Below are 44,360 nucleotides of genomic sequence, written 5' to 3' on the forward strand. Positions count from 1 at the left end.
CAACTTGCTCCTGGACCGCTTGATTGGTCGCCACCCATAGAATCAGATCAGCATTAGCCACTTCGGCGAACGCGGCCTCGTAGTCTTCTTGACCATCCATCGCCCCGACACCAGGAGTGTCAACCACTTCGATGTCGAGCCCTGCTGCGGAGCGCGCACACGAATCTCGGGAAAATCGCTGTCCGCCCTCCCCCACGCGCGATCCATCCCCCTCAGACAGAAACTCAAAAAGCGTACTTTTGCCTGCCATTGTTTGCCCCATGAGGACAACACGCATTGGTAGCTCGACATCACGCTGTGCGAGAGTTTTGCGCACCGCGTCCAAGTTTTCTTTTCTAGCCTGCAGACAGTCCAAACTATCCCCGAGCCACGCTCGATGCTCCGTTGAACTGTCCTGAGCAGAGATTTCCTGTAGCGCTATATCTAAGGCGCCAGCAACAGCATTAGCCGAAGCCAGCGCCTGAGCCTTGAATGCCGCTGGAGTGGTCTTTGCCGACTCATCTGCTCCAAAGTATTGTTCGCGCACCCACTCCAGACCTGGCGCGCTGGGTTGGCTCGAAACACGCGACGTCACTAGAGCATCTTCGCGAGGTCAGGTCGAGTCACGCACAGAGACGTCTTTTTCGATCTCGAAGTACGCGCATGAAACCGTGAGCGCCGTAGGCCTGAATTCATCACTTCTCCCGAATGTAAGTCACGCCGAACGCACGCACCTGGCGGAACTCCTGGCGGCTCGTGCCGAAGTCGAACCAACCACCGTCAGACTTCTGGAAGATATCGAGGCCACGCCCTAGGTTGATTCGCCAGCCGCCATCTGTTCGGATCCATCGGTCGTGGCCGCCAGGATCCTTCGCCACGTTTACCTTGATGCCCTGCTGTTCGGCACCCAGCACAATGTCTTGCAGCATTCGAAGTTGCTTGGGCTGAAACTCGGGGTCCTCGTCGAGGACTGTGAACAGATTGAAGATCACTTCGTCAGCCGGATCCTTCGCAGCTGCGATGCCCGCGAGCAACTCGACGAGGTTGCGACCCTGGTGTCCCAGGCGGATGTAAGGATCGTGCAATTCAATCTCGGTTGCGCCCTCTAGGTATGGCATGAGCAGAGTCTCGTAGGAGATGCCACGCTGATTCTCTGCGAAGTCGCGCTGCCCTTCAGAAAGCTCTATCGAAGCGGCCTCCGTCTCCACGCTCGCCGGCGCCGTCGCCTGAGCTAGGCTCGGAGCCGAAACCTCAGATGCGTCGGAGGATGATGCGACTCCCGTGGGCGGGGCGACACGATTCCGGTAGTAGTGCGACGGATACTCGTCCTCTTCAAGAGTGGTTACAGCAGACCACTCTCCAGCGGGCGACTCATAGCCGAAATTCACCGCAGCCATGGTGGTGTCCATGCGCAGAATTTGGTCTTTCACGCGCTTACGGCCTTCGACCGCGAGTCGCAAAATCTCTTCGATCTCCGCCGGCGTCGCGTCTTCATGAGGGTAGAGCAGCTTCATCAGTCCGGAGAAGGTCTTGTGGATGCCGTCGCGGTCGCGAGTCGAGATGTCTGACCCCAGTGTGAAGTACTGCTGATAGCGGTCCGAGTAGTCGAGGTTGCGCATCGACTTCAGCACTTCGGCGATGTAGTCGACGACAAATCCGTAGCCGTTCGAGAACATCTCGTTGCGGATCGTGTCCACTTCCCACCCGGGGATGTAGAAATGCAAGCGATCCAGAAATGCCGGGTCGTGGTAGCTCTCCGGAAGCTCATCAAAGAGGTCTGAGTGCTTGAGCATGTAGGGCACCGTGTGTGACGTGTTGCCTATGAAGACCATGGAAGCCTCTGCCCCGAGAGTTTCAACACCGCGAGAGAACGACTTGTTGGCCATGTAGTTCTTCATTATGTCGACGAGCGCTTTGTCAGTGCGCTTTTTCTTACCTGCAAACTCGTCAAACGCGACAACATCCCAGTAACCGACGAGCCCGAGGCGGCCGTTGGAGTTGTTCACGAACAGCTTCGGCACGGTTACTTCTCCGCCCGAGACGAGCATGCCGTGCGGTGAGAACTCTGAGTAAATGTGCGACTTGCCGGTGCCCTTAGGGCCCAGTTCTACGAGGTTGTAGTTGCGTTCGGCGAACGGGATCAAGCGAACAAGTTGAAGCAGCTTCGCTCGGCGACCAAACATCTCAGGGTTGAACCCGATCGACTGGATGAGTAGGTCGATCCATTCATCGGATGTAAATTCAGCCCGCGCGGCAAGGTAGCCCGCGGGGTCGAAGCTCGACATTTGGATTGGCTTCAAGCTCCCCAGAATCCACGGCGATACCCTCGCATCGTCGGAGTGGAAGTACTCGACGTCGCACAAGCACCACACACCGCCGACGAGCAACTTCTGATGCGCGTTCAATGTTGCCGAGTCGACTACGACGCCGCTGATACCCAGATTCGCGAACGAGGCTTGGTAGAGGTCGTCCTTCTCGTTGAGCGTGACGCTGACCTTGTCAATGATCCGGTAGCGCCCGCGCTCCTTAATCTTTGACTTGACCAGTTCGGACTCGTTGCGGTGCACATAGTGGTCGGCGAGGATCTTCCGAACGGTTTCGATCCCGGCCTGAATCGTTGCTTCGTCATCGGATGCCGCATATTGCCCGAGCAAATACTCCAGTACATAGGAGGGCACGATCGCGTTTCCTTTGACTGCTTTGACGAGGTCCTTGCGGACGACTGATCCGGCGAAGTGCTCGTTGATCTTTCGGTCAAGCTCGCTCGGTTGCCGACTGCTGTCAGTAATCCCACCCAGATCGTCCTCTACGGCAGCCACGTCAGTCAGGTCGATATTCTCGGTCATCAGATTCTCCTAGAAGTCAAAGTCTGTGGTGAAGGAACGCTTGAGCGTGTAAGGCACGCTCTTGTACTTTTTCCACTCGCCGGTTTCACCGATTGGCTCTGATAGGCGGAACTCCACGCTGTGATTATTCGCCGCATCAGCTTCCTTACTGAGCAGCAGACGAACGCTCTGGAACCGGTCACGACCTTCGGTACTTTCGGCATCGAACAGCAGCTCGGATTCGTTAGAGATCAGCTGCTCGCCGAAGTACAGGCCCGCGCGAAGCTTCCTCGCCGTGCGCTGATCGGTGACCGCGCTTTGCTGGTAGAGCTTGACTACTATCTGGCCGGTGGTGATCTTGTCGGACTCCGGGTGAATGTCCACATTGACCAATTCGACGGTGTCCGATCGGCCCTTGTTGATCGAGATGACAGGCACCACAATCTCCTGCAAAGACGCACCCCCGTGGACGAACTGGAACCCTGCTCCAGGCTTGACGATCCGACAAATCGAATTCGGGATCTGCACTTCCAGATCGCTCGATAGCCCAACTTGCTCGGGCGTGAACAATCGAAATGCATTGTTTTGTTTCAACCCTCGGCCGAGGACATACCGACGATTCTCGACCACGAGTTTGTCCCCTTGCGGCTTCACTGTCAGGTTAAACTGCGGCGCCAGCCGCGACTCTTGGTACAGGAAGCCGTGGTCTGCGGTAACGAAAATGTTAGTCGCGTTCGCGCTCGCTAGCTTCTTGACGATGTCAATGATTTCGTCGATCGCATCAGATGCTGCCTTAAACGTACGATGCTCCGAAACCGCTTTGTCGCCAGTCGCGTCGATGGTGTCGTGATAGACGTACAACACCTGATTCGCTGCATACAGGTCGCGCCGCTCTGCGGGCTTCATCTTGAGGAAGCCTGTTGCCTGAATCGCTGTACCGCCAACGGCCGCGAGGATCTTGGAACGGTTTGCCGTTCCGTTCGAGAGCAGGCCGTCGGCGAGCACCGGGTCGCCATCCTCGGAATGCGCAAGGGTCCTGTGCGGGAGCAGCGCTGCCATTCCTAGCTGCGTATAGCTAGGAAGCACACCGAGCGTGGCCTCGATCTTCGCGTCATACTTGTTCTCACCGCGGATCTTGGATGTGAGTTCTTCGGCTACCTCGTAACGCAGAGCGTCGGAAATAATGACGACAGCCTTCTTGCGCCCTCCATGCAGGAGAGGCGCGATGTAGTGGTCGTAAAAGGAGCTTTGCGAAGTGATCGCGGGAGTCTTCCACTTCTCGACGTGGTCTACCTGCTGCTGCCAGCTGACGCCAAGTTTGGAGAGGAAGTCGGTTACATAGGCGTTCTCAACCAGTTCGTTCAGTGCTTCCAACGGCTGCGTGAACTCGGCGGTTTGTGACGCAAGAGTGTATTGACGATAGAGCTGGTCAATTCGGAAAAGATCATCGCGATAGTGGATCAGGCCGTCGTCGAAGCCCGACAGATCGAGTCTGGCCGAGCGAATCGCAGGCAGGAGTTCCGCTGCTGCACCAAGCGCTGAATAAAGAATGGAGTAGTCCCCAAACCAGACGCTGTCACGACGACGTGTGCGGATCATCTCAGCGACGTCACGAGAGGCGAGTGTTTGAGACCGGATGCCTTCGATCAGGTGCCGGATGATCTCCTGCTCGCCCGCGTCGAAGATGTCGTTGCGTGCGAGCTCAGAGAGCGAGGCGCCATTAGCCTGCTCGGCGAAGTCAAGGTCGATCTCCGCCTTGCGAGCGAGCTTCTTGAGAGCATCTGCGCTGCGCATCGAGTCGCGAAAGCTGCGGAAGTCAATCTCAACGTTTCGAGCCGCGCTTGAACTCGTGGCTTCGAATCCGTCGCGGGCTTGCTTGAACATCCACAGCACGAACCCAGCCACGCTTGGTGACTCAGACTCATAGCCGTAAATTGCGGCGGCGCCGTCCCAGTAGAAGTCGGCGAGACCTTGCGTGACGAGCGACTGATAGCCAGAGTTATCACTGGCGGCGTGCTGGACTAGAAGTGTGCGCGTCAGCTCGGAGAAGCTGTGTTCCTTCTGCCCAAGCGCGACCGCACACATTTTGGCTTTAACCGTGGGTAGGTCATTTTGCGGGCTTAGCAGAGCTTTGAACTTCGCAACCAGCTTGATTTCGCCAAAGAACCCTGAGTGCTCAGCAATTAGTACATCCGTTCCAGGCGCGGTGAGACCGAGGTCGGTTTGCATGAGCGCACTACGGTCAGCGGTGAATACGCCATGCGCGAGTTCCAAATCAAGTAGCCAGTTCTCCGTTCCTTCAGGCACAGAACCATTCCTATACAGCAGAAACTTCGTGCCGGGCTCGTCGCGCAGCACACGATGCTTGATCCCGAACTCATCGTTCTCAACTCGAAGCACCGTGACACCGGTCGGTGCCTGAGTCTCGACCGCGGTGGCGTAGCTTCCATCGGGGTCGCGCCACACAACGAGTCGATGCTGTTCGAAGCGAGACACGAGGTGGTCGTGAATCGGATCAGTTTTGCTCACTCTGCCACCTCCAGACCGGCGATCTTCTTCACAGCCGGATAAAACTTGGGATAGTTCACCTTCACGCCGTCATCTAGGTCAATCGCGATCTGCTGGGTCGCCAGCGGGTACAGCACGTCGTGCTCATAGTCGCGAAGCTCCGCGAGCACCTTTCGCAATCGGTCGGATTCCTTTTGATCCGTCGCAGACCCTGCGGCCGCAGCCTGCTCGGCGGTAGTGAGCGCGACCTCCAACTTTGCGCGGTACTCCCGCAGGTACTCATTTAGCACCGTCGAGACCGTCGACGGACTGTAGCGGTGCATGTAGATCAGCGCATTGAACGAGCCCTTGGGCGAGGAGAACATCCAGTAAATTGGGCGCTTCTTGTATCGCTGCACATGGTCTTCATAGAACTCCGACTTTCCGGACTTCGTGATGAAGTAGTCGCGCAACGTCTTCACGCCCAACGATTCCTCTACAAAGCGTAGGTTCTCCTCGAAGTGCTGCACACCAAACGCAGCACGCAGGAACTGACGGATGCGCTCGACTATATCGTCCTCGAACCAGCCATCATCCACAAACGGGATCACGTTATCGGCATCGGGAAGATACGTCGGCGACGGTACCGATTCCAAATAGTCCTGAAGCGTCGCACCCTGGTCAGCAACGATCAACCCGGGTTCATCGAGGCTGTAGCGGCCGAACATACAACCGATCGCGTAAGAAACGAAATCAAGAACATGCCGAGTGCGGGTTGCGCCCCTCACAGAAAGTTCGGAATCATCGTTGTCACGCAGCGGCGACGCAACGTGCCCGAAGGTTAGCGTCAAGATTACATCGTTGGCTAATTCGAGTTCTCGCATGTCCTCGTTCCTGGCACTCACGCGATTATCTACTATCGAGATCGCTTCTTCTAGCCGTTCCGCACCCGGAATGAGTAGCGGCAGTCGACCGAACGAAGCGCTGATTTCTAGCTCGTTCCACGCATCACGAGCCGAATCCACAAGCGTCGCAACATTCGAGCCTAAGGAGTGTTCGTCGACGAACTTCTCAGGCAGCGGAAGAGCCATAATGTCGCCGACCAAATAGTTGATCGTCGGCGCGACCGCCTCCAAGTACTCGGCGGCGAATCGCGAGTTCAGGTAACCGAGAACGGGATAGGTCCGCGACTCATCATCTAAGAAGATGAAGAGTGCCGCATTGTTCGCGACCTCGTCAGTTTCCAGAATCCGGAACGAAGCGCGCGTTGTTGAAACAGACGACCACGTAATGCCTGCGAGTTCCCAAAATTCAGCAGCTGGAATACGAGCAATCCTATCCTTCCGATAGTGGGTCCTTGCCGCTGCCGACCATTCAACTACGGTGTCGACATTCCCGAACCAGCGGCGAAACCCTCCACCTTTGGGATGTAGCCGCCAGTGCGCCCGCGCTCCGATATCACGTCGGTTCACTTCCCAGTGCTTACGCAAGAAGCGGGAATTGTCGCCGGTCTTGACCGCCCCTTCCGACCTAGCATGATCTCCGACGGTTCCCAGCGAGAACGCGTTGACGGCTCCTTTCTGAAGCCAGTAGGCGTAGATCCCTCCCGGGATTTGTCCAAGCGCCTTAGGATCAACACTAAATCTGTGCGGATGATGGGTGTCTCTGGAGGCTTCGAGCAAAACCGTTGCCTTGGCTGCCTCATCACGAGCTTCGACAAGCCGAACGTAGGCCCCCTTCGACGTAGCGTTCGACGCGTTTAAGACTACGAACGCCGACGTGGCGACCACCTCACCACTAATACTGTCAAACGCTCCGGCGCCAAGGTGAGCCATAGACAACAGCGTCTTGGTTCGTTGGAGACTGCTACGGAGGGCCACGTAGGACCCAAGGAACATCCAACTTTCCATGGTGATCATGCCGATAATACTGCCGCGCATGCCCAGCTCGAAGCTCCTCTCGATAAACATTGCATAGAGGTTCGCCTTTGAGCTCGGATACTCCTTTTTGGCCACGTCGCTGAGCAACTCGCTCATGTTGCCAGAGCTCATGTATGGCGGGTTCGCCACCACAACCGCGTACCTCGCTGCCAGGAATTGGGCTTGGCGCACGAGACCACTCGCACGTTCGATCACGGTCCTACTGAGCAGATCGAGACGGTCGTCAACTGTCTCCAAATGACTCGCAAACTTAGAAGTATCCCCAGGCTGCGGCCGGATCAGCGAACCGAGCGTGTCTGCGTGTTCGAATTCGTTCCAGAAGGCCTCCTCCTCGTGGCGATCGCCCTTTGGAGTGACGAGGAAGTCAAGTTCGTCGGGCGCAAACACGATCGGCTCGATCACACAGATTTTCGGTGCGGCATCCTTGCTAAAGAATCGGCGGTCCTTCGCGCGCGCCTTCATCGTGAGCGCGAACGCGGCGAGCGATCCGGCGCGAGGGTCGATCTCGGTGCCGTGGAGATTATGGTTGAGGATCAGACTGGGGATCCCCGAAGGCTCATAACCTTGTTCCTCATAGATCGAATATAAGAGGTCAAACGCATACGTGAGCATGTGGCCCGAGCCACAAGCTGGGTCGATCACAGTCAGCTCTTCTGGGCCAGAAATCCTTAGAAAGTCAGTCTCCTCGTCGACCGGTGCGATGTAGTAGTCCATCTGGTCCAGGAGACGAGACGCTGGGTTGTTGAGCATCCACAGCCGACCGACCGAGTTTTCGACGAGGTAGCGGACGATCCAGTGCGGGGTGAAAAGTTGGGTTGCCGCCGGGATCTCCTCGGCACCGGCCTTCTTGTTCTTCTTGAACCCGGCGAAAACCTCATCTTTTCGCTCTGAAATGTAGAACTGGTAGACCCAACCGATCACCTCGACGTCGTCACAGACGTCTTCCGTGAGCACCTCTCGCGCACGCGACAGGATCGCGCCGTCGGCCAGCAGGCCCGTGGGCACGAGAAGTTCGGTGAAGTCCCCCTCGGCTTCGAACATGAACGGCATTGACTTGTGCCAGTACCGGCAGTATTCAGTCAGCAGCAACGCATACGCTTCGCCCTCAGCATCAGTGCTGCGGCGGGTACCATCAAGCAATCCAATGATCTCCGCTGCGGTGTTCTTGTTCGTCACCACGTCAGTGACGAGGTTGCCGCGCTTTGCATCGGCGAGAATCTCTGGCTGGCCATGCGACTGACCTTGTGCGGGCGAGACGACGCCGGCATCGGTGTAGCCGCGAGCATCCATAAACCGCAGCGCGATGATGCGGTTGAACCACGTGTAGGCGACCTTGTCGATCACATACGGTCGGCCGTGCGCGACAATCTCCTCTTCGAGCCTCCTCACCACATGTCCACGCTCGCTGCGAGCAACGGATCCGGGCGCAAGAACGGCGGTTGCCTGCGCGTCGACTGCGGCGATGAGGTCACGGCGCGCTTGCGTCGCGAAACGCTCTAAGGGTTTGGTGTCCATGTCGTAGCCGTCCTAGAGCGTGATTCGCTTGTTGTCGTCGAGTATCTCCGGATAGACGGTGTTCGCGAACTGAGAGGCTAAGTCGTGAATCGAATCCATCTTGCTCACTCTGCCGTCTCCAGGCCCGCGATCTTCTTCAACGCCGGATAGAATTTAGGGTAATTCACCTTCACACCGTCATCGAGATCGATCACGATCTGCTGAGTTGCCAACGGGTACAGCACGTCGTGCTCATAGTCGCGAAGCTCCGCGAGCACCTTGCGCAGTCGGTCGGTTTCTTTCTGATCCTTTGCAGAACCCGCGGACGCAGCCTGCTCGGCATTGGTGAGCGCGACTTCCAGTTTGGCTCGGTATTCACGAAGATACTCATTGAGAACCGTCGATACCGTCGACGCCGAGTACCGGTGCATGTAGATCAACGCGTTAAACGATCCATTGGGGGATGAGAACATCCAGTAAATCGGGCGCTTCTTGTACCGCTGCACGTGGTCATCGTAGAACTTCGACTTGCCCGCATTCGTGACGAAGTAGTCGCGTAGCGTATTCACGCCTAGGGAATCCTCTACAAAACGCAGGTTTTCCTCAAAGTTATCCCGGCCGAATGCGGCCTGCAAGAACTGACGAAAGCGCTCTACGATGTCATCTTGGAACCAGCCGTCATCCACAAAAGGGATCACGTTGTCGGCATCCGGAGCAAACGTCGGCGAAGGCACCTTCGCGAAATAGTCGTGAAGAGTGCTGCCTTGGTCGGCGAGGATCAAACCAACCTCGTCAAGGCTGTATCGTCCGAATAAGCATCCGACAGCGTAGGACACTATTTCCGCGGCAAGATCAGCACGCTCCAATCTCGAATACTCATCTGGTGATTTCTCGGGACCGTATCGGAATTGAACATTGCGCGCGAGCGACACTCGACTCAAAGCTACATCGCAAGCAACAACCTCTGCCACATCGTATTTAGCGGCAATCAGTTCATTGTTTTTCGTTTCCAAGTCTTGCAGGCGCGCTGAAGCCTCGGCCCATCGAGCTGAGAAGTGCGAATATCGATCTGCGATGGAACTGCCCTCAACCGCCATAATTGAAGGGGATTCAAAATCCCATGAAGTTTCGAAATCATTCCAGTCCTGCCGGCTCAGATTCACCGCTTGACTCGCGATTTCTCCAGCTTGAGTGTCCGTCAACGGGATTACCGGGAGCTGCGCAATCTGCCCAACCTCGTAGTTGAGTGTGGGCGCAATCGCTTTCAACATTTCGAGCGCCACCGACGAATTTGCGAACGCCGCCAAGTCGTTTCGGAGGCCAGAATCGGGGGTGAAGATCGACGTACCTGCAACGTCGTACGCGAACCCAGCCGGGTATATCCGAAAAGCTGGGGGACCGGAACTCACCTTGGACCACGACAACGATGTTTGAAAATACGTCTGAGGACTACGAATTACCGATTTGGGGCGCATAGAATACAGCTCCTTACCATCGCATTCCCAGTTCAGGACGTGTTCGTGGTTGCCCCACCACTTTCTGTACTCGCCGCCCTTGTTATAAGGGAACCAGCGTGCTCCGGACGCCTTGGCTTCATTTCGATCAGCACATCCGAACGCGGTCCGTTCTGCGCTGACTTCCCACCACGAACGAAGGAATCGGTCATTGTCAGCGGTTGCAAGCCCTTGACGTGGCTCAGCATCCGCCCTGAGAGGTCGTCCCTTTGTGAAGGCAGCCCGCATCGCGTCAGAGAGCCAATAAGCGATCGGCGATCCGGGTATGCCCATGAGGTTACTCTGCACCACAACGAAACTTTGAAACGATGAGTTGTGGAATAGCGCCTCGATTTTTTCATTGGAGCGCACTTTAACGTGTTCATCAAAGAGTTTGCGATAGATACCACGGCGTCCCGCGTTCGGCACGACATTTTCGACGACGAATCCAACAGACCCGAAATCTGATCCGAAGACTCCGCGGCCGAAATGCAGAAGAGTGTCCAGCGAGCTAGATCTCAGGAGCCAACTTCGAAGCTCTACGAACCCCGAGAGCGACATCCACGAGGGTAAGTTGATCATTCCCCACCAGCCAGAAGAACAGGTAAAAGCGCTCGCTCGCATCATGAACATCGTCATAAGATCGCCTTTGGCGGCTGGATACCTCTCTTTTGCAAACGTAGCCAGCTGAGCATTCATATTCTTACTGCCCATGTACGGCGGGTTCGCGACAACCACCGAATAGGTCTGGCTGAGAACGTCTGCTTGTGTTAGCACCTTCTGAGCATCTTCTAGGGTCCGAACGTGGAGAATATCTCCGCCAGCGGCGAGCTGATCAAAGACCAATCTGGCACGAGCGGTTTCCGACGCGTCTGACTGGATCAAGGCCCCCAACGTATCCGCGTGCTCAAACTGGCTCCAAAATACTTCTTCGGCGCGCCGGTCGTTGCCCATAGCGACAAGAAAGTTCAGTTCATCCTGACCGAACGCGATGGGCTCGATCACTTGAATTTTCGGCGTTAAATTCTTGCTGAAGAACCGGCGGTCTTGCGCGCGTGCTTTCATCGTCAGTGCAAAGGCGGCGAGTGATCCGGCACGAGGGTCGATCTCGGTGCCGTGGAGGTTGTGGTTGAGGATCAGGCTGGGGATTTTTGAGGGTGCGTAACCTTGCTCTTCGTAGATCGCGTAGAGCAGGTCAAAAGCATATGTGAGCATGTGGCCCGAGCCGCAAGCAGGATCGATCACAGTCAGTTCTTCAGGCTCGTTGATCTTAAGGAAGTCGGTCCCTTCGTCCACAGACGGGATATAATAGTCCATCTGGTCTACGAGCTGAGACGCCGGACGGTTCAGCATCCAGAGTCGACCGAGTGAATTTTCGACGAGGTAACGAACGATCCAGTGCGGGGTGAAGAGCTGCGTGGCCGCCGGGATCTCGTCGGCACCGGCCTTCTCATTCCTTTTGAATCCGGCAAAGACCTCGTCTTTCCGTTCCGATATGTAAAACTGGTAGAGCCAGCCGATCACCTCGACGTCTTCACAGACTTCTTCCGTGAGCACCTCGCGCGCGCGCGACAGGATCGCACCGTCGGCCAGCAGGCCCGTCGGTACGAGCAATTCGGTGAAGTCACCCTCGCGTTCGAACATGAACGGCATCGACTTGTGCCAGTACCGACAGTATTCAGTGAGCAATAGCGCATACGCCTCCCCCTCAGCATCAGTGCTGCGGCGGGTTCCATCGAGCAATCCGATGATCGCCTCTGCGGTGTTCTTATTGATCATCACGTCGGTGTCGAGGTTGCCGCGCTTAGCATCGGCGAGAATCTCTGGCTGACCATGCGACTGACCTTGCGCAGGCGAGACCACGCCGGCATCGGTGTAACCGCGAGCATCCATGAACCGCAGCGCGATGATGCGGTTGAACCACGTGTAGGCGACCTTGTCAATCACATGCGCTCTGCCATGCGCGGCGATCTCCTCTTCGAGTCGTTTAACCACATGGGCACGCTCGCTACGAGCGACGGATCCGTGGCTCAGCACCGCAGTGGCCTGAGCGTCAACGGTGGCGATGAGGTCACGGCGCGCTTGCGTAGCGAAGCGCTCCAGAGGTTTGGTGTGCATGTCGTAGCCGTCCTAGAGCGTGATTCGCTTGTTGTCGTTAATGGTCACCAGCAAAGTGGTGCGGAGCTGGTCAAGATAGCGATCAACGTCGGCCTCGGTTCCGAGCACCTGCCCGGCTCCCGGCAAAGAGAGTTTCTTGATCGAGATGGTCTGTTTGGTTGGGGCGGGCGGTGGCGTGGATTCGAGATCCGTGTCAATGTCCGGCGACGTTGGCTCCGTGGTTGCGACCGGTCGTGCTGCGTCCAACTCGTCGAGTATCTCCGGATAGATGGTGTCCGCGAACTGAGAGGCGAGACTCTTTATCGCGGGGATCTGCGTCTCGTGCCGAACTCGGTCGAGCACCGCCTGAGCTTTGCGGGTCACCGACTGTTGCGCTGTTTCGGTCGCGTCGCTGTATGCCTTGCTGGCGGGCACTTGCTCCCACCGCGCATTGATCTCGACCTCCGCTGCCGCGCGCTGCGCATCGATCACTTCGCCGAGTTGTTGCTCGACGTTGTTGATGGCGGCGCCGAGCCCGAAGGTCTTGCTACCTCGGAATATTTGCGGGTCTTCAAGCGCCGCCTCAACATCATCCGCCCCGTTGCCAGGCAGATAAGCCAGGTTGGACCGGTTCGCCTGCATGAATGCCGCGGCGCCGTCGTAGATGGCACGCTGTGCGCCATTGAGGAACGCTTTGATCGGGTCGATCGTGTTGTCCTTAGCGTCAAGCAGATCGTCGGCGCCGGTGAAGTTGGTAACGAACCAATCGTCTTTGTGGTCGCACAATTCGGTGAGCGCCCGAATCGGTTCGTCGAGCTGATCGACGAACGGATACCGTGTGCCAGTCCGCAGCGCCTTCAACTCGGCAAGTTTCGCCCCAAGGTGTTCCTTTCCCACCCGGGCGAGTTCAAGCGGATCCTTGGAGATCGCACCGTCGTCAGTGAGCTCAATGACGAACTTTCGAAACGCGCCCACGATCTTAGAATCGAACACCCGCTGAGGCGCTATGACCATGTTCGCGTGGCTTTGAGTATTGCGCAGCGCCGAAGTGATCTCAGTGCGCGCCAGCACCTTGCCATTGAGTTGAATCTCAATCTTCGATACACCCGCAAGGTAGCCAACGACCGCGGCAACTGACCACAGGTCCCAGCCATACGGCTTCATCGTGTACTTCTCGACGAGATGCTTCATCGTGACCTGCACGTGGCGCTTTCCACTCATCTCCAGATGAGCAAGAACATCATCAGCGGGTACATCGAGGATGCTGGCGGACTCCTCGAACAGCCCGCCCTCGGGAGGGTTCACGAAGGTCGAGAGCTGCTGCTCGCCGAAAGTTTTACCACCCAACAAAGTGAGGTTGGTGTAGGTCGCGGCGATGACCTTCTGGAAGCCATCGTTGATCCGCGTGACCGCATCGGTCGAGTTCACATCGAGAACGCCAGCATTGTGGACCAGCGTTGACTGGCCGACTGCAGCCCGGAGACGCTCGACGATCTCCTTCTCCCGCTCCGCATTTTGGGTCCCCCGAGTCTGCAGGATGGCCTGCTCGATTGAGGTGCGACTTGAGCCTTGGGCGCGCTTGACGTATTTCTCTGTCTTCAGCAGCAAACGCAGGTCGGCGAGGATGCGTTCAGCCTCGGCGGGGAGTACAACACGCAGCTCATCAAGCCCGGCGCTATGGGCCTTGATCTGGTCCAGGGTGAACTCGGTCTCGGGACTGGTGAAGTGCAGGGAGAGTTCGTACTGCTTACTCATCGCCTGCCCGTCGAGCTTAAACCCGACCGGAAAGTTCTGGTCATTCTTGCTATACACGACCTTTGTCGTCTTGATGACAGAGCCTGTGAGAAGGTCGGAAAGTTTCTTGGAGACTTCAGAATTGTCAATATCGACATTCTTGATTTCCTGCTCGATTTTCTGCTCTTCGTTAGTCAGATAGTCATAGGTGTCACCGTTGCGCTGAATGTAAGTCTGTGCTTCTAACGCGGCGAGGGCTTCGTTGACGTCCTTGCCCAGTCGGGCGAGGTCGGCGCCAAAACGGTCATACACAAGCACGGCGAGGTTTCGCGGTGTGGCCTTGAAGGTGTCCACGTATTTGACGAGGAAAAGAGCTTTGAGCAGACGCACCGCGAGCGGTGGCAGCGATGAGCTGCGTTCCGCATCAATGATTGCGCGGTGACTCGCCGCCTTCAGCGAGGCACGAATACCTTCGAACATCTGATCGAACGACGCAAGCTGGCCGAGCGGCTGATCGACGAGATTGGTCGCGACCTGCTGCACAACTCCGAGCATCGAGCGCTCCCCAACCGAGCTGTTTCTCCCCTCAAAGATGTTGTGATCGCTGATGCCCTCGATCGCCGATTGGAACAGGGGAAACTGGTAGCTCACGAATGGGTACGTGCCCACGAAGTGGGTCTCGTCCCGGTAGTTCGGGTAGTGTCGCCCCTCGACGAAGTCAAAGAGTGTCTTGAAGTTCGCGTGCTCAGCCGCATAGATCGCCGAAATATCGGCTACTGAAGTCTCCGTTTTGTCGAGAAGACGTTTGCGAATCACCTCTTCGACGTCCTGACTGGTGAGCTTTAGCCGGTTATTAAAACGAGCCTGAATTTTGGAAAAGTCATTAGCCTGTGACTTGGTACGGTCACCACCGATCTTTTCCATGTCTTCCTGCGAAGTAACCACAATCCACGCCCGCCCATGGCACTTAGTGGCAAGAGACTCGGCAATAGTCTGAAGGTTCAGCATTAGTTGGCTGTTAGCACCGATAAACTGACCGACCTCGTCCACGAAGAAGTTCAGCCGAAACCCGTCGGGCTGCTGGTCGAGCCAACCAGCGACTTCATCAGCAAAGTCTTCGATCGAGACCGAGTAGTTGGTGCTGTACTGGCGGATGATGCCAGGGCTCTCCGATCCGTTGACCTCGGTAAAGGCATCGTCAATGTGCTTTGCTTCTAGAGCAGCCTGCTCGCGTCCCCGCTTCCACGGGACACCGGCGATCCGCTCGAACGCGCTCTTGAAAGCGTCGTATTGGCCACGGGTGTCCAGATCCCGCTCAAACCGTGCAATGTGGCCTTGGTTGCCGTAGTAGCCGCGGGACTCGTCAAAGATCTTCACAAACACCTTGAGAAGCGCGTCGTTTTGATCTTTCGAGATCAGGGTGGCTTTCTGGTCGATGTTGAAAAGTAGGCTCTTCGCAGCGATGCGGTCAGCCTTTTCGATCAGCGCAGGAAGGAAGGCACCGTCGGCCTTACCGCGGAAATTTTCAGATACCTTAGCGCGTGGATAGTCGTGACCGTCGATGTCACCGAGCAGATGCGCGAGCATCTTCAGCAGGTGCGACTTACCGGAACCGAAGAAGCCCGAGACCCAGACGCCGTTGGCGTTCGAATAGTTCGTGTATGCCTCCAACACGTGTTCGAGCCCCTTGGCCGCCTCATTGGTAAGGACGTACTCTTCGACTTCCGTCGCGAGCTGCGAGCTGTCATCAGCTTTGATGACGCCTTCAATTGGCCGACTGATCGGCTTGGCAAAGATTTCGTTTATTTGTGTCATCGTTATACTTCCTGCTCCAGAATGTCCTTGGCCCGGTAGTAGCCGTCACTTGCGCTGAGGTTGAGTGCGCGCAGCTGATGTCCTTGCGCTTGGGTGAACTCGTATGTGCCCGGGAACCAGGCGAGCATGGGTTTACCTACAACAACGCTTTGCAGGTTCTCCAAGACGGTGTGCGTGCGGATGAACGGGAAAACTTCGCCGATCCCTGTCAGGAAAACAATGTCACTGGGGGTGGCATCGAGGAGTTCGCGGATGGCGGGCGCGAGGTGGTCGTGTGGATCGAGCATCCCCTGCAACATCTCACGGAAATCGGACTTCTCTGTTTCTGGCTCTAGAGACAGAATGCGCTGCCACACGCCGCGTTCTTCCAGGAGCCGAATGGCGAGGTCATACAGGTTGACCTCAACCACGTCGAGACCGTCATCGCTGCGGAGCTTGTTGGTCACGCGTTCCCGCATTTCATCGACGCTGAGCGCCCACGCGGGCGGGTAGTGGTAGATGAAGAAGGGGACTTCCTTGGAGAGGCCTTCCATCTTCAAGAACCGCTCGCTACTCAACACCTCGTAGACATGCTTTTCATCGCTCGTGAGGCTTCGCTCGGTGGCGCTCATCGCTGTACCTCCATCGGCAGAGTGGTGGGAAAAAACCGGATGTCGCTTGGGATGTGGGCGGCAAGGATCTCGTGGATGCGCTCGGATAGCAAAGCGGGAAGGATCTCGCCTTGCTTGCTTAGAAGTTCCGCTTCGTGCAGCATCCGAAAGGCGCTCTGTCGAAGCTTGGTACGAGTCGAGGGTTTCAATTCGTCAAGCTCGGTGTGCCACAAGCCCTTTCTTGCCATGAATCGCTCAAAGTCTTCAAGTCCGACTGTGGGCGTCATCAGCAGGAAGCGTTCACGCACGACCTCTTCCGCGAAATCACCAATTAGTTCGTAGCGACGGCATGCAGCGGCCCACATGAGGTGGCAACGCTCGGTGTAACTCAAGTCTGCAAACATCTCCAGCTCTGAGTCCTCAAGGACAGATACCCTTTGGGCCGCTTCCCGCGACACCCGAACACTCGACGAGGTCGTACGCGCCTGTAACAAGTTTTGCTCGGTCACAGCGTGCCGGGCCATCCCCCAGTCGCGCACGCTTAGATACTCGGACACCACAATTTCGGCTTCACGCACTAGAAGTCCCCCACTCGTGAATGACAGCGCATAGCGTTTGTACGGTTCCGTATCGGTCATCCTTGGGGTCTCCTTCCGGGATTTTGACAGTAGATCAAGATATGGGGAACCACGGACAATGCTGGTCGGCGGTTCAGCGCAGCGACTTCGGACCGATTAGGTGGGTGCAGCGTTGTCCGAAGCTGCTGAGCCTCCTCGGCGAACCCACTCATCGACCTCGCCCGCTTGGAATTTCCATAAGCGGCCGATCTTATGGGCGGGCATCCCTTTATCGGCGATCCAGGTGTAGACGGTGTCTTTTGTGACGCCGAGATGGACGGCGATGTCGTCGGCAGACAGCCAAGGTTCGTTCACTTTGCCCTTCCCGAACAGCCCGCGTTGTGCGCCAGCTGATAGACCTGACGATACCGGATGAAAGGTGGTTTGTACCGGTTTATCCGAGTCTGTGCCTAAACAGCCAGAAGAATTCGCGTCCCGACCCCGAGCCTGAAACTCCTAGTGAAATCCCCGAAAGTATCCGCGTCCCGTCATGCAGATCTCGTGTTCGAGACGAAGAATGGATGCCGAAGCTACATCTCTTGCGAACAGCGCGGCGCGGATTTTCTTAGCCACGCTCTCGAAACCCAACGCGTTTAGCTAACTAGCTGTTCGAAACTCATCGCCCGATCTCGCGGCAGTGCTTCAAGGCGTAACGTGTCCAATTGTCTCGCTACCCATCTCGCTAATCGGAACTCGGACGGCTGTTCAGGGTTCAGGAAGGGTTGCCGCCCATGGGCAGATATAAAACGTCGATACTCCTCAAGGCGAGACTGCCAGTGTGATTCCAGAGGATCCCACTCGAATGCGGATGACAGATCTAAGCGAATCCATTGAAATCTGCTGAGACGATCCTGCATACGTCGCTGGTAGCCAGCCCACTCCCCAAGCCGGCGCTCATCTGGCGGAAGAGAAACGCGATTGCGCGTATTTTCCCGAGGTGATCGGCCGATTTCGGCGGTGAAGAGCTCATAGCGGTATAGCTTGCTGGTCCAGTTAAACGCCCGCTTGCTAGTGGCGCTCGACGACCGGCCCGCTCGCGCTAAGAAAAGTCGCTCCGCTTCGAGGAACGGAGTGCCCGTCGCATCCGGTGCCCCAAGTTCGTATACGGATACAGCTCGTTCGTGAAGGTCGAGAAGACCGATGCCATTCATACACTCCGTTCTGACAACGGCGCGGTGCCGACGTCAGAAACGCTGTGCGCGGCATTCGGCTGACTTCGATTGATCTTGTCGATGGGTAGGAAGAAATTAGGGGGCTGGCATCCGTAGGTTCATAAGCCCGAGGACGAAAGGCGGTGGTAATTACATGGACGAGAGCTTCGTTTCGCGCGACCTCAACACCTCCGCGAACCCGCCTCGTGAGTCGTCGGCCTACCTGCCGATCATGGCGCTGCCCTACTGGGACGACCTCGGTCCGTTCATCACCGGCGCGGTCTCGACGGTCTCCGAAAGCGGGCGAGATCTCCCGGGCCTATACTCGGCCATTACTCCGTTCGTGCTGTGGTGCTGGCAGTCTCGCGGCATCGATCTGCGTGACGATCGAATATTCAGGCGTAACCTCGCGGACCAATTTATTCACCTGGCCACACCGAGTCTCAGTTCCGCGTCGAAGGCGACCCACCGCGGAGCACTCTGGCGAGCAATCGCGATACTGAACCCACAAGACACGTCCGTGTCTGGGGCGACGCTCCCTCGCTCCGCGCCCACGATTCCTTACAACAACGCCGAAATCGCCGAGCTGCGAAGCTGGTCTGCGGCCCAAGCAACAGAATCCCGCCGGCGGGACGCGGGCGTCCTTCTTGCGCTCGGCCTGGGTGCTGGCCTCGCGACCCGTGAAATTCTCGAAGTAGCCGTCTCCGATATCTCGATCCGCTCTCAGGAGATATTCGTTTCCGTGTGGTCATCACGGCCACGGACGGTGCCCGTTTTTCCGGAGTGGGCGACGAGCCTTCAGTCCCTTGCCGAAGCCGCGCGAAGTAGATCGTGGGTTTTTGCCCCCGGCCGCAAGAGCGTCTCTTCCGATCAGGTAGCCGAGTTTCTTTCACGCGCGCGCTCGGACTTAGATATTCGAGCAGTTCGGATGCGTGCCACTTGGCTCCGCCGGCATCTGTCCGACGGAATGTCGCCCATCGAACTGATGCAGATATCCGGGATCCGAACGCTCGCTGGTCTGCAAAACTCGCTGGACTTTGTCCCCAGAAGTGGGCGCAATAGTACAAAGAGAGGTCGCACCAATTGACCTTTGACCTGCTCTTCTTTACCTTTCGGGTTCTGGCTGTTCAAAATACCTCGAAGATTCTTGCTGGGTTTGCGAAATTTGCCGCACTCATCCAAGGCATGCGCAAAAAACTACGAGTCAACGATATTTCTGACTACCAAATGGCAGTCGCCGATCTACGCCAACTTGACCCCAACATGCCTGACCTGGATTGGGCGATCGTGTCCAAGTTTCGTCCTCGACTGGAGACGCCCGCCCAATGGCAGGCGATTCGACCCTTCGTGATTTCTGTAGTGCTCATGACTCAACCCCGAGACTTCAACCCGGTCCGTACCTCGATGACAATTCTCACCAGATACATCGCGTGGGTGTGGGCCACGACAGGAACTGAGCTCCGCTTCGAAAAGATCTTCACCCAGCGCTTTCTAGATGCCTTTGTTGAAATTGGGATCGCTGACCGTAGCCCGGCGTACCGTTTCGACGTATACCGACGAATTGCTGTTTTGATCGAAAAACAGACTGACTTACGACTGAAGAGAATTCCTGAGCCCGAACCTAGCGACAAGATGGTGCCGTACACCGCATCAGAGATTGCACGTTTCCAATCATGGGCACTTGGGCAAAACTCTGACCGCCGTCGGCATAACGCTTATTCGATTCTCGCTCTGTGTGGTGGAGCAGGTCTCTCGGCGGCGGAACTGATCGATACACGAGTTGAGCACTTAACGAACGATGGTGTCCATACGACCGTGACAGTTCAGGGCAAACGCCCTCGCATAGTGCCCATAGCCACCGCGTGGCTTCCAGCACTTGCAAAAGCGGTCGACGGTCGCCTCGATGGGTATCTCTTTCATGGCAACCGAGGAGAAGAATACCCACCACGGTTGGTACAGGGGTACCTGAGCGAGCAGAAGTGGGACCTGCGTGTTTCCGCGGCTCGCCTTCGGCTCACGTGGATTATTCAGCAGTTCGAGAAAGACCTGCCGCTAGCAGTGCTCAAAGAGATCTGCGGCTTCAAAAACTTCGCATCTGTCGACCGTTACATGCACCTCATCGCCGCTCGGTCCACTGGCGACTTCTTCGAGCAGGTTGCCGGTTCGGTGGTAGCCCGATGATCACTAACGGTGCCGTAGCATTCGACGGCGGGAGCAAAGGTATCGACTTTGGTGGGCTCCACCCGCACGAGGTCATGACCAAGGCCAAAGTCCTGACTGAAATGCATCAACCCGCCGTGGTTGCAGCCGTCGTACGCGTTCGCAAAACGGGCATCCTGGAACGTCTCACGCAGTGGCGGTTGGACGATGGCATGGACAACAGCGTGGGTGGCCGTCCCATCCTCGTACACGACCTCGCGATTCTCACGGGCCTCATGATTCTTGCCGGAGAGAAGAAACCGCTTCTCATCACCGAACTTCGAGAGCTTTTTCAACACCGTCTGAGTGCTGAGTCGCGGGCGCTGCTAGAGCTGCCGGCGCCTGCCACTACATTCGTTGGACACCTAGCTGAGGAGAAGCGCTGGTACAACAACACCTACAACGCGTTCCACCGCATCGTCGAATGTATGAATCCGTACCCCTACGACATGCGCTTCGCGAAGACACACGTTGCAATCAAGCACATTGTCGATAACCACGACGCCGCACGCGCGAGCTTCTTCAAAGCGCGCCTCGACGAATTCACAGAACGCTTTCTCTTGATGTCCTTCAACGAGCAGCCGCGACGGCTACGCCGAGTCGACGACAAGATGAGCTTGTCCATCGACCAGACATTCATTGCCTCTCCCACCACCAAGGTTTACAGTCGCAAGACGTTGGACGCTCAGGCCGCCGAAGAAGCCATCATCAACGACCAAGCCAAATTGACGCCAGGCGCCGTCGACCTTTCGAATGGTTTCTACGTCAAGAGCGGCGGAATACGCGGCGATGACCGGCCCGGGAGCGTCATCCCCTTCGATGCGAAAAACGCCAACCGGAAAAAATCTAGCGTCGTCTACCAACGGGGCTACGCACTCACCATCGCCGTTCGCGTAGATCACGAGAAACCAGGCTCCGAGCGCTTTCCGCACTTGGCCGTAGCGGCAACCCTCGCCATCCCCAACGTCGGCGCTTCGGAAGAAGCCGTCAAGGTTCTCACGTCAGCGATAAAGACTGGCTTGAAGCCCGGGCTGGCAGATACGGACAAAGAATACTTCGCCAATGCGATCCACGAGCGCCTGCACACCCCTGCGGTAGCCCTTGGTTACGTCCCCTCGACTGATTACAGGAAAGACCGCGAGTACCGTGAGGCCGCTCCTGGAGGCGCGCTCTATGTCAACGATGGTCTCTTCTGCCCAGCCACACCGGAACCAATGTTGACCGCAACTCCGGACTACCTCAACAACCGCATTGACAAGGACACCTTTCGGGCGCGCATCAACGCCCGTCTGCCGTACCGACTCATTCAAAAAGAAAAACCGGATGCTCGGGGTAAAGTCCCCATGATGTGCCCGGCACTCGGCGCCAGTCCGACCGTTGTGTGCCCGATTCGCGAGATGATGAAAACGGCTGCCAAGAAGTCGCGCCCCGAAATCGAGCACGACGACATCCCCGCCGAGCTTGATCGCATTTGTAAGCAGCACTCGGTCTCGTTCGAGCACGTCGAGATTCAAAAACGAGCACAAGGGCTCGTCTACGGCACCGAAGAGTGGGAAACCTTCCACCAGTACGCCCGAAATGGAATTGAATCTCTCAATGCCCAGATTAAGACGGGTGGTACTTCTGACATTCAGACCGCTTCTCGACGACGCACCCGCGGAATTGCCGCTGCATCAATCTTTTCCGCGTTCCTGCTTGTTCAACACAATCTGACGCGCATCGCCAGCTTCCTCAAGAAAGAGTTCGAAGATTACGCGCAAATTCTGGTTCGCCAGACGGCCCCCTCGCTGCGCAGTCGCGACGCCCACTGGACGAACGCCTACACAGCAACGACTCCGAACGTGGTGATCCCCATCGTTCTTCCGCTGACCGAGCCACCGCTGCGAACCTAGCTGGGCTCTCAAGCCCCAATTCACCAGCCCGAGACGGGCAAGTATCCGCTTGACGAACAATTCGACGCGCTCCCGAACGGGAGCGTTTGGCATTTAAGCATTCGAACCGCTCACGAGATGAGCGGTCAGGCGTGATCGTAAGCCGAAAGCGTGCGTTAAGAAGGAAAACCCTCCCGGATTACCCGGGAGGGTTTTTGTGTCCTTAGGTTCTTAGAACAGTATCTAGAAGAACCCCATTGTCGGGCTGACAGGATTTGAACCTGCGACCCCCTGACCCCCAGTCAGGTGCGCTACCAAGCTGCGCTACAGCCCGCGACAACTCCACTATCCTAACGCGGAATTTGAGGGCCCGTGTTCACTTTGGGGTCAATTGGGGAACAGAAACAAAATCAATGCGAGCTAACCCCGTGCGCGGCAGCGAAGAACTCGCGTTCGTGCTCCGTGGAGGCCACGAAAGCGGTGAGCATCGCATCCCGAACTACCGGCGTGGCGTCTGCGGCGAGCGTCGTCACTATCGTGATGGCCTGCTCGGTGGCATCCGTGAAGGCGTCATCGGCGTAGGTCGTCAACCAGTCGGCGTAGGGGTGCTCGGCGTGCGCGAGCGGGTGCAGGCGCGAACCGACGTCGTGGTACACCCAGAAGCAGGGCAACAGAGCGGCAGCGAGCACCGCATAGTCACCGCGGGCAGCCGTCGCCAGCAGGTGGTTGAGGTACCCGGTGGTGGTCGCACTGGGCGAGGCCGCGAACACTTCGCCCTCGGGAGACCATGACTCGTGCAACTGCAGTTCGGTCACGATGCAGCCCTCAGCGCTCGATGCCCAGAAGGCTTGTTCCGCAGCGGTGGGTGCCAGCCGGGCGGCTTCGGCGATCGCCCGCGCATAATCCCGCAGGTAGAGCGCATCCTGAGCCAGGTACCAGACGAAGTCGCCCCGCTCGAGGGAACCATCGCCCAGCGCCCGCACAAAGTCACCGTTGTCGATCTGAGCGCGGATGTCCGCAATCTCGGCCCACCAGTGCTCCCGCACCTCTGCCGCCGTTGGCGCCGTCTCTACGCCCCCGCGAGCCCACAGCCCCGCAAAGTGGCTGATGGGCCCATGCCCGTCGCCTACCTGCAGAGCTGCACCGGCACGGATGCTCTCGCTCAACCACCGCTTCGACTCCCCCACCGCGGCAGGCCAATCGCCGGTCGCCGCAATGCGCGTCGCCAGCGCACTTGACAGCGAACAGCCCGTTCCGTGCGTGTTCGTGGTCTCTAGACGGATGCCGACAAACTCTGTCACGACCGGCGCGTTCCCGAAACGAGCATCCACGAGCGCATCCGGAGCCTCAGCCCCACTCAAGTGGCCGCCCTTGGCGAGCACGCGCACCCCGTAGGAGGCAGAGACTCGCGCCGCCTGCGCCAGCACCTCGTCCCACGTCTCGGCGGCAGGCTCTCCCGCAATAATCGCGAGCTCAGGGATGTTCGGTGTCACCAGATCGCTGACCCGCACCAGTTCACGCAGCGCCAGCTCGGCTTCCGTATTCAGCAGGCGATCTCCACTGGTCGCAACCATCACCGGGTCAAGCACAACGAGCGGTGGCTTGACTCGCGCCAGCCATTCCTGCACGACAGCAACGACCTCCGGAGTGCCAAGCATCCCAATCTTCACTGCATCGATCGCTATGTCGTCGCTGACGGCATCCAACTGTTTCTTCAAAAACGAGGCCGGCGGCACATGCACGCCACTCACGCCCTGCGTGTTCTGGGCCGTCAGCGCCGTGATCGCCGCCATGCCGTAGCCGCCATTGGCCGCAATCGACTTGAGGTCAGCCTGGATGCCAGCCCCACCCGAGGGGTCGCTGCCGGCAATGCTCAGTACCCGCGGTACCCGCACCCCGTTCGTACCCGCGGCCGCAACCGCACTCGCACCCGTCCCAACGCCTGAACTCACACTCACGTTCTCTCCCTTACCCGCAACTTCACTCACGCCGTCTCCCCCGCTCGAACTCCAGCCCACGCTGCGGCGAGCGCCCGTGCCGCTTCTCGCGGGTCGGCAGCACCACAGATAGCGGACACCACCGCAGCACCATCGGCACCAGCGGCGCGCAACAACGGAACATCCGCCAGACCAATCCCGCCAATAGCAACAGTCGGCAGTTTGCTGACTGCGACGAGTTCGGCCATGCGGGCGTGCCCCAGAGCATCCGGAGCATCCTTCTTGGTCGTCGTGGGGTTCAGTGCGCCAATACCGACGTAGTCGACCCCGGCGGAGCGCACCCCGGCTGCGAACAACTGGTCCTCGGTAGAGGCGCTCAACCCGACAATGGCATCCGGCCCGACAAGTGCTCGAACGGATGACACGGGCAAGTCGTTTTGCCCCACATGCACTCCGGCCACTTTGGCACCCATTTCGCGGGCCGCCAGGTACACGTCGACGCGGTCATTGACGAGCACGGGCACCTTGCGCGCCACTGCGGTCGACACCCGCAAGACGATGTCGAGAAATTCGTGGGCGGGAGTGTCCTTCTCGCGAATTTGAACGACAGTGACTCCCCCGGCGACGGCCTCATAGACAAGATCAACCAGGTCATGGCCGGCCGCGCGGGCCTGGGTCGAATCCGTCACGAGATAGGTCGAGAGGTTGAAGCTCTCGCGAAAACCGTTGCCTACCGCTCTCTCGTTCTCTCGCACGCCGCTCACGCGATCACCGCCCGTTCTGCAATGTCGTCTACTGACACTTCGCTCAGTGCGTCCAGCAGAGCCACAGCGAAGCTTCCCGGCAGCGCCGAACGTTCCGCCGCGAGATCAGCCGCTACCGTGTACACGCTCGTCGCCGCTACTGCCGCGGTCAACGCATCCGGAGTCACCGCAGCAAACGCCGCCATGATCGCTCCCAGCGCACAGCCACCACCCGTGACCTTTGTCAGCACCGGATGCCCGTTTGTGAGTCTCACGACACTCACGCCATCGGTCACGAGGTCAGTCGCTCCCGATACTGCGACGGCGCCGCCCGTCACGCGAGCGAGCATCTGAGCAGCAGTGAGTGCGGAATCCACACTGCTCGTGCTGTCGACACCACGGCCACCAGCGCCTAGTTCGGCAAGCGCCAGAATCTCTGAAGCATTGCCCCGCACAATCGACGGCCCGAGATCACGCAGGCGATACGCCAAAGGAGTCCGCACGGGCAGAGCACCAATAGCCACGGGGTCGAGCACCCATGGCGTTCCCGCAGCGTTGGCGGCCGGTGCTGCCTCCAGCGCCGCAGCGCGCTGCTCTTCACGGCAGGTGCCGAGATTGATGAGCACTCCGGATGCCACCCCCGCGAACATGCCCGCTTCCTCCGGAATATCCACCATGGCCGGAGCCGCACCCACGGCCAGCAGAGCGTTAGCGGTGAAGCCCACCACCACGCTATTGGTGATGCACTGCACGAGCGGCGACGTCGATCTCACCGCCTCGAGCGCGTCTTGAGTGGCGGTCAAAAAGTTTGGTGGCGTACGCGACATGCACGACATCCCTTCGCTAGTTCTAACTAGATCAGGTTCGACGGGTGTGTTCTCAGCCCCGCAGGGCACCCCGTGTCACAAGTTGTGCCTCCAACATAGCGCTTCCCGCAGCTGCTCGGGCAGAGGTATTGCGCCCGACCGTCGTGGACCACTTCTCGCTCGACAGGGCCTGCTCATGCCCCACTTCTGCCCCACCGCGAGCCGGTTTGCCGCCGACTCCACGCAATCGGGATTATTTTGCTGTCGGATGTCGTTGCACTGAGCGAGAATAAAGAAGACGACTGATTTGTGCGCCCTGTCGACCGCGGCTGCTGCTTCGTCCTACCGCTTGAGACACGACAGGATTTTCATGACCAGCACCACGCCGATCACCGGCAGCATTCCCCTCGCCCCACCCGGTGCGAGCTCCTTGTCCAGCTCTGCGGCGGGCGCCGTCGACAACAGCGGTCGCAACCGTCTCGTCATCGCGCTCATGCTCGCGGCAACCTTCGTGGTGTTCCTCAACGAGACGTCGCTCGTCGTTGCCATCCCCCGCATCATGGAAGACCTCAAGATCGAGCCCAGCACCGCTCAGTGGTTGTCAACGTCGTTCATGCTTACGATGGCGGTAGTGATTCCGATTACCGGATTCCTTATCCAACGCTTCACGACCCGCAGCATCTTCATCGCTGCCATGACGCTCTTCACCGCGGGCACGCTTCTGGGCGCGATCGCCCCCACCTTCGCGATCCTCATCGTCGGTCGCGTCGTTCAAGCCTCGGGTACCGCCATCATGCTGCCGCTTCTCATGACCACCGTCATGACTCTCGTCCCCCCGGCTACCCGCGGTAAGACGATGGGCAACGTCTCGATCGTCATGTCGATGGCTCCCGCCGTCGGCCCGACCGTCGCCGGTCTTGTCCTGGCTGTCTTTGACTGGCGCTGGGTTTTCATCGTCATGATCCCCATCTCGGTCACCGCGCTCATCCTCGGCATCACCAAGGTGCGCAACGTTACGGATCCTCGCAAGGTGTCGATCGATGTACTCTCGGTCATCCTTTCTGCGATTGCCTTTGCGGGACTCATTTACGGCCTCTCGAGCCTCGGCGAATCAGCGAGCGGTGAGGTGCTCGTCGCCCCCGCCATCCCCATCGTTGCTGGCGCCATCAGCCTTGCGCTGTTCATCATGCGCCAGCTGAAGCTGCAGAAAACCGATAGCGCGCTTCTCGACCTGCGCACCTTCGCCGCCTCCGGCTTCGCCGTCTCCATCGGCCTCATGATGGTCATGATGGCGGCGCTCTTTGGCACCATCATCCTGCTCCCCATGTTTACGCAGGACGTTCTCGGTCTCGAGCCCATCCAGAGTGGACTGCTCGTACTTCCCGGCAGCCTCATGATGGGTCTTCTCGGACCGGTCGTCGGTCGCCTCTACGACAAGGTTGGCCCGCGCCCGCTCATGATCCCCGGTGCCATCGTCGTGAGCGCCGCCCTCTGGAGCTTCACGATGCTGTCGGAGAACAGCTCACCGTTCATGGTCGTCGCCATTCACGTTCCCATGAGCATCGGCCTCGCCTTCATGTTCACGCCGCTATTCACGTCGGCCCTCGGCAGCCTCAAGCCGCACCTGTACTCGCACGGCAGCGCCACCATCGGCACCGTTCAGCAGCTCGCGGGTGCCGCCGGTACGGCACTGTTTATCGCGCTGCTCACAGTGCAGTCCGTCGCGCTGGCCGCCGAAGGGGCACCCGACACCGAAGCTCTCGCCGGGGGCGTTCGTCTCGCCTTCATGGCCGGCGGAATCATCTCGCTGTTCGCGATCGTCGCCACGTTCTTCGTCAAGCGCAACGATGCCGAGGTTGACGCCGATGCGGATGCCGACGCGAACGTCGCACCGGTCGCACACTAACGCTCGAGCGTGAGCGGCAGCCCACCGGCATCCGCTCACGCGCTGGTTAACGCCAAACGGCGAGTCACTCTCCTAGGAGAATGACTCGCCGTTTGGTCGTTAAGCCGAAGCTACAGAGCCAAAGCTCGAGAACCTACTTACGCTTACGCTTCTCACGCACACGCATGTTGACCTGGATGGGGCTGCCATCGAAGCCGAAGATCTCACGCAGTCGACGCGTAATAAAGCGTCGGTACTGCGGGTCCAAAAATCCGGTCGTGAAGAGAACGAACGTCGGCGGACGGCTCGAAGCCTGCGTACCAAAGAGGATGCGCGGCTGCTTGCCACCACGAAGCGGGTGAGGGTGCTCCTGTGTGAGCTCAGCCAGAAGAGCGTTGAACTTACCAGTCGCAATGCGGGTATCCCACGACTCCAGCGCCAGCTCGAGAGCCGGAACCAGCTTCTCCATGTGACGACCGGTCTTGGCCGAGATGTTTACGCGAGGAGCCCACGCAACGTGCGCGAGGTCCTTGTCGATTTCACGCTCGAGCAGGTCGCGACGTTCATCGTCGAGAAGGTCCCACTTGTTGAAGGCCAGAACGAGCGCACGGCCCGATTCGAGCACGAGGTCAACAATCTTGAGGTCCTGAACACTGAGCGGCTGGCTCACATCGAAGATCACGACGGCCACTTCAGCCTTTTCCAGTGCCGCACTCGTGCGCAGCGTGGCGTAGAAGTCCGCCCCCTGAGCCAAAGCAACGCGACGACGGATACCGGCGGTGTCGACGAAACGCCAGAACTTTCCGCCGAGCTCGATCTGCTCGTCGACCGGGTCGCGAGTCGTGCCAGCGAGTTCGTTGACAACGACGCGCTCTTCACCGGCGGTCTTGTTGAGGAGGCTCGACTTGCCCACGTTCGGGCGACCAAGGATAGCGACGCGGCGCGGGCCACCCACTTCTTCCTTGGCTACATTCGAGATCTTCGGCAGGACCGTGAGCACGTGGTCGAGAAGGTCAGCAACACCACGGCCGTGAACGGCGGATGACGGCCACGGCTGACCGAGGCCGAGGCTCCAGAGCGACGCGGCATCCGATTCCTGGTGAACGTCGTCAACCTTGTTGGCGACCAAAATCACGGGCTTGTTAGTGGCGCGAAGCATGCGCACGACGTGTTCGTCGGTCGAGGTCGGGCCAACCGTGGCATCCACCACGAAAAGAACAGCGTCGGCGAGGTCGATAGCGATCTCAGCCTGGGCAGCAACCGAAGCGTCGATGCCCTTAGCGTCGGGCTCCCACCCACCGGTGTCGACGATCGTGAAGTGACGGTTGTTCCACTCGGCCTTGTAGTTCACGCGGTCGCGAGTAACACCGGGGGTGTCCTCGACCACGGCTTCACGACGGCCGATGATGCGGTTGACGAGAGCCGACTTGCCGACGTTCGGGCGACCAACGATCGCGAGAACCGGCAGAGCAGGCAGGTAGTAGATGGCATCCGGGTCGTCGGAGGCAGAATCCAGAACCTGGATGTCGTCGTCGTCGAGGTCGTAGTCGCTCAATCCGGCGCGAAGGGCGGAGGTGCGCTGGGCAGCCTCTTCTTCGTCCATGCCGGAAAGTCGCTCGACGAGATCCGGGTTCAGCTCGGGAAAATCGTCTGCGGCGGGCGAATGATCGGCCATGGGTAGTCCTTTGTTTACATACTGGAGCGAACGAAACTCGCGACGGCCGTCACGGTTTGATCGAAGTCAAGATTGGTGGAGTCAATGGTGATGACCCCATCGGCGGCGTTCATGAAGTCCACGACTTTGGAGTCCTGCGCATCTCGATAACTGAGTTGTTGCGCCGTTGTCGCGCTCGATTCTCCGGAGAGTTCAGCCGCACGACGTTCCATCCTAGCTTCTTCGCTGGCTGTGAGCAGAATTCGCGCCTGAGCATCCGGTGCAACCACCGTCGTGATGTCTCGTCCTTCGACCACGATTCCGGGTTTTTCGCTGCCGGCAATGATGCTGCGGAACAGGTCGACCATGTACTGACGCACCTCGGGAACCCGGGCGATGTTCGAGACAACCCCCGTGATACGAGGTTCGCGGATGTCGTTGGTCACGATCTCCGAGTCGACCTTCACAAAGTAGTTGTCGGGGTCGATACCGATGGAGTACTCGAACCGCGGGAGCGTTTCGATTACGTCACCGGGGCCCAGGGTGTCTACACCGCGCTCGAGGCAGTGCAGCGCGAAACCGCGGTACGCGGCACCGGTGTCGAGGTAGTCAAAACCAAGTTCGCGAGCGGTGGCCTTAGACACACTCGACTTTCCGCTGCCAGCGGGGCCATCCACAGCCACAACAACAAACGACGGATTCTTATTCACGCGAAAGCCCCTGCAATCTTCCAACCGCGAGCCGAGAGCTCGCGGGCCAATGTGCTTTTTTTCTCCGGCAGTACCGAGATCTCAGCCAGACCAAATTGTGCGCCGGGTGAGTGTTCCAGCCTCAAGTCTTCCATGTTGACATCGGCCTCGCCGATTTCGGTGAGTAGGCGGGCAAGCTCACCGGGCTTGTCATCCACCATCACGACGAGTTGGCTAAAGCTCTTGCTCGTTCCGTGTTTGCCGGGAATTCGTGCCACTCCAGCATTACCGCCTGCCAGCACTTCGGCGAGAGCGCGGCGTGAACCCGGCGCATCCGGATTTTCAAGGGCGGTGATCGCGCCGCTGAGTTCGCTCTGCAGTTCACGAAGAATCTCTGCGACGGGCCCAGCATTCGCGCTCAAAATCTGAACCCACAGTTCCGGGGCGCTTGAAGCAATGCGAGTTGTGTCGCGCAGCCCCTGTCCGGCGAGGCCTACAGCCTCGTCAGAAGCGTCGGCCAAACGGTGAGCAAGCAGACTGGAGACGATCTGCGGCACATGCGAGACCAAAGCCACCGCATCATCGTGCTCCGATGCCGACATCAGCACGGGGATCGCGCCCAGCTCGATCACGAGATCTTCGACCGCTCGACGGTTGAATGGCGTCCCACGGCCAATCACCCAGGGGCGACCAATAAACAGGTCGGCGCGCGCCGAAATAGCGCCACCACGTTCACGTCCCGCTAGCGGATGAGAACCAATAAAACGATCAAGATCGACACCGAGGGCGATGAGCTCGTCCAACACGGATACCGCGACGCTCGCGACATCCGTCACCGTAGCTTGCGGCCACGCCATAAGTTCGCGCGCGACAACCTCGGCCGTGACGTCGGGCGGAACCGCCACGATCACGAGCGTGGGCTTGTCGTCTGCTTGAGGCGCACGGCCGGCACCGTAGTCAATGGCGAGCGTCGCATTACTGCGCGACGCATCGTGCAGAATCACGTCTACACCCTTGGCCCGCAAGCCGTGACCGATGCTGGCACCGAGCAGCCCCGCACCAACGATGCGTACTTGCCCGGTGATGCGGCCTAGATTCACGAGCGCTCCTCAGCGTCACGGGCGATCGTCAAGACCGCACCCAGCTCCACCTTGGTGAGGTTACGAGTCTTGCCCACTCCGAGGCTTCCCAGGTTAAGCGGACCAAACTGGCGGCGAACGAGTTCGACGACGGGGTGGCCAGCAGCCTCCATCATCCGTCGCACGATGCGGTTGCGGCCCGAGTGAAGGGTGAGCTCAATCATGGACTCGTCGTTCACGGCGCGGCCGATGACACGAGCCTTGTCGGCGGCGATCACTCCGTCTTCAAGCTCGATGCCCTTGGTGAGTTGCGAGACTGTTTGTGCGCTCACTACACCTTCAACCTTGGCAATGTAGGTCTTCGTAACACCGAACGAGGGATGCGCGAGCACGTGCGCGAGTTCGCCGTCGTTGGTAAGCACGATGAGTCCAGACGTCTGCACGTCGAGACGGCCCACGTTGAAGAGTCGCTCGTCGTAGTTGCCGGTGAACTGCTGCAGGTCGGCGCGACCGCCCTCGTCTGCCATAGAGCTCACGACGCCAACAGGCTTATTGAGCATGACGTAGCGCTTGGTGGTGTCGAGCTGAATGGCTGAGCCATCCACCGTGACGCGGTCGGTCGGCTTGACGCGGCGACCAGCTTCTTCGACAACCTTGCCATTGACCGCAACACGGCCCTGGTAGATCAAATCTTCTGACACCCGGCGGGAGGCAACTCCTGCCGCGGCCATTACTTTTTGGAGGCGTTCGCCCTCGGGGTGAGTGGCGCCTGCGCCATTAGCGTTGTTCATCAAAACCGTCCGAACCATCAGATAAAAGTGGCGAGATGGGAGGCAACTCGGCAATGGAGTTGATCCCCAATTGCACGAGCATGAGCTCCGTTGTTTCGTAATGGATGGCGCCCGTCTCGTTGTCGGTAAACGCCTCCGTAATAAGTCCTCGGCTCAGCAGTGTACGCACTACTGAGTCAACATTCACCGCGCGCACGGCAGCAATTGCCCCACGACTGATCGGTTGCTTGTACGCAATCACTGCGAGAGTCTCCAACGCGGCCTGACTCAAGCGCGACGGATTCTGCGTATAAACGAAGTCTCGCACCGCCGCGTCGTAGTCGGCGCGCACGTAGATGCGCCAGCCACCGCCCACTTCGCGAAGCTCAAAACCACGACGGGGGCCCGCGCCTTCGCCGTCAAAATCAGCCCGCAGCGCGGTGATCGTCTGGCGGATCGCGGCCACGGGAGCGTTCAGCGCGGTCGCCAGGCTCACGATGCTTTGCGGCTGATCGGCCACCATAAAGATCGCTTCAAGGCCGCGAGCGAGATCAACAACGGGGCCGGCGGCGAGTTCTTCTGCTGTCGGCTCGGTGTCGGGCTGCTCGGTGGGCAGATTTTCAGTCGTCGCGGTGTCAGTTTCCATAATCAGCTCCCAGATTAGCGAGGCTATCGTCTGACCAGTGTTCCGCTGTCCAACGGACGGTGAGTTCGCCCAAGGGTTCGATCTGCTCGAACGCCACGTTCGAGCCGCGATACAGCTCCAGCACCGCCAAGAAGCGGGCAATGACCACGCCCTTGAGCTCGGCGCCGGCGATGAGCTGACGGAACGTCATCGGCTCCCCCCCGCGCAACAGCGCGACGACGTGCGCCGCCTGCTCTCGGATGCTGATGAGCGGGGCGTGCAAATGGTCGAGCCCCACGCTCGGAATCTCTCGCGGCGTGAACGCCAGCGTCGCGAGGGCAGCAAAATCATCGAGGCTGAGGGTCCACACGAGCTCGGGAGTTTGAGTGCGGTACTTCTCCTCCAAACGAACTGACCGAACCGTCCGCGTGGCTTCAACCTCAAAGTGCGAGCCAAACCAGTCACTGGCCTGCTTGAAGGCGCGGTACTGCAACAGGCGAGCGAAAAGCAGGTCACGCGCTTCAAGAAGGGCAAAGTCTTCGGCGTCAACTAGCTCCCCCTGAGGCAGGAGTCCCGCCACCTTCAGGTCGAGCAGCGTGGCAGCAACCACCAAGAATTCGCTGGCCTGATCGAGTTCGTCGATGTCATCCGAGCCATCGGGCGACTGAAAATTACGGAGGTACGCGATGAACTCGTCAGTGATCCTCGAGAGCGAGACCTCGGTGATGTCGAGTTCGTGTTTGGTGATGAGCGAGAGCAGCAGGTCGAAAGGACCGTTGAAGTTGCTGAGAGAAACCGAGAATCCTTCTGCGGGAGTCTCGATTTCGTCGGCGCCGTGTGCCGAAGGCGCCTCGACGCCGCTAGGCGACGGCGCCACGGGCAATCAGCTCTCGCGCCACTTGGCGGTACGAGTGTGCCGCTGAGTGGTCGGGGGCGAAAGTTGTGATGGGGGCTCCGGCAACGCTGGCATCCGGGAACTTCACCGTGCGACCAATGACGGTCTCAAGAACATCGTCACCGAAGTTTTCGACAACGCGCTCGAGTACTTCACGCGAGTGGAGGGTGCGAGCGTCGAACATGGTGGCCAAGATGCCGTCGAGCTTGATCGCCGGGTTGAGCCGATCCTGAACCTTTTCGATCGTCTCCACGAGCAGAGCGACACCGCGCAGGGCGAAGAACTCGCACTCCAGCGGGATAAGCACGCCGTGGGCGGCCGTAAGCGCGTTGACAGTGAGCAAGCCGAGTGAGGGCTGGCAGTCGATCAGGATGACGTCGTAGTCGTCACTAACCTTGCGAAGAACGCGGGCCAAGATAGTTTCGCGAGCGACCTCATTGACGAGGTGCACCTCAGCGGCCGAGAGGTCGATGTTGGCCGGGATGACGTCGAGGCCGGGAACGTTCGTGTGAACAATCGCTTCGGCCGGATTCTTGATGGAGCCGAGCAACAGGTCGTAAATCGTGGGCACATCGTGCGTCGGAACACCGAGGCCAGCAGAGAGAGCACCCTGCGGGTCAAAGTCGATGGCGAGAACGCGGCGACCATACTCAGCGAATGAAGCGCCGAGGTTGATAGTGGTCGTTGTTTTGCCGACGCCACCCTTCTGGTTGCACAGAGAAATGATGCGTGCGGGCCCGTGGCCGTCGAGCGGCGGGGGTTCCGGAAAGTTGGTGATCGGGCGGCCGGTTGGGCCCATTGCCGGAACATCCAACCCTGCCAGCGTCGATTCGTTCTCACGCTGTTTTGTCATGCTAAAAGTTTACGTCGCGCTTTCGTTGCAGCCGGTTCTCCCACGCGCGGACACGACAGGGTCGCCTCTACCAAAGGTTGAAGGTTTGAGAGCGCGACACGCCCAACCAACGCACCGGGCTCGCCGCTACTCCGCTGCCCCGCTGCCCCGCTACCGGGCGCGTGGATGAGCGGTCGTGTACATGTCGCGCAAGGTGTCAGCGGTAACCATCGTGTAAATCTGCGTGGTGGCGACCGAGGAGTGCCCCAGCAACTCCTGCACTACCCGCACGTCGGCCCCGCCCGACAGCAAATGCGTCGCAAACGAGTGCCGGAACGTGTGCGGCGAGATGTCGATTCCCAGTTCGGCACGTTCTGCGGCCGACTGGATGATCAACCACACGTTCTGACGCGATAGCCGGGCGCCGCGCGCTCCCAAAAACAACGCGGGCGTGGATGCGCCCTTGACTGACAGAACGGGACGAGCGCGCACCAGATACTTCTCGATCGCCGCTTGCGCAAAGCTGCCGACAGGAACGATGCGCTGCTTGTTGCCCTTACCCAGCAGCCGCACAATGTCGCCATCGATCATGTCGTCAACATTCAGCGCCGTGACCTCCGAGACACGCGCTCCCGTGGCGTACAGCAACTCCAGTAGCGCGGTGTTGCGCAGCGAGATGATCTCGTCGCCGGGAAACGCCCCCAGCACCGCGGTCATTTGTTCAATGGTGATGGCCTTGGGCAACCGCATCGGCTGTTTCGGAATCGCGACCGTGTGGGCGACGTCCTCCACGGCAAGCGATTCATCGACAAAAAAGGTGTGTAGCCCGCGGACTGTCGACAGCATGCGCGCGACCGAGGACGCCGCGAGCGGTCGCTCGGTGTCGGCTCGCAAGCTGTGCGCGAAAGCGGTGACGTCATCCGCCGCCACAGCAGCGGGCGTGACAAGGCCCCGAACGCTCAAGAATCCGAGATAGGTGTCGAGGTCGCGACGATAGGCAGCGAGAGTATTCGCCGAGAGCCCGCGCTCAATCGCAAGATGCCGCAGATAGCGCTCTGCGGCCACAGCAATCGCGCTCTTCGCTACGGGAGGCGTCGGCTCGGTCATGTCGCTCAACCTACCGCGAGGGGCTATTCAGCGTAGTTACGCGGATGCCGCGGCCACGGCGCGTTGGCGTCGCCGAGCGTGTTCCAGCCCCGGTCGCGCCCCAATTGCGCCGCCATGACCCCGACGCACAGGATCGAGTTCTGCACGCGACGCTGCAGCACCGCTTCCACGGCCTCATCGAGCGGCACCCAGCGAAGCTCAATGCCGGCCTCTTCGGCGTAGCGCTCAAACACGTCGCCGGTCGCACTCACTCCGCGCGCGAGGTAGATGCGCACCGCCTCATTGCTGCCGCCCGGCGAGGTCAGCATTTCGCTGAGCACGTGCCACGATTCGGCCTGCAGGTCGGTCTCTTCAGCCAGTTCACGCTGGGCTGCAATGAGCGGTGACTCGTTGAGCACGTCGAGCAAGCCCGCCGGCAGTTCCCAATCACGCAAGCGCACGGGGTGCCGGTACTGCTTGATCAGCAGAACACGATCACGTTCGTCCATGGCCAGCACCGCAACGGCGCCGGTGTGGTTCACGAACTCGCGAGTGATCGCGGAGCCGTCGAGCTGAAAACGCTCGCGGTCCACGTTCCACACTCGCCCCGCGAACACCGTTTCGCTGCCGAGAAGCTCGGGAGTGACGCGGTCGTCGCTCAGCTCATTGCTGGGGTCGTTATGCATCATCCTGCTCGGTCACCTCAAAGAGGCGGTTGGACTTTTGGCGCTCAATCGCAGCGGCAATAAGGCCACGGAAGAGCGGGTGCGCGTGGTTGGGGCGCGAGAGAAGTTCAGGGTGTGCCTGAGTTCCCACGTAGTAGGGGTGAACTTCGCGCGGCAGCTCGACGAACTCAACCAGGGTGCGGTCGGGCGAGATTCCGGAGAACTTCAGTCCCGCATCCGCAATCTGCTGGCGGTATTCGTTGTTTACTTCGTAGCGGTGACGGTGGCGCTCGGCCGCGGTCGGTGCGCCATAGATTTCTTCGACGATCGAACCGGGTTCGAGATCAGCGTTGTAGAGGCCGAGGCGCATCGTGCCGCCCATATCTCCCCCCGCGATGATGTCGACCTGCTCGGCCATCGTGGCGATAACGGGGTACTTCGTGTCGGTATCGAACTCGGTGGATGACGCGCCTTCGAGGCCCGCCATGTCGCGAGCGTATTCGATCACCATGCACTGCAGGCCAAGGCAAATACCGAGGGCCGGGATGCCGTTCTCACGAACGAACTTGAGGGCGCCAAGCTTGCCCTCGATTCCGCGCACGCCGAAACCACCGGGAACAATGATGCCGTCGAGATCGCCTAGGTGCTTGGCTGCACCTTCGGGCGTTTCACATTCGTCGGAGGGAACCCAGCGGATGTTGACCTTGGCGCTGTTCGCGAAGCCTCCGGCACGCAGTGCTTCGGTGACCGAGAGGTAGGCGTCGGGCAGGTCGATGTACTTACCGACGAGACCGATCGTGGTCTCGTGCTTGGGGTGGTGAACGGCTTCGAGAAGTTCACTCCAGCCGTCCCAGTTGACCGAGTCGGCTTCAAGCCCGAGTTGATCGATGATGTAAGCGTCGAGTCCCTGGCTGTGCAGCATTTCGGGGATGTCGTAGATGCTGGCCGCATCGGTGGCGTTGACGACGGCGTCTTCTTCAACGTCACACATGAGCGCGATCTTGCGCTTGTTCGACTCGGAGACGGGGCGGTCGCTGCGCAGTACGAGAGCATCGGGCTGGATGCCGATCGAGCGCAGGGCTGCCACGGAGTGCTGCGTGGGCTTGGTTTTCTGCTCACCGGACGCAGCCATGAAAGGCACGAGCGACACGTGAACGAAAAATACGTTTTTGCGACCCAGCTCGTGGCGCACTTGGCGAGCCGACTCGATGAACGGAAGGCTCTCAATGTCGCCGACGGTTCCACCGATTTCGGTGATGATCACGTCAGGCTGCGGGTTCGAGTCGTCGAAAGGGCCAGCCGCCTGTAGGCGCATGCGGCGCTTGATTTCGTCGGTGATGTGCGGGATGACCTGCACGGTGTCACCGAGGTACTCACCGCGGCGCTCTTTGGCGATCACTTCGGAGTAGATCTGGCCCGTCGTGACGTTGGCTGCCTGGTTGAGCTTGATGTCGAGGAAGCGCTCGTAGTGACCGATGTCGAGGTCAGTTTCGGCGCCATCATCGGTGACAAAAACTTCACCGTGTTGGAAGGGGTTCATGGTTCCCGGATCCACATTCAGATAGGGATCCAGCTTCTGCATGACGACGCGGAGCCCGCGTGCTGTCAGCAGGTTACCGAGACTCGCCGCCGTGAGGCCTTTACCGAGAGAAGAGACGACTCCTCCGGTGACGAAGATGTGCTTTGTTACGACCGCGTTTTGATTGTCCACCACGGGGTTCTATCGTATGCCACGACTGACGATCTTGTCGCCGCTTCAGGGCGTTTCGTTATCGGCTTAACAGCTTGAGCCGAGCGCGCTGAGGTTATCCACACCCCAAGCGAGCCCGTTCCTCGCCGCCGTGCCCTGAGGTAATCAGCGACTACGGCGCAGCATTCTCAAGTTCGCGTGCCGTCTCGATTAGTTCGCGCGCGTGAGCGAGGCCCGATTCTGAGTCAGGAAGCCCTGAGAGCAACCGCGCCATCTCAGCGATGCGCGCCTCTCCTTCGAGTTTGTGAACGCTGGATGCCGTGACCGAGCCATCATCGCCCTTAACGACGCTGAGGTGGTTGTCCGCAAACGCGGCCACCTGCGCCAGGTGCGTAACAACAATCACTTGAGCGGTGCGGCTCAGCTGAGCCAGTCGCTTGCCGATCTCGATGGCCGCAGCACCGCCGACGCCAGCATCCACTTCATCGAAGATGAAGGTGGGCACGGGGTCGTTGCCGGCGATAACAACTTCGATCGCCAGCATGACGCGCGAGAGCTCTCCCCCAGAAGCACCCTTGCCGAGCGAACGCGGCGGCGCACCGGGGTGGGGGCGCAGCAGAATCGCCACTTCATCCTTACCGCTCAGCGAGTAGTCGCTGCGGTCTTCGACGGTCACGACGATTTCGGCATTCGCCATTGCCAGATGCGTAAGCTCATTGCTCACCTCGGAGGCGAGGCGCGCAGCGCTCGTGGTGCGCACGTCGCTGACGCCTGAAGCGAGCTGGATGAGCTCGCTCTGATCGGCCTCAACTTGCGCGCGCAATTCATCGATTCGGGTGGAGTCGTTGTCGAGCTCCAGAAGGCGTTGGCTGCCGGTATCAAGAACATCAACGACATCGTCGAGACTCACACCGTGCTTGCGGATGAGAGCAGAAAGCTGGCTGCGACGTTCTTCAACCTGCTCCAGTTCACGGCTGCCATCGGCATCCAGACCGGCAAGGTAGCCCGAAAGATCGGTCGAGATCTCGCCGAGAGTAATGGATGCCGCCGCTAGCGCTTCGGCGATCGACGCAAGTTGTGCGTCGTGCTCGGCAACCCGTTCAAGCCCTCGTTGGGCACTGGCAAGCATCGCCACAACATCGGAGCCTTCGTCTACGGCATCCGCCGACAGCACCGCGTGGGCGCCCTCAGCAGCCAGACGCAGCCCTTCGAGGTTCGAGAGCCGATCGGCGCGCTCAGTGAGTTCGATATCTTCTCCGCGGCGCACGTCCGCCGCTTCGATCTCTTGAATAGCCACACGAAGTTCGTCCGCTTCACGACTGCGGAGGTCACTCTCCGCGATCAATACGTCGAGCTCGCCCTGAGCGGCCTGCCACCGACGGAACACGGCCTGATACTGCTCGAGCACAGTCGCCAATTCCGCACCAGCAAAGCGATCGAGCGCATTGCGTTGCGCAGTCGATGATTTGAGACGAATTTGTTCCGACTGCCCGTGCACGACAACTAGCTGGTCACCAAGTTCGGTGAGCACGCCAACCGGGGCGCTGCGGCCACCGACCACGGCGCGACTGCGGCCTTCGCGAGCCACCGTGCGCACGAGAAGAAGTTCGCCTTCGTCGAGGTCACCGCCGGCGTCGCGCACGCGGTCGGCAACAGCCGATGCCGGATCAATAACCCAACGGCCCTCGACAGAAGCTTGGTTGCTTTCCGCCCGAATCGAGGTGGGGTCCGCGCGCTCCCCCAAGAGCAGCCCGAGCGCCGTGACAACCATTGTCTTACCGGCACCAGTCTCCCCCGTGAGAGCCGTGAAGCCCGGGCTCAACGGTAGTCGAGCCGAGGCGATAACACCGAGGTCGCGGATGGAAATCTCTTCGATCACGAGTGGGTTCCCTCCTCCGATGCTGGCCCACGCCAACCGTTGACAGGCAAGTTGAATTTTTTGACGAGACGATCAGTGAACGGCCCCTGTGAGAGGCGGGCAAGACGCACGGGCACCGGGGAGCGACGCACAACTACGCGGGCACCGCGAGGCAGATCGAAAGCACGGCGACCATCGCACCACAAAACCCCAATGCCCATATTGCGTCCGAGCACTTCGACGGCCAGTGCAGAATCCGGGCCGACAACGAGCGGACGAGCAAAAAGGGCGTGAGCGCTCAGCGGCACGAGCAACAAAGCGTCAAGACTCGGCCACACAACCGGGCCACCGGCCGAAAACGCATAGGCGGTGGAGCCGGTGGGCGTCGACATCACGACGCCGTCGCAGCCGAACGAGGAAAGGGGGCGACCATCGACTTCGATGACCACTTCTAGCATCCGCTCGCGACTGGCCTTTTCGACCGTCGCCTCGTTGAGCGCCCAGGATTCGTACACAACCTCGGAATCGACCTTCACCCGCACTGAAAGAGTCATGCGCTCTTCGACGAGGTAATCACGAGCCAGCGCACGATCGACCGTCGACGTGAGCTCTTCTCGCTCGCTCTCGGCCAAGAATCCAACGTGGCCGAGATTCACACCGAGCAACGGGGCGCTGCAGCCACGCGTCAGTTCCGCGGCACGAAGGATGGTCCCATCCCCACCGAGCACGATGACGAGTTCGAGTTCACCGGTTTCAACCTCGTTACCCAAGCGCCGCACCGGAGAAAGGTCGGGTTCTGCTTGCAGAATCGTTTCGTAGCTATCGGGAGCCAACACCACAACGATGCCCGCGCTAATAAGTTGACGGCACACCGAGATCGCAGCGGTCAGAGACTCTGCACGCCCCGTGTGGGCGATAACCAAAATGTGACGGTCAGAAACGTGAGAGTTCTCGGACTGCACCGTGCACCTCTCATTCGTAGGGATAGTTCGTTTCACACCGCTCAGTGGCGGCGTTAGGCGATCGCAGAAACCTGCGTTAACCATTCTGTCGGATTGCTCCCTGACCGCGCGCTCAACCACACAAGATACTCACGGTTTCCCGCGTTACCGGCGATTGGTGAGGAGATGACACCGGCAGTACCGAGCCCCACGTCCCACGCGGCCCATAAGACACCCATGATCGCTTCATCGCGCAAGGCTGAGCCGTGAACAATTCCCTCGCGAATATTCGTGCGCCCCACCTCGAACTGCGGCTTCACGAGCAACACGTAGTCAGCGCTCTCCCCCACCGCAGCGTGAAACGCGGGCAGAACAGTGCGAAGCGAAATGAACGAGAGGTCGGAGACCACGAGCGTGGGAGTTTCGGATGTCCCGCTCAATTCTGCAAGCGACTCAGCGGTGAGATAGCGGGCGTTCTCTCGCTCAACCACTCGCACTCGCGCATCCGAGCGGATCAGGTCGACGAGTTGCCCGTGCCCGACATCGAGCGCAATAACCTCGCGAGCACCCCGTTCGAGCAAAACCTGGGTGAATCCACCCGTCGAGGCGCCAACATCGAGCGCGAGCTTGTCAGTCGCGTCAATGCCGAAGGCGTCAAGACCCGCTACAAGCTTGTGCGCCGCACGACTCACATAATGATCAGTTTCGGCGACGTCAATCTCATGCTCGTCAGTGACCGGCGTGGACGCTTTGGGTACGGCGACACCGGAAACCGTCACGAGGTTATCCGCAATCAGCTTCGCCGCGTGGGTGCGCGAACGAGCGAGTCCGCGGGCAGCCAGTGCTGCATCGAGCCGCATACTAGCCATTGCGCGAGAACGCGTCCTTGCCATCAAGCTGCTGCTGCAACTGGTCGTGAATCTGAGTGAACGCGGTGGCACGGGTTTCGAGCGGCTGAGCCTCGATCAGGCTCAGTCGTGACATCAATCCGTCAACGGGCGATTCGTCATCCATGCTCACGAATATAGCTCCGCGGGCACTTCGAGGGCGTAGATGGCGCTCCCCGAGTTCCAAATGGCTGCAGCGCCGGCACGCAGGCGGTCGATCGCTGTTCCGGTCTCAGTTACCGTCAAACGTTGTGCCTCAAGGCGCACAGTCGCGGTTCCGACGGTCGTCACTACGGCAGCGCCGTCGTGCGTGACCACAGTTTCAGGGTAAGGCTCAAGCAGTCCGCGCAGGTCGTCGACGATCATCGTCGGACGCTCATCCGGAATGCACGCCAGCACCTGCTTGGCCTGGTCGATTCCGGTCAGCACGAGCAGCGACGGGATGCCAGCGCGATTGGCTCCGAGAATATCGGTGTCAAGGCGGTCGCCAATCATGAGTGCCGAACGCGACTCGTAACGGCGGAAAGCTTCTTCAAAAATAGCGACCTCTGGCTTACCAGCAACGATTGGCAAACGGCCCACCGCAGAGTGCACGGCAGAGACGAGTGTTCCGTTGCCGGGAGCGGTGCCCCGAGCCTGCGGAATCGTCCAGTCGGTGTTGGTAGCGATCCACGGGATGCCGTCGTCGCCACCCTTGAGAGCGAACGACGCTTCGGCGAGATCTTTCCAGCCCACATGCGGAGCGAAACCCTGCACGACAGCCGCCGGCGAGTCATCCGCTGATCGCGTGACGACAAAACCCGACTTCTCAAGCTCGTCCGTGAGACCGTCGCCGCCAACAACCATGATGATCGAGCCGGCGGGTACGAGGTCACGGAGCAACCCCATGGCGGCTTGCGGCGACGTCACAACATCGTGCGGTGCCACGGTAAGCCCGAGCTCGCTCAAGTGCTCAGCGACGGATGCATCGGTGCGCGAGGCATTGTTCGTGATGTAGGCCACCTGGGCGCCCTCAATCGCGTTCATACTCTCAACGGCATGAGGAATCGCGTCAGCGCCGCGGTAGATCACGCCATCCAGATCAGCGAGTACGAGATCGATGCCCGTCAGAGGAGTTTTACTGCTCATCTGAGGTGCTTTTGCTGTCGTTCCCGTCCGCTTCTTCAGCGATGTCCACAGCCCCATCGGTACCCTCAGTTTCGGAGCTAGATTCGTCAGAAACGACAGCCGCATCTACTTCTTCGTCGTCGAATTCAATATCTTCTTCGATAACTTCGATCATGTCGTCGTCATCGTCACCGAGAGCCTCAGCCGCGACATCCGCTCGCCCGAACCACGTCGCAGCTTCTTCATCACGGCCCAGCTCCTCAAGAACAGTTCCGTACGCACCGAAGAGTGCCGGGCTGTATGTGAACGCCGTCGTAGGGTCCAACTGCGGTATTTGCAATTCAATGAGCGCTTCTTCGGCCTGACCGAGGTCGAGGCGTGCACCAGACATCGCGATAGCCAGTTCGACCTGCACGGGCACCGACAGGGTGCCGCGCTTCACCGAACGTCCGAGTTCAAGAGCGCGCTCAGGGCGCTCGAGGCCACGTTCGCTATCGACCATCATGGGCAGTTGATCATCGCGACCCGTAATACGGCGGTATGTGCGCAGCTCGCGAAGAGCGAGCGCGTAGTCACCAGTGGCGTAGGCAGTGATCGCGAGAGTCTCGCGAACTACGCCGATACGGCCGGCACGACGGGCAGCCGAAATAGCATGCTGATGAGCCAACTCAGGGTCTTCTTCAATGAGCTGCGACACCATCACGAGGTGAAGCGCGACGCCTTCCGCATTCTCCTTGCTGAGGGTCTTCAACTCGTTGGAGGCAACACGGTCGAGCATCTTGGGCGTTACGCCCTCGGGAATCTCCGGGGCCTGGTGGAAGGCACGAACCGAGCGGATGCCGAAGGGATCGCGATCCTCCTCAGGCTCGCGTTCACTGGCGTTACGGTCTCCGCGTGCGGGCGCACCGCCCTTGGTCCAGAGTCGTTTTTCGTCGGGGCCACCGCGGCGATCGGATCCGCGGTCAGGACGTCCGCCACGCTCGGGGCGTCCGGAGCCATCGGAACGGAACGGGCGTGCCGGCCGGTCTCCCCTATCGGGACGATCGCCAGAACGCTGCGGACGACCGTCGCGGTCGCCAGAGCGAGGCGGCCGCGAGTCACGGTCGCCGGAACGTGGTGGACGCGAGTCGCGATCTCCCGAACGCTGTGGCCGGGAATCGCGGTCGTTGCTGAGTGGCGGGCGACGGTCGTCGCTTGCCGAGGAATCGCGGCGAGGTGAACGGTCACTGCTGTCGCCGTCGCGGCGGGGGCGACGGTCTTCGCCCGCTGGCTTGTCGCGCCACGGGCGGTCTGAATTGGATGCGGGCTTACCGCGAGCGGGTCCGCCAGCAGCGTTGTCGCGGCGTGGCCTTCCATCGCTCGGGCGTCCTTCGCCGGGGCGTCCGCCGGTGGGTCGTCCACCGGATCGAGGCGCGCCTGAACGGCTTCCGTGGGGACGGCTGTCGCGCCGGCCGTCGTTACCTGACGAATCGCTCACAAATTGCTCCTGAATATGGGTGGAACTTAACGCAAAATGGCCACCTCTGTGTCTATTAAACACAGTGGTGGCCATTTCACAATTTAAGTCCGGCGGTGTCCTACTCTCCCACAAGGTCCCCCTTGCAGTACCATCGGCGCAGAGAGTCTTAGCTTCCGGGTTCGGAATGTAACCGGGCGTTTCCCTCTCGCTATGGCCGCCGAAACACTATTGATTTATGTATCAGTCTGGGCCAGAAACATCAGTTCAGAGTCCTCCGTGAAGAGGGCCCCGGCTGTGTTAGCTGGGCNCAGTTCAGAGTCCTCCGTGAAGAGGGCCCCGGCTGTGTTAGCTGGGCGCAGTTCCCGACCGTAAATCGGGAACCACAAAGTGGACGCGAGAATTCTTCTCAGTCACCATTCACATCCGAAGATGTCAGTGAGGTGGGGTGTTATCAATTTGT

The 44,360-nt window shown here is 59.5% G+C and carries 33 protein-coding genes, 1 tRNA gene, 1 rRNA gene and 1 riboswitch (1 of these 36 running past the window's edge); of the genes, 4 read left to right on the top strand and 31 right to left on the bottom strand.

Annotated features, from left to right (window positions below; translation table 11 throughout):
* From I6E58_RS09515 to I6E58_RS14520, 10 genes are all read right to left on the bottom strand, one after another.
* Positions 1 to 526: the 5' end (the start) of a GTPase domain-containing protein gene (locus tag I6E58_RS09515; RefSeq protein WP_197132635.1), read on the bottom strand. The gene continues 1,604 nt to the left of window position 1, outside the view; only the first 526 of its 2,130 coding nucleotides appear in the window; the start codon lies at positions 524 to 526; its stop codon lies off the left edge, out of view.
* Between the two features lie 148 nt (positions 527 to 674).
* Positions 675 to 2,825 (bottom strand): BREX system Lon protease-like protein BrxL, encoded by a 2,151-nt coding sequence (brxL, locus tag I6E58_RS09520; protein WP_197132638.1) that lies wholly within the window; start codon positions 2,823 to 2,825, stop codon positions 675 to 677.
* 9 nt (positions 2,826 to 2,834) lie between these two features.
* Positions 2,835 to 5,333, bottom strand: a complete 2,499-nt coding sequence (pglZ, locus tag I6E58_RS09525) for a BREX-1 system phosphatase PglZ type A (RefSeq protein ID WP_197132640.1) — start codon at positions 5,331 to 5,333, stop codon at positions 2,835 to 2,837.
* Positions 5,330 to 8,746 (bottom strand): BREX-1 system adenine-specific DNA-methyltransferase PglX, encoded by a 3,417-nt coding sequence (gene pglX / locus I6E58_RS09530; protein ID WP_197132643.1) that lies wholly within the window; start codon positions 8,744 to 8,746, stop codon positions 5,330 to 5,332. The genes pglZ and pglX (I6E58_RS09530) overlap by 4 nt, the downstream gene beginning before the upstream one ends.
* Before the next feature lie 104 nt (positions 8,747 to 8,850).
* The gene (gene pglX / locus I6E58_RS09535) at positions 8,851 to 12,336 is read right to left on the bottom strand and encodes a BREX-1 system adenine-specific DNA-methyltransferase PglX (protein WP_197132646.1); all 3,486 of its coding nucleotides are present in this window, start codon (positions 12,334 to 12,336) and stop codon (positions 8,851 to 8,853) included.
* A 12-nt stretch (positions 12,337 to 12,348) separates the two neighbouring features.
* Positions 12,349 to 15,864 carry a BREX system P-loop protein BrxC gene (brxC, locus tag I6E58_RS09540; RefSeq protein WP_197132648.1) on the bottom strand — a complete coding sequence of 1,172 codons (3,516 nt, stop codon included), beginning with the start codon at positions 15,862 to 15,864 and terminating at the stop codon, positions 12,349 to 12,351.
* 2 nt (positions 15,865 to 15,866) lie between these two features.
* Positions 15,867 to 16,475 (bottom strand): DUF1788 domain-containing protein, encoded by a 609-nt coding sequence (locus I6E58_RS09545; RefSeq protein WP_197132651.1) that lies wholly within the window; start codon positions 16,473 to 16,475, stop codon positions 15,867 to 15,869.
* Complete coding sequence (locus tag I6E58_RS09550) at positions 16,472 to 17,092, bottom strand: DUF1819 family protein (RefSeq protein ID WP_197132654.1); 621 nt, start codon at positions 17,090 to 17,092, stop codon at positions 16,472 to 16,474. The genes I6E58_RS09545 and I6E58_RS09550 overlap by 4 nt, the downstream gene beginning before the upstream one ends.
* A gap of 96 nt (positions 17,093 to 17,188) precedes the next feature.
* On the bottom strand, positions 17,189 to 17,386 hold the full coding sequence (locus I6E58_RS09555) for a helix-turn-helix domain-containing protein (RefSeq protein WP_197132657.1): 198 nt from the start codon (positions 17,384 to 17,386) through the stop codon (positions 17,189 to 17,191).
* A gap of 278 nt (positions 17,387 to 17,664) precedes the next feature.
* Positions 17,665 to 18,222 (bottom strand): helicase associated domain-containing protein, encoded by a 558-nt coding sequence (locus I6E58_RS14520; RefSeq protein WP_374189187.1) that lies wholly within the window; start codon positions 18,220 to 18,222, stop codon positions 17,665 to 17,667.
* A gap of 154 nt (positions 18,223 to 18,376) precedes the next feature.
* On the opposite strand from I6E58_RS14520, the gene I6E58_RS09560 reads away from it, so the two are divergent.
* From I6E58_RS09560 to I6E58_RS09570, 3 genes are read left to right on the top strand one after another with little or no spacing between them, the layout of a single operon-like run.
* Positions 18,377 to 19,309: a hypothetical protein gene (locus I6E58_RS09560; RefSeq protein WP_197132660.1), complete on the top strand. Its 933-nt coding sequence runs from the start codon at positions 18,377 to 18,379 to the stop codon at positions 19,307 to 19,309.
* Positions 19,306 to 20,403, top strand: a complete 1,098-nt coding sequence (locus I6E58_RS09565; protein ID WP_197132663.1) for a tyrosine-type recombinase/integrase — start codon at positions 19,306 to 19,308, stop codon at positions 20,401 to 20,403. The genes I6E58_RS09560 and I6E58_RS09565 overlap by 4 nt, the downstream gene beginning before the upstream one ends.
* Positions 20,400 to 22,313 (top strand): hypothetical protein, encoded by a 1,914-nt coding sequence (locus tag I6E58_RS09570; protein WP_197132666.1) that lies wholly within the window; start codon positions 20,400 to 20,402, stop codon positions 22,311 to 22,313. Before I6E58_RS09565 ends, I6E58_RS09570 begins: the two co-directional genes overlap by 4 nt.
* A 239-nt stretch (positions 22,314 to 22,552) precedes the next feature.
* On the opposite strand, the gene I6E58_RS09575 is transcribed toward I6E58_RS09570, so the two are convergent.
* The 4 genes from I6E58_RS09575 to thiM form a co-directional block, all read right to left on the bottom strand.
* Positions 22,553 to 22,626 (bottom strand) — tRNA-Pro (locus I6E58_RS09575).
* A gap of 76 nt (positions 22,627 to 22,702) precedes the next feature.
* Positions 22,703 to 24,280, bottom strand: coding sequence for a bifunctional hydroxymethylpyrimidine kinase/phosphomethylpyrimidine kinase (locus I6E58_RS09580; protein WP_197132669.1), 1,578 nt, complete (start codon positions 24,278 to 24,280; stop codon positions 22,703 to 22,705).
* Positions 24,277 to 24,993: a thiamine phosphate synthase gene (thiE, locus tag I6E58_RS09585; protein WP_197132672.1), complete on the bottom strand. Its 717-nt coding sequence runs from the start codon at positions 24,991 to 24,993 to the stop codon at positions 24,277 to 24,279. The genes I6E58_RS09580 and thiE overlap by 4 nt, the downstream gene beginning before the upstream one ends.
* Positions 24,990 to 25,799: a hydroxyethylthiazole kinase gene (thiM, locus tag I6E58_RS09590; protein ID WP_197132675.1), complete on the bottom strand. Its 810-nt coding sequence runs from the start codon at positions 25,797 to 25,799 to the stop codon at positions 24,990 to 24,992. Before thiM ends, thiE begins: the two co-directional genes overlap by 4 nt.
* A riboswitch (TPP riboswitch) is annotated at positions 25,791 to 25,882 on the bottom strand. Its footprint overlaps the gene before it by 9 nt.
* A gap of 266 nt (positions 25,883 to 26,148) precedes the next feature.
* Here thiM and I6E58_RS09595 point away from each other — a divergent pair.
* Entirely contained in the window at positions 26,149 to 27,684 is a 1,536-nt protein-coding gene (locus I6E58_RS09595) for a DHA2 family efflux MFS transporter permease subunit (protein WP_197132678.1), read from the top strand.
* A 133-nt stretch (positions 27,685 to 27,817) separates the two neighbouring features.
* Here the strand turns inward: I6E58_RS09595 and der are convergent, their stop codons facing one another.
* The 17 genes from der to rrf form a co-directional block, all read right to left on the bottom strand.
* Positions 27,818 to 29,338 (bottom strand): ribosome biogenesis GTPase Der, encoded by a 1,521-nt coding sequence (gene der, locus I6E58_RS09600; protein WP_129071178.1) that lies wholly within the window; start codon positions 29,336 to 29,338, stop codon positions 27,818 to 27,820.
* 14 nt (positions 29,339 to 29,352) lie between these two features.
* Entirely contained in the window at positions 29,353 to 30,027 is a 675-nt protein-coding gene (gene cmk / locus I6E58_RS09605) for a (d)CMP kinase (RefSeq protein ID WP_197132681.1), read from the bottom strand.
* The gene (locus I6E58_RS09610; RefSeq protein ID WP_197132684.1) at positions 30,024 to 31,106 is read right to left on the bottom strand and encodes a prephenate dehydrogenase; all 1,083 of its coding nucleotides are present in this window, start codon (positions 31,104 to 31,106) and stop codon (positions 30,024 to 30,026) included. Before I6E58_RS09610 ends, cmk begins: the two co-directional genes overlap by 4 nt.
* A complete protein-coding gene (locus tag I6E58_RS09615) occupies positions 31,103 to 31,876 on the bottom strand; it encodes a pseudouridine synthase (protein WP_129071175.1) in 774 nt (257 codons plus the stop codon). The genes I6E58_RS09610 and I6E58_RS09615 overlap by 4 nt, the downstream gene beginning before the upstream one ends.
* A complete protein-coding gene (locus tag I6E58_RS09620) occupies positions 31,863 to 32,501 on the bottom strand; it encodes an SMC-Scp complex subunit ScpB (RefSeq protein WP_129071174.1) in 639 nt (212 codons plus the stop codon). Before I6E58_RS09620 ends, I6E58_RS09615 begins: the two co-directional genes overlap by 14 nt.
* A complete protein-coding gene (locus I6E58_RS09625) occupies positions 32,491 to 33,357 on the bottom strand; it encodes a ScpA family protein (protein ID WP_197132687.1) in 867 nt (288 codons plus the stop codon). Before I6E58_RS09625 ends, I6E58_RS09620 begins: the two co-directional genes overlap by 11 nt.
* On the bottom strand, positions 33,341 to 34,228 hold the full coding sequence (locus I6E58_RS09630; protein WP_129071172.1) for a ParA family protein: 888 nt from the start codon (positions 34,226 to 34,228) through the stop codon (positions 33,341 to 33,343). Before I6E58_RS09630 ends, I6E58_RS09625 begins: the two co-directional genes overlap by 17 nt.
* Before the next feature lie 150 nt (positions 34,229 to 34,378).
* Positions 34,379 to 35,314, bottom strand: a complete 936-nt coding sequence (locus I6E58_RS09635) for a site-specific tyrosine recombinase XerD (protein WP_197132690.1) — start codon at positions 35,312 to 35,314, stop codon at positions 34,379 to 34,381.
* A gap of 23 nt (positions 35,315 to 35,337) precedes the next feature.
* The gene (locus tag I6E58_RS09640; RefSeq protein WP_197132693.1) at positions 35,338 to 35,982 is read right to left on the bottom strand and encodes an NUDIX hydrolase; all 645 of its coding nucleotides are present in this window, start codon (positions 35,980 to 35,982) and stop codon (positions 35,338 to 35,340) included.
* The gene (locus I6E58_RS09645; protein ID WP_197132696.1) at positions 35,972 to 37,672 is read right to left on the bottom strand and encodes a CTP synthase; all 1,701 of its coding nucleotides are present in this window, start codon (positions 37,670 to 37,672) and stop codon (positions 35,972 to 35,974) included. Before I6E58_RS09645 ends, I6E58_RS09640 begins: the two co-directional genes overlap by 11 nt.
* 148 nt (positions 37,673 to 37,820) lie before the next feature.
* On the bottom strand, positions 37,821 to 39,527 hold the full coding sequence (gene recN / locus I6E58_RS09650) for a DNA repair protein RecN (protein WP_197132698.1): 1,707 nt from the start codon (positions 39,525 to 39,527) through the stop codon (positions 37,821 to 37,823).
* Entirely contained in the window at positions 39,524 to 40,468 is a 945-nt protein-coding gene (locus tag I6E58_RS09655) for an NAD kinase (protein WP_197132700.1), read from the bottom strand. The genes recN and I6E58_RS09655 overlap by 4 nt, the downstream gene beginning before the upstream one ends.
* A gap of 53 nt (positions 40,469 to 40,521) precedes the next feature.
* Positions 40,522 to 41,316 (bottom strand): TlyA family RNA methyltransferase, encoded by a 795-nt coding sequence (locus tag I6E58_RS09660; RefSeq protein ID WP_197132702.1) that lies wholly within the window; start codon positions 41,314 to 41,316, stop codon positions 40,522 to 40,524.
* The gene (locus I6E58_RS09665) at positions 41,309 to 41,461 is read right to left on the bottom strand and encodes a hypothetical protein (RefSeq protein WP_197132704.1); all 153 of its coding nucleotides are present in this window, start codon (positions 41,459 to 41,461) and stop codon (positions 41,309 to 41,311) included. Before I6E58_RS09665 ends, I6E58_RS09660 begins: the two co-directional genes overlap by 8 nt.
* Positions 41,462 to 41,463: 2 nt before the next feature.
* The gene (locus I6E58_RS09670; RefSeq protein ID WP_197132706.1) at positions 41,464 to 42,462 is read right to left on the bottom strand and encodes an HAD-IIA family hydrolase; all 999 of its coding nucleotides are present in this window, start codon (positions 42,460 to 42,462) and stop codon (positions 41,464 to 41,466) included.
* Positions 42,452 to 43,918 carry a primosomal protein gene (locus I6E58_RS09675; protein ID WP_197132708.1) on the bottom strand — a complete coding sequence of 489 codons (1,467 nt, stop codon included), beginning with the start codon at positions 43,916 to 43,918 and terminating at the stop codon, positions 42,452 to 42,454. The genes I6E58_RS09670 and I6E58_RS09675 overlap by 11 nt, the downstream gene beginning before the upstream one ends.
* 87 nt (positions 43,919 to 44,005) lie before the next feature.
* Positions 44,006 to 44,122 (bottom strand): 5S ribosomal RNA (gene rrf, locus I6E58_RS09680).
* Positions 44,123 to 44,360 lie beyond the last annotated feature (238 nt).

The sequence above is a fragment of the Salinibacterium sp. SWN1162 genome (assembly GCF_015864675.1).
Classification (GTDB): Bacteria; Actinomycetota; Actinomycetes; order Actinomycetales; family Microbacteriaceae; genus Rhodoglobus.

Bases quoted from the DNA above. Each gene is read 5' to 3' on its own strand.
- brxL (WP_197132638.1), bottom strand. From the start codon at position 2,825: ATGACCGAGAATATCGACCTGACTGACGTGGCTGCCGTAGAGGACGAT.
- pglX (WP_197132643.1), bottom strand. From the start codon at position 8,746: ATGGACACCAAACCCTTAGAGCGTTTCGCGACGCAAGCGCGCCGTGAC.
- pglX (WP_197132646.1), bottom strand. From the start codon at position 12,336: ATGCACACCAAACCTCTGGAGCGCTTCGCTACGCAAGCGCGCCGTGAC.
- brxC (WP_197132648.1), bottom strand. From the start codon at position 15,864: ATGACACAAATAAACGAAATCTTTGCCAAGCCGATCAGTCGGCCAATT.
- I6E58_RS09545 (WP_197132651.1), bottom strand. From the start codon at position 16,475: ATGAGCGCCACCGAGCGAAGCCTCACGAGCGATGAAAAGCATGTCTAC.
- I6E58_RS09550 (WP_197132654.1), bottom strand. From the start codon at position 17,092: ATGACCGATACGGAACCGTACAAACGCTATGCGCTGTCATTCACGAGT.
- I6E58_RS14520 (WP_374189187.1), bottom strand. From the start codon at position 18,222: ATGAATGGCATCGGTCTTCTCGACCTTCACGAACGAGCTGTATCCGTA.
- I6E58_RS09560 (WP_197132660.1), top strand. From the start codon at position 18,377: ATGGACGAGAGCTTCGTTTCGCGCGACCTCAACACCTCCGCGAACCCG.
- I6E58_RS09570 (WP_197132666.1), top strand. From the start codon at position 20,400: ATGATCACTAACGGTGCCGTAGCATTCGACGGCGGGAGCAAAGGTATC.
- thiM (WP_197132675.1), bottom strand. From the start codon at position 25,799: ATGTCGCGTACGCCACCAAACTTTTTGACCGCCACTCAAGACGCGCTC.
- I6E58_RS09595 (WP_197132678.1), top strand. From the start codon at position 26,149: ATGACCAGCACCACGCCGATCACCGGCAGCATTCCCCTCGCCCCACCC.
- der (WP_129071178.1), bottom strand. From the start codon at position 29,338: ATGGCCGATCATTCGCCCGCCGCAGACGATTTTCCCGAGCTGAACCCG.
- I6E58_RS09615 (WP_129071175.1), bottom strand. From the start codon at position 31,876: ATGAACAACGCTAATGGCGCAGGCGCCACTCACCCCGAGGGCGAACGC.
- I6E58_RS09620 (WP_129071174.1), bottom strand. From the start codon at position 32,501: ATGGAAACTGACACCGCGACGACTGAAAATCTGCCCACCGAGCAGCCC.
- I6E58_RS09630 (WP_129071172.1), bottom strand. From the start codon at position 34,228: ATGACAAAACAGCGTGAGAACGAATCGACGCTGGCAGGGTTGGATGTT.
- I6E58_RS09635 (WP_197132690.1), bottom strand. From the start codon at position 35,314: ATGACCGAGCCGACGCCTCCCGTAGCGAAGAGCGCGATTGCTGTGGCC.
- I6E58_RS09640 (WP_197132693.1), bottom strand. From the start codon at position 35,982: ATGATGCATAACGACCCCAGCAATGAGCTGAGCGACGACCGCGTCACT.
- I6E58_RS09660 (WP_197132702.1), bottom strand. From the start codon at position 41,316: ATGGCTAGTATGCGGCTCGATGCAGCACTGGCTGCCCGCGGACTCGCT.
- I6E58_RS09665 (WP_197132704.1), bottom strand. From the start codon at position 41,461: ATGGATGACGAATCGCCCGTTGACGGATTGATGTCACGACTGAGCCTG.
- I6E58_RS09670 (WP_197132706.1), bottom strand. From the start codon at position 42,462: ATGAGCAGTAAAACTCCTCTGACGGGCATCGATCTCGTACTCGCTGAT.